This window comes from Sphingopyxis indica, assembly GCF_900188185.1.
GTDB classification, from domain to species: Bacteria; Pseudomonadota; Alphaproteobacteria; order Sphingomonadales; family Sphingomonadaceae; genus Sphingopyxis; species Sphingopyxis indica.
Genome location: NZ_FZPA01000015.1, coordinates 1 through 51,671, shown reverse-complemented (window position 1 = coordinate 51,671; position 51,671 = coordinate 1). Strand labels below are relative to the sequence as shown.

72 protein-coding genes and 1 tRNA gene (1 of these 73 running past the window's edge) are annotated in these 51,671 nt (G+C 65.7%); 40 read left to right on the top strand and 33 right to left on the bottom strand.

The window, feature by feature from the left end; all coding sequences use genetic code 11:
- The 6 genes from CHB69_RS16700 to CHB69_RS16675 all read left to right on the top strand — a co-directional run.
- Nucleotides 1-23: the 3' end of a hypothetical protein gene (locus CHB69_RS16700; RefSeq protein ID WP_245836900.1), read on the top strand. The gene continues 430 nt to the left of window position 1, outside the view; the window shows 23 of its 453 coding nt (coding positions 431-453); the start codon falls outside the window, past its left edge; its stop codon occupies nt 21-23.
- Between the two features lie 13 nt (nt 24-36).
- Nucleotides 37-1,089, top strand: coding sequence for a major capsid protein (locus tag CHB69_RS16695; RefSeq protein WP_089217080.1), 1,053 nt, complete (start codon nt 37-39; stop codon nt 1,087-1,089).
- A gap of 71 nt (nt 1,090-1,160) precedes the next feature.
- Nucleotides 1,161-1,367 carry a hypothetical protein gene (locus CHB69_RS16690; RefSeq protein ID WP_089217079.1) on the top strand — a complete coding sequence of 69 codons (207 nt, stop codon included), beginning with the start codon at nt 1,161-1,163 and terminating at the stop codon, nt 1,365-1,367.
- Between the two features lie 3 nt (nt 1,368-1,370).
- Nucleotides 1,371-1,868, top strand: coding sequence for a DnaT-like ssDNA-binding protein (locus CHB69_RS16685; protein ID WP_089217078.1), 498 nt, complete (start codon nt 1,371-1,373; stop codon nt 1,866-1,868).
- Complete coding sequence (locus CHB69_RS16680; RefSeq protein ID WP_089217077.1) at nt 1,868-2,263, top strand: hypothetical protein; 396 nt, start codon at nt 1,868-1,870, stop codon at nt 2,261-2,263. The genes CHB69_RS16685 and CHB69_RS16680 overlap by 1 nt, the downstream gene beginning before the upstream one ends.
- Nucleotides 2,260-3,468: a structural protein gene (locus tag CHB69_RS16675; RefSeq protein ID WP_141134030.1), complete on the top strand. Its 1,209-nt coding sequence runs from the start codon at nt 2,260-2,262 to the stop codon at nt 3,466-3,468. The genes CHB69_RS16680 and CHB69_RS16675 overlap by 4 nt, the downstream gene beginning before the upstream one ends.
- Here CHB69_RS16675 and CHB69_RS16670 read toward each other — a convergent pair.
- Nucleotides 3,463-3,969, bottom strand: a complete 507-nt coding sequence (locus CHB69_RS16670) for an HNH endonuclease (protein ID WP_170935612.1) — start codon at nt 3,967-3,969, stop codon at nt 3,463-3,465. The two genes, CHB69_RS16675 and CHB69_RS16670, sit on opposite strands and share 6 nt — an antisense overlap.
- 151 nt (nt 3,970-4,120) lie before the next feature.
- Between CHB69_RS16670 and CHB69_RS20260 the strand changes: the two genes are divergently transcribed.
- The 8 genes from CHB69_RS20260 to CHB69_RS16635 all read left to right on the top strand — a co-directional run bounded on the left by CHB69_RS20260 (nt 4,121) and on the right by CHB69_RS16635 (nt 10,085).
- A complete protein-coding gene (locus CHB69_RS20260) occupies nt 4,121-4,285 on the top strand; it encodes a hypothetical protein (RefSeq protein ID WP_170935611.1) in 165 nt (54 codons plus the stop codon).
- Nucleotides 4,286-4,711, top strand: coding sequence for an HK97 gp10 family phage protein (locus CHB69_RS16665; protein WP_212541944.1), 426 nt, complete (start codon nt 4,286-4,288; stop codon nt 4,709-4,711). It abuts the gene before it with no gap.
- Nucleotides 4,711-5,154 (top strand): phage tail terminator-like protein, encoded by a 444-nt coding sequence (locus CHB69_RS16660; protein ID WP_170935610.1) that lies wholly within the window; start codon nt 4,711-4,713, stop codon nt 5,152-5,154. The genes CHB69_RS16665 and CHB69_RS16660 overlap by 1 nt, the downstream gene beginning before the upstream one ends.
- Nucleotides 5,155-5,278: 124 nt before the next feature.
- Nucleotides 5,279-6,001 (top strand): hypothetical protein, encoded by a 723-nt coding sequence (locus tag CHB69_RS16655; protein ID WP_089217073.1) that lies wholly within the window; start codon nt 5,279-5,281, stop codon nt 5,999-6,001.
- Between the two features lie 75 nt (nt 6,002-6,076).
- A complete protein-coding gene (locus CHB69_RS16650; RefSeq protein WP_089217072.1) occupies nt 6,077-6,490 on the top strand; it encodes a hypothetical protein in 414 nt (137 codons plus the stop codon).
- Nucleotides 6,427-6,867 carry a phage tail assembly chaperone gene (locus CHB69_RS20820; protein WP_425442442.1) on the top strand — a complete coding sequence of 147 codons (441 nt, stop codon included), beginning with the start codon at nt 6,427-6,429 and terminating at the stop codon, nt 6,865-6,867. Before CHB69_RS16650 ends, CHB69_RS20820 begins: the two co-directional genes overlap by 64 nt.
- The gene (locus tag CHB69_RS19855) at nt 6,868-9,411 is read left to right on the top strand and encodes a phage tail length tape measure family protein (RefSeq protein ID WP_141134028.1); all 2,544 of its coding nucleotides are present in this window, start codon (nt 6,868-6,870) and stop codon (nt 9,409-9,411) included.
- 11 nt (nt 9,412-9,422) lie between these two features.
- On the top strand, nt 9,423-10,085 hold the full coding sequence (locus CHB69_RS16635) for a hypothetical protein (protein WP_141134027.1): 663 nt from the start codon (nt 9,423-9,425) through the stop codon (nt 10,083-10,085).
- A 7-nt stretch (nt 10,086-10,092) separates the two neighbouring features.
- On the opposite strand, the gene CHB69_RS19850 is transcribed toward CHB69_RS16635, so the two are convergent.
- Together CHB69_RS19850 and CHB69_RS16630 are read right to left on the bottom strand one after the other, a co-directional pair.
- Nucleotides 10,093-10,425, bottom strand: coding sequence for a hypothetical protein (locus tag CHB69_RS19850; protein WP_141134026.1), 333 nt, complete (start codon nt 10,423-10,425; stop codon nt 10,093-10,095).
- A 25-nt stretch (nt 10,426-10,450) separates the two neighbouring features.
- Nucleotides 10,451-10,642, bottom strand: a complete 192-nt coding sequence (locus CHB69_RS16630; RefSeq protein WP_089217069.1) for a hypothetical protein — start codon at nt 10,640-10,642, stop codon at nt 10,451-10,453.
- Nucleotides 10,643-10,730: 88 nt separating this feature from the next.
- Between CHB69_RS16630 and CHB69_RS16625 the strand changes: the two genes are divergently transcribed.
- The 16 genes from CHB69_RS16625 (at nt 10,731) to CHB69_RS16550 (ending at nt 21,260) form a co-directional block, all read left to right on the top strand.
- Nucleotides 10,731-11,168, top strand: coding sequence for a hypothetical protein (locus CHB69_RS16625; RefSeq protein WP_141134025.1), 438 nt, complete (start codon nt 10,731-10,733; stop codon nt 11,166-11,168).
- A 1-nt stretch (nt 11,169) separates the two neighbouring features.
- On the top strand, nt 11,170-11,760 hold the full coding sequence (locus CHB69_RS16620) for a hypothetical protein (protein ID WP_089217067.1): 591 nt from the start codon (nt 11,170-11,172) through the stop codon (nt 11,758-11,760).
- Complete coding sequence (locus tag CHB69_RS16615; protein WP_089217066.1) at nt 11,760-12,230, top strand: hypothetical protein; 471 nt, start codon at nt 11,760-11,762, stop codon at nt 12,228-12,230. Before CHB69_RS16620 ends, CHB69_RS16615 begins: the two co-directional genes overlap by 1 nt.
- 221 nt (nt 12,231-12,451) lie before the next feature.
- Complete coding sequence (locus CHB69_RS16610) at nt 12,452-13,111, top strand: hypothetical protein (protein ID WP_089217065.1); 660 nt, start codon at nt 12,452-12,454, stop codon at nt 13,109-13,111.
- A complete protein-coding gene (locus CHB69_RS16605) occupies nt 13,111-13,512 on the top strand; it encodes a DUF6950 family protein (RefSeq protein WP_141134024.1) in 402 nt (133 codons plus the stop codon). Before CHB69_RS16610 ends, CHB69_RS16605 begins: the two co-directional genes overlap by 1 nt.
- Before the next feature lie 196 nt (nt 13,513-13,708).
- On the top strand, nt 13,709-15,658 hold the full coding sequence (locus CHB69_RS16600; RefSeq protein WP_089217063.1) for a phage tail protein: 1,950 nt from the start codon (nt 13,709-13,711) through the stop codon (nt 15,656-15,658).
- A gap of 290 nt (nt 15,659-15,948) precedes the next feature.
- On the top strand, nt 15,949-17,799 hold the full coding sequence (locus CHB69_RS16595; protein WP_141134023.1) for a hypothetical protein: 1,851 nt from the start codon (nt 15,949-15,951) through the stop codon (nt 17,797-17,799).
- 3 nt (nt 17,800-17,802) lie between these two features.
- The gene (locus tag CHB69_RS16590; RefSeq protein WP_089217061.1) at nt 17,803-18,687 is read left to right on the top strand and encodes a hypothetical protein; all 885 of its coding nucleotides are present in this window, start codon (nt 17,803-17,805) and stop codon (nt 18,685-18,687) included.
- Nucleotides 18,688-18,705: 18 nt separating this feature from the next.
- Entirely contained in the window at nt 18,706-18,888 is a 183-nt protein-coding gene (locus CHB69_RS16585; protein ID WP_089217060.1) for a hypothetical protein, read from the top strand.
- Nucleotides 18,885-19,091 (top strand): hypothetical protein, encoded by a 207-nt coding sequence (locus tag CHB69_RS16580; RefSeq protein WP_141134022.1) that lies wholly within the window; start codon nt 18,885-18,887, stop codon nt 19,089-19,091. The genes CHB69_RS16585 and CHB69_RS16580 overlap by 4 nt, the downstream gene beginning before the upstream one ends.
- A complete protein-coding gene (locus CHB69_RS16575; protein WP_089217058.1) occupies nt 19,088-19,669 on the top strand; it encodes a glycoside hydrolase family 19 protein in 582 nt (193 codons plus the stop codon). Before CHB69_RS16580 ends, CHB69_RS16575 begins: the two co-directional genes overlap by 4 nt.
- Complete coding sequence (locus tag CHB69_RS16570; protein ID WP_089217057.1) at nt 19,666-20,046, top strand: hypothetical protein; 381 nt, start codon at nt 19,666-19,668, stop codon at nt 20,044-20,046. Before CHB69_RS16575 ends, CHB69_RS16570 begins: the two co-directional genes overlap by 4 nt.
- Nucleotides 20,043-20,339: a hypothetical protein gene (locus CHB69_RS16565; RefSeq protein WP_089217056.1), complete on the top strand. Its 297-nt coding sequence runs from the start codon at nt 20,043-20,045 to the stop codon at nt 20,337-20,339. Before CHB69_RS16570 ends, CHB69_RS16565 begins: the two co-directional genes overlap by 4 nt.
- 33 nt (nt 20,340-20,372) lie before the next feature.
- Nucleotides 20,373-20,558, top strand: a complete 186-nt coding sequence (locus CHB69_RS16560; RefSeq protein WP_089217055.1) for a hypothetical protein — start codon at nt 20,373-20,375, stop codon at nt 20,556-20,558.
- A gap of 2 nt (nt 20,559-20,560) precedes the next feature.
- The gene (locus tag CHB69_RS16555) at nt 20,561-20,992 is read left to right on the top strand and encodes a hypothetical protein (protein ID WP_089217054.1); all 432 of its coding nucleotides are present in this window, start codon (nt 20,561-20,563) and stop codon (nt 20,990-20,992) included.
- Nucleotides 20,973-21,260: a hypothetical protein gene (locus CHB69_RS16550; protein ID WP_089217053.1), complete on the top strand. Its 288-nt coding sequence runs from the start codon at nt 20,973-20,975 to the stop codon at nt 21,258-21,260. The genes CHB69_RS16555 and CHB69_RS16550 overlap by 20 nt, the downstream gene beginning before the upstream one ends.
- Here the strand turns inward: CHB69_RS16550 and CHB69_RS20255 are convergent.
- From CHB69_RS20255 to CHB69_RS16540, 5 genes are read right to left on the bottom strand one after another with little or no spacing between them, the layout of a single operon-like run.
- Nucleotides 21,257-21,430, bottom strand: coding sequence for a hypothetical protein (locus tag CHB69_RS20255; RefSeq protein WP_170935609.1), 174 nt, complete (start codon nt 21,428-21,430; stop codon nt 21,257-21,259). The genes CHB69_RS16550 and CHB69_RS20255 overlap by 4 nt on opposite strands.
- 49 nt (nt 21,431-21,479) lie before the next feature.
- Complete coding sequence (locus CHB69_RS20250; protein ID WP_170935608.1) at nt 21,480-21,617, bottom strand: hypothetical protein; 138 nt, start codon at nt 21,615-21,617, stop codon at nt 21,480-21,482.
- Nucleotides 21,617-22,048, bottom strand: a complete 432-nt coding sequence (locus CHB69_RS16545; protein WP_089217052.1) for a hypothetical protein — start codon at nt 22,046-22,048, stop codon at nt 21,617-21,619. The genes CHB69_RS20250 and CHB69_RS16545 overlap by 1 nt, the downstream gene beginning before the upstream one ends.
- A 7-nt stretch (nt 22,049-22,055) precedes the next feature.
- Nucleotides 22,056-22,187, bottom strand: coding sequence for a hypothetical protein (locus tag CHB69_RS20685; RefSeq protein WP_281252666.1), 132 nt, complete (start codon nt 22,185-22,187; stop codon nt 22,056-22,058).
- 2 nt (nt 22,188-22,189) lie between these two features.
- Nucleotides 22,190-22,651, bottom strand: coding sequence for a hypothetical protein (locus CHB69_RS16540; RefSeq protein WP_141134021.1), 462 nt, complete (start codon nt 22,649-22,651; stop codon nt 22,190-22,192).
- Between the two features lie 420 nt (nt 22,652-23,071).
- Here CHB69_RS16540 and CHB69_RS16530 point away from each other — a divergent pair.
- Nucleotides 23,072-23,147 (top strand) — tRNA-Val (locus CHB69_RS16530).
- Here the strand turns inward: CHB69_RS16530 and CHB69_RS16525 are convergent.
- From CHB69_RS16525 to CHB69_RS16510, 4 genes are all read right to left on the bottom strand, one after another.
- Entirely contained in the window at nt 23,135-24,736 is a 1,602-nt protein-coding gene (locus CHB69_RS16525) for a DUF389 domain-containing protein (protein ID WP_089217049.1), read from the bottom strand. The two genes, CHB69_RS16530 and CHB69_RS16525, sit on opposite strands and share 13 nt — an antisense overlap.
- On the bottom strand, nt 24,733-27,408 hold the full coding sequence (gene acnA, locus CHB69_RS16520; RefSeq protein WP_089217048.1) for an aconitate hydratase AcnA: 2,676 nt from the start codon (nt 27,406-27,408) through the stop codon (nt 24,733-24,735). The genes CHB69_RS16525 and acnA overlap by 4 nt, the downstream gene beginning before the upstream one ends.
- Nucleotides 27,409-27,562: 154 nt before the next feature.
- A complete protein-coding gene (locus CHB69_RS16515) occupies nt 27,563-28,579 on the bottom strand; it encodes a LacI family DNA-binding transcriptional regulator (RefSeq protein WP_245836897.1) in 1,017 nt (338 codons plus the stop codon).
- 47 nt (nt 28,580-28,626) lie between these two features.
- The gene (locus tag CHB69_RS16510) at nt 28,627-30,288 is read right to left on the bottom strand and encodes a CHASE domain-containing protein (protein WP_089217046.1); all 1,662 of its coding nucleotides are present in this window, start codon (nt 30,286-30,288) and stop codon (nt 28,627-28,629) included.
- A gap of 182 nt (nt 30,289-30,470) precedes the next feature.
- Between CHB69_RS16510 and CHB69_RS16505 the strand changes: the two genes are divergently transcribed.
- Nucleotides 30,471-31,124 (top strand): glutathione S-transferase family protein, encoded by a 654-nt coding sequence (locus CHB69_RS16505; RefSeq protein WP_089217116.1) that lies wholly within the window; start codon nt 30,471-30,473, stop codon nt 31,122-31,124.
- Nucleotides 31,125-31,167: 43 nt separating this feature from the next.
- Nucleotides 31,168-31,647, top strand: a complete 480-nt coding sequence (locus CHB69_RS16500; protein ID WP_170935607.1) for a hypothetical protein — start codon at nt 31,168-31,170, stop codon at nt 31,645-31,647.
- A 229-nt stretch (nt 31,648-31,876) separates the two neighbouring features.
- Here the strand turns inward: CHB69_RS16500 and rplQ are convergent, their stop codons facing one another.
- The 20 genes from rplQ to CHB69_RS16400 all read right to left on the bottom strand — a co-directional run bounded on the left by rplQ (nt 31,877) and on the right by CHB69_RS16400 (nt 46,453).
- Entirely contained in the window at nt 31,877-32,296 is a 420-nt protein-coding gene (gene rplQ, locus CHB69_RS16495; protein WP_089217045.1) for a 50S ribosomal protein L17, read from the bottom strand.
- Between the two features lie 165 nt (nt 32,297-32,461).
- Nucleotides 32,462-33,520, bottom strand: a complete 1,059-nt coding sequence (locus tag CHB69_RS16490) for a DNA-directed RNA polymerase subunit alpha (protein WP_089217044.1) — start codon at nt 33,518-33,520, stop codon at nt 32,462-32,464.
- A 113-nt stretch (nt 33,521-33,633) separates the two neighbouring features.
- Complete coding sequence (rpsK, locus tag CHB69_RS16485; protein ID WP_003040416.1) at nt 33,634-34,023, bottom strand: 30S ribosomal protein S11; 390 nt, start codon at nt 34,021-34,023, stop codon at nt 33,634-33,636.
- 106 nt (nt 34,024-34,129) lie between these two features.
- Entirely contained in the window at nt 34,130-34,498 is a 369-nt protein-coding gene (gene rpsM / locus CHB69_RS16480) for a 30S ribosomal protein S13 (RefSeq protein WP_089217043.1), read from the bottom strand.
- A gap of 201 nt (nt 34,499-34,699) precedes the next feature.
- Nucleotides 34,700-35,095 (bottom strand): type II toxin-antitoxin system HicB family antitoxin, encoded by a 396-nt coding sequence (locus tag CHB69_RS16475; RefSeq protein ID WP_089217042.1) that lies wholly within the window; start codon nt 35,093-35,095, stop codon nt 34,700-34,702.
- Between the two features lie 12 nt (nt 35,096-35,107).
- A complete protein-coding gene (locus CHB69_RS16470) occupies nt 35,108-35,290 on the bottom strand; it encodes a type II toxin-antitoxin system HicA family toxin (RefSeq protein ID WP_089217041.1) in 183 nt (60 codons plus the stop codon).
- Nucleotides 35,291-35,414: 124 nt separating this feature from the next.
- Nucleotides 35,415-36,215: an inositol monophosphatase family protein gene (locus CHB69_RS16465; RefSeq protein ID WP_089217040.1), complete on the bottom strand. Its 801-nt coding sequence runs from the start codon at nt 36,213-36,215 to the stop codon at nt 35,415-35,417.
- 15 nt (nt 36,216-36,230) lie between these two features.
- Nucleotides 36,231-37,574, bottom strand: a complete 1,344-nt coding sequence (locus CHB69_RS16460) for a TldD/PmbA family protein (RefSeq protein WP_089217039.1) — start codon at nt 37,572-37,574, stop codon at nt 36,231-36,233.
- Between the two features lie 149 nt (nt 37,575-37,723).
- The gene (locus tag CHB69_RS16455) at nt 37,724-38,122 is read right to left on the bottom strand and encodes a hypothetical protein (protein ID WP_089217038.1); all 399 of its coding nucleotides are present in this window, start codon (nt 38,120-38,122) and stop codon (nt 37,724-37,726) included.
- Between the two features lie 182 nt (nt 38,123-38,304).
- On the bottom strand, nt 38,305-38,943 hold the full coding sequence (locus tag CHB69_RS16450) for a hypothetical protein (RefSeq protein ID WP_089217037.1): 639 nt from the start codon (nt 38,941-38,943) through the stop codon (nt 38,305-38,307).
- A gap of 85 nt (nt 38,944-39,028) precedes the next feature.
- The gene (locus tag CHB69_RS16445; RefSeq protein ID WP_089217036.1) at nt 39,029-39,562 is read right to left on the bottom strand and encodes a demethoxyubiquinone hydroxylase family protein; all 534 of its coding nucleotides are present in this window, start codon (nt 39,560-39,562) and stop codon (nt 39,029-39,031) included.
- Nucleotides 39,559-40,041 carry a disulfide bond formation protein B gene (locus CHB69_RS16440; protein WP_089217035.1) on the bottom strand — a complete coding sequence of 161 codons (483 nt, stop codon included), beginning with the start codon at nt 40,039-40,041 and terminating at the stop codon, nt 39,559-39,561. Before CHB69_RS16440 ends, CHB69_RS16445 begins: the two co-directional genes overlap by 4 nt.
- Before the next feature lie 20 nt (nt 40,042-40,061).
- On the bottom strand, nt 40,062-41,453 hold the full coding sequence (locus CHB69_RS16435; RefSeq protein ID WP_089217034.1) for a S41 family peptidase: 1,392 nt from the start codon (nt 41,451-41,453) through the stop codon (nt 40,062-40,064).
- A 298-nt stretch (nt 41,454-41,751) separates the two neighbouring features.
- Entirely contained in the window at nt 41,752-42,966 is a 1,215-nt protein-coding gene (locus CHB69_RS16430; RefSeq protein ID WP_089217033.1) for a murein hydrolase activator EnvC family protein, read from the bottom strand.
- Nucleotides 42,963-43,391 carry a 23S rRNA (pseudouridine(1915)-N(3))-methyltransferase RlmH gene (locus CHB69_RS16425; RefSeq protein ID WP_089217032.1) on the bottom strand — a complete coding sequence of 143 codons (429 nt, stop codon included), beginning with the start codon at nt 43,389-43,391 and terminating at the stop codon, nt 42,963-42,965. The genes CHB69_RS16430 and CHB69_RS16425 overlap by 4 nt, the downstream gene beginning before the upstream one ends.
- Nucleotides 43,392-43,536: 145 nt before the next feature.
- A complete protein-coding gene (gene rsfS, locus CHB69_RS16420) occupies nt 43,537-43,935 on the bottom strand; it encodes a ribosome silencing factor (protein WP_089217031.1) in 399 nt (132 codons plus the stop codon).
- Nucleotides 43,932-44,585: a nicotinate-nucleotide adenylyltransferase gene (locus CHB69_RS16415; protein WP_089217030.1), complete on the bottom strand. Its 654-nt coding sequence runs from the start codon at nt 44,583-44,585 to the stop codon at nt 43,932-43,934. Before CHB69_RS16415 ends, rsfS begins: the two co-directional genes overlap by 4 nt.
- The gene (locus tag CHB69_RS20245) at nt 44,582-44,869 is read right to left on the bottom strand and encodes a type II toxin-antitoxin system RelE/ParE family toxin (RefSeq protein ID WP_089217029.1); all 288 of its coding nucleotides are present in this window, start codon (nt 44,867-44,869) and stop codon (nt 44,582-44,584) included. The genes CHB69_RS16415 and CHB69_RS20245 overlap by 4 nt, the downstream gene beginning before the upstream one ends.
- Nucleotides 44,866-45,138: a CopG family ribbon-helix-helix protein gene (locus CHB69_RS16405; RefSeq protein ID WP_089217028.1), complete on the bottom strand. Its 273-nt coding sequence runs from the start codon at nt 45,136-45,138 to the stop codon at nt 44,866-44,868. The genes CHB69_RS20245 and CHB69_RS16405 overlap by 4 nt, the downstream gene beginning before the upstream one ends.
- A 31-nt stretch (nt 45,139-45,169) precedes the next feature.
- Complete coding sequence (locus CHB69_RS16400) at nt 45,170-46,453, bottom strand: glutamate-5-semialdehyde dehydrogenase (protein ID WP_089217027.1); 1,284 nt, start codon at nt 46,451-46,453, stop codon at nt 45,170-45,172.
- 78 nt (nt 46,454-46,531) lie between these two features.
- On the opposite strand from CHB69_RS16400, the gene CHB69_RS16395 reads away from it, so the two are divergent.
- The 7 genes from CHB69_RS16395 (at nt 46,532) to CHB69_RS16365 (ending at nt 51,246) form a co-directional block, all read left to right on the top strand.
- The gene (locus CHB69_RS16395; protein ID WP_089217114.1) at nt 46,532-47,668 is read left to right on the top strand and encodes a DUF3667 domain-containing protein; all 1,137 of its coding nucleotides are present in this window, start codon (nt 46,532-46,534) and stop codon (nt 47,666-47,668) included.
- Nucleotides 47,669-47,733: 65 nt separating this feature from the next.
- Nucleotides 47,734-49,365, top strand: a complete 1,632-nt coding sequence (locus CHB69_RS16390; protein ID WP_089217026.1) for an alkaline phosphatase D family protein — start codon at nt 47,734-47,736, stop codon at nt 49,363-49,365.
- Between the two features lie 72 nt (nt 49,366-49,437).
- Nucleotides 49,438-49,761, top strand: coding sequence for an ArsR/SmtB family transcription factor (locus CHB69_RS16385; protein ID WP_089217025.1), 324 nt, complete (start codon nt 49,438-49,440; stop codon nt 49,759-49,761).
- Nucleotides 49,758-50,168, top strand: a complete 411-nt coding sequence (locus CHB69_RS16380) for an SRPBCC family protein (protein WP_089217024.1) — start codon at nt 49,758-49,760, stop codon at nt 50,166-50,168. Before CHB69_RS16385 ends, CHB69_RS16380 begins: the two co-directional genes overlap by 4 nt.
- 14 nt (nt 50,169-50,182) lie before the next feature.
- Nucleotides 50,183-50,398, top strand: coding sequence for a hypothetical protein (locus CHB69_RS16375; protein WP_089217023.1), 216 nt, complete (start codon nt 50,183-50,185; stop codon nt 50,396-50,398).
- A gap of 4 nt (nt 50,399-50,402) precedes the next feature.
- Nucleotides 50,403-50,822: a DUF1801 domain-containing protein gene (locus CHB69_RS16370; RefSeq protein ID WP_089217022.1), complete on the top strand. Its 420-nt coding sequence runs from the start codon at nt 50,403-50,405 to the stop codon at nt 50,820-50,822.
- Nucleotides 50,823-50,838: 16 nt separating this feature from the next.
- Nucleotides 50,839-51,246 carry a DUF1801 domain-containing protein gene (locus CHB69_RS16365; protein WP_089217021.1) on the top strand — a complete coding sequence of 136 codons (408 nt, stop codon included), beginning with the start codon at nt 50,839-50,841 and terminating at the stop codon, nt 51,244-51,246.
- A gap of 35 nt (nt 51,247-51,281) precedes the next feature.
- Here CHB69_RS16365 and CHB69_RS20815 read toward each other — a convergent pair.
- Nucleotides 51,282-51,671 (bottom strand): IS30 family transposase (locus CHB69_RS20815; protein WP_141133923.1); only part of this gene is annotated, 390 nt, incomplete at its 5' end.

The window sequence follows — 51,671 nt, the reverse complement described above, 5'->3', positions numbered from 1 at the left end:
AGCCGGGCATCGTCGTCGCGTAAGGGGGTCTCTGACATGCGTTATTTCGATCAGCAGCTTATCGCGAACCATCCCCGCCAGCACGGCGCGTGGTGGGACGAACTCAGCGTCGTTCGCGAGCACTTCCATCAGACCGAGGATGGCCTTGCCGCGATCGGCAACGCCGCTGCAGTGCTGCCGCGCGATGCGTGGCTCGACCTCGACGGCATCACCCGCCGCGTCATGCGCGCCGACGAAGGTCAGGTCTGGATGGCCGACCTCATGCCGCTCGCCAAGCCGGTCAACATCGGCAAGCTCGTTCACCTGAACCGCGTCTCGTCGGATGCGGGCCGCGTCGTTCGCAGCATGTCGGGCCAGGTTCCGGTCACGCTCGACAAGGTGACCTACGACTATCGCGGCACGCCGGTCCCGATCTTCTCGTCGGGCTATGGCCGCGAATGGCGCGAATGGAACACGCTCCAGTCGGAGAACTTCGACGCGCTCGCCGACGATCAGGAAGCGATCACCGCGAAGATTCGCCGCGACAATGCGCTCTACGTCCTCGACGGCGACGCCAGCATCGTGGTGGAAGGCTATACTGCCTATGGCATTCGCACCTCGCCCTACTCGAAGTCGATCAACCTCGGCAGCGCGGTCGGCGGGGCGAATATCGACCTGACCTCGGATGCCACAACGTCCGACGCGATCGAAGCGTTCATCAACGGCCCGTTCGGCGCTCTGCTGGACGACAACTTCATTTCGGCGCCGGTCAACCTCTACATCTCGCCGGAAATCGCGCGCAACTGGGATCGCCCCTATTCGCTCGCAGGTGGGTTCAAGGGCGGCTCGCTCCGCGACCAGATCCTCGGCAATCGCCGCATCGCGAAGATCGAGGTGTCGTTCGAACTGTCGGGCAACGAATTTTTCTATTTCGTGCCCAGCGCCGAATATATCCGACCGCTGGTCGCGATGGCGACCTCGACCGTCGCCATGCCTCGCCTCCATCCGCGCGCGAACTATCAGTTCGAAGTCTGGAACGCGATGGGCATCGAGATTCGCGCCGACATCAACGGTCGGTCGGGCGTCGGATACAGCGTCGTAGTGAACTGATCGTCCCGCCAAGGGGGTCGCACAGGAGGGCGGGGCTTCGCGGCCTCGCCCTTTTTCGCAGGAGTAAAGGCATGAAAATCCGCATCACAGCAGGTGGCATCTATGGCGCCAACGGTGAAATTCCGATCGGAACGGAAATTGACGTGATCGAGGCACCCGTGAGTTGGGCCGGGCGCTACGAGATCGTCGGCAAGGAACCGGCGAAAGACGCGACGCCGGTAACCAACCCCGCCGCCGACAGTAAAAAGCCGATGGCGCGCAAGACCAAGGCCGACTGACCCATGGCGGCATATGGCGACGACGCGGGATTTGAAGCTTGGCTTGTCGAGCAAGGCTATGTGCTGCCTGACGATGCGCCCTCGCTTGCCGTCCTCCGCGCGCGGGGCAGCGTCTATGTCGATAGCTATGAGAAATTCTGGACCGGTCAGCGCACCGGGGGCGTGATGCAGGAACTTGGCTGGCCGCGCACCGGGGCAACCGTCAACTGCACCGCCCCTATCCCGGATGATGTGACCCCGCCCGCGGTGATCACCGCCGCCTATCGCGCGGCATGGCTGGATGCGGAAACGCCGGGCATCCTGAATGGCTCGGCGGGGACGTCGGGCTCGCGTGTGAAGCGGCAGCGTGTCGATACGATCGAGCGGGAATTCTTCGACGACGGCAAGGCCGAGATCGGCGGCGGGCCCTCCTTCATCGACAGCCAGATTGACGGCCTGCTCTCGCAATTCGTCTGCGACGATACGGGCGCCGCATTCCTCTGGAACCTGGGCGGCTGCTGATGAGCGAGTTCTATGCCGATATGCGCCAGATGGCGACGGAACTGCTCGCCCCGACGAGTGAGGGAGGACTGGGACAGGGCTCGATCGAGATCGTCCGCGAAGTCCCCGGCGCGCCCGGTGCGAACCCTTGGGACCCTCCCGCGCCCTCGACCTATGCTCGCATCCCCCTCGATGGCGCGGCGCGCGGCGTTGCGAAGGAACTGATCGGCGCACCCGTCGAAACGGGCGGCCAGATCGTCGCCACGGATTTGATGGTGATCGTTTCGGTTTGGGGCGGAGCCTATGAGCCGGGCGACGTGCTCGAAATCGACGGCGCTCCTGTGACCGTGCTGAAGGTCGACAATATCCCAGCCGCTGGCCCGCCTTGTGCCATCCGCTTCGTCGTGAGGCGGTGATGGACGACGACCTGCTCGACCTCATCGCCAAGCTCGAGCCCGCGCTGGCGATTGCCTTCCTCGCGGCCATTGCCAGCCTGCGCGCGGGCATCAACTATCCGCTGCTCCTGACTGCCCTTCGCAACGGCGACATCGACGGCGCGATCTACGCGCTCAACATCGACCGCGGCGCCTTCGGAGCCTATGTGATCGAGCGGCAGTCGGCCTTCGCTCAGGCTGGAGCCACCATCTCGGAAGCGCTGACAAAGGACCGCATCGCCTTTTTCAAGCGCCGCGACCGGGAACCGAGCATCCGCAGTCCTGCGCTTCCGCCCGCCGAGCTTGAGCCGGTCGGCCCGTCCGGTCCTCTGACCCCGGCGCCGCCTGCACCGCCGACGCTCACCGCGCCCGGTGGCGGCGAACTGCATTTCAGATTCGATATGACGAACCCCCGCGCCGAGGCCCGCATCCGAACCGAAGCGGCCGCTCGCGTCACCGGTTATGTCGACGAGCAGATAGAGACCGCGCGCCGCGTCATCGCCGACGGCTTCGCGCGCGGAGACGGACCGCAGAACATCGCCACTGACATCGCCGGGCGCATCAACCCGATCAGCGGGCGGCGGCAGGGCGGCATCGTGGGCCTGTCCGATCCGCAGGCCGGTTACGTCGATTCGATGCGCGCGCGGCTGCTCTCGGGCGATCCCGACGAAATGGCCAAGGTGCTCGGCAGCTTCGACAAGGACGGCAAATGGAAGCCCGGCACAGGCATGACGCTGCGCGACCGGCGCTATGACGGCGCGATCAAGCGCGCGATCGCTGCCATCGCCAAGGGCAAGCCGAACCCGCTGACCCGTGACAAGATCGACGAGATGACTGCGAAATATGCCGACCGGCTGCTTGCCCGGCGCGCCGAGGACGTCGCCCGCACCGAAACCGCGCAGGGCGTGATGATGGCGCGCGCGGAAGCGACGGCGCAGGCGCTCGATCGCGATGCGCTTGACGATCAGGCGGTCGAGAAGACCTGGCGGCACCTTGGCGGCATCGACGACGCGCGCGACACGCATCTCGCCATGCACGGCCGCTCGGTCACCGGCCTGACCATGCCGTTCATCCTGCCCGATGGATCGGTGATGCAGCACGCACACGATCCTGCCGGCGGCGCGAAGAACAATGTCAACTGCCGATGCGGCACAGATTTCATCATTGATTGGAGTTGGGGTCTATGAGGCCCTGACGAATGCGCCATATTCTCGAATAGCCACAGCTTCGTAGGCCGAAGCCGCTTCTTCTCGCGTTGCGAAGCTTCCGATATGTCGGTTGCGGATCCTTGCATTCCAGCGACGGCTATTCTCGCACCACGTTACACCTCGAACACCACTGACGTTATCGCGGCGCAGTCCGGTGTTCATGTTGTTTTGAGAGCGGGTGGCCTCCCGCAGATTTGCAAGACGATTATCACTTGGGTCGCCGTTGATATGGTCGATATCGCCTTTCGGCCAATAACCATGAACGATGGTCCAAATGACCCGATGAGCGTAAACCCTGTGGCCGCAGATTTTGCCGCGCCGGTATGTAAGGCGGTCGCTTGCATGATGAATTGAGAACGCTTCCGCGCCCGCCGGTGCCCGGTTGCTGAGCGATGCTTTCCAAAACAGCTTCCCCGTCTCGGGCTCATACCTGAGCAGTTGACGCAATTCTTCTGGCGAGGGTAGTGGGCGATTAGCCATGACGTGATCTCCATACGATCCGTTGCGGTCAGGGCCGGGTGATGTTGACGCATCATTCGGCCCGTTCTCCATATCACGATGGTTGCTTTTCGCAAAACCTGATTGCTTCCGCACGCAACATTATTGCGCTATGGTAGCGGAAAGGAGACTGATGATGAGCTGCCTCGAATGTGAAGAGAGACGCCGCAAGCTCCGCGACGCGATCCTGCGGGGGAAAATGGCCGAAGCGGCCGTGCATGTCGTTGCCGGGGTGCGCGAGATGGTCGCCCCCGCGCCGAAACCCGAGACCAAGCGCCGGGCGCGCCGAGCGAAGTAAATGGGCTGGACCGGCACCGATCCTTCGAAATGGGCGGACCAGAGCGACCGCATGTTGACCGCGCTGTTGCGCAATAGCGTGCAGGCCTTGGCGAAAGAGGCATCGACGACGATCCCGAATGGCGGTCGAGTTCCGGTGCGGACCGGCAATCTGGCGCGCAGCGTTGTTGTCGATACGAAACCCCCGACGGTGATCGAAGGGCTGGCGACCGGCGATTATTCGCTCGGCATTGCTGCGATCGTGCCGGGCGAGCCGATATTCATCGGGTGGCAGGCGCGTTACGCCCGCAGAGTTAATTATGGATTCGTCGGCGTCGATTCATTGGGCCGGTCGTTTAATCAAAGTGGAGCCGGGTTCGCCGAAGCCGCCGCGGCGAAATGGCCCGCGATCGTGCAAGCCGAAGCGCAAAAACTGGGAGGCCGGTAATGCCATCGATCCAAACCAGCGACTGGATGGCCCTCAAGTCCCGCATCGACACGCTCGTCACCGATCCCGCGATGCAGCGGTTCGAGCCCGGCGCCATCGCCACCCCGCCGAGCGACGCGAATGGACCCGCGCCATATATTCTGCTCTCCGATGTCCAGAACGATCCGCAGCGTGTCGGCCTCTCCGCGCGCGCCAATGTCGGCGTCGACCATATTCGCTCGGGCACGCTGCTCATATCTGTCCAGTGGCCCATCGCGCGCGCCGTCACGCATACGCAGCTCGTCGAGATCGCGGGGCAGATCGCGGCGCATTTCCCCGCGGACACCTGCATGACCTTCGGCGCCTCGCGGCTGCGCACGACGCAGGATGCGGCGGCGCTGCAGCCCTTTGTTGAGGGGGCCTATCGGGTTGCCGTTGTGCGGGTGTTCTGGTCGTCGATGTAGCTGGCGCTTCACTCTAGCGAACGAATAAAAGCCCTCTGCGCAACATTATTGCGCCAATCCCACATCTGTTGTAACGTTCGGCCACTTGGAACCGCCCCGATGCGGGCAACAGGAGCGCCGAACCATGGCATTGCAGGCTGTCGCAGGGTCGAAAATCTATATCGGGACGCGCGTCGCGCCCAAGGGCACGGTGGCGCTTTCCGATTTCACCGCGCAGGAAAGCGAGTGGACCGAGATCAAGGGATGGACGCAATCGGGCTCGCTCGGCGATACCCAAAACCTCATCTCGCAGGACTTCATCGACGAGAACCGCACGCGCCAGATCAAGGGCACCCGCGTCGGCGCATCGATGGAAAACACCTTCGCCCCGATGCCGAGCGATCCCGGACAGATGAAATTCATCGCCGCGATCGACAGCTGCTCGCCCTATGCCTTCAAGGTCGAATGGGGCGCCGGATGCGCATCCGAGGGCGAGGTGACGATCAGTGTCGCCAATCCCGGTATCGTGACATGGCCCGATGGTCACGGCCTCGAAGCCGGATCGCCCGTCATGTTCACACCGACCGGCGGCGATCTCCCGACCGGCCTCTTGCCCGACACCGTCTATTATGTTGTCGAACCCATCACCCCGACGACTTTTGCCGTTGCCGCCACGCCGGGCGGCGCCGCGATCGAAACCACTGTTGCCGCGACCGCGACGTCGATCACCGCCACGGCCCAGCCCGCGGGCTCCACCGACCTGTTCTTCGGCCTCGCCATGCCGGGCGCAAAGCAGGGCGGCGCCGCCAACACGCCGCTTCTGCGCACCTGGTCGATCCAGGTTGACAGCAATATTGTCGAGATTTGAACAAGCTAAGGGCGTCGGCCTGATCGGGGTCGGCCGTCGCTCTTAGACCCCGAACTGACCCCCGCGAGACCAGACATGGACATTGCCAACCTCAACAAGAAGGCGGACCTCAGCGAAGGCGAATGGATCGACGATATCCCCGACATGGAAGGGGTGCGCTTCAAGGTCCGCAGCACCAATTACAAGCCCTTCCGGGTCGCAACCGCAGGGCTCGCGCGGCGCAGCGGCAAGAAGCTGCGCACCGACGAGGGCGTCGTCAACTATTCGATCACGGCCGGCAAGGCGCTCGCCGAGCATATCCTGCTCGATTGGGATGGCGTCACCGAAGGCGGCAAGCCGCTGAAGTTCGATGGCAAGAAGGCACTCGCGATCCTGACTGCCGACGACGACTTCGGCATCGGCGAAACCTTTCGCCGCGGCGTCGAATATGCTGGCGATCAGGTCGCGGACCGGGTTGCCAAGAAGGCCGAGGAAGCGGCGGGAAACTGACGGCGGCCCTGCGCTGGTCGCTCGATCATCACGACGAGTGGAAAGCAGCGAAGGAAAAGGCCGATGCCGAAGATGCTGATATCCCCGAAGCGCTGGAACCGCCCGAGATCATGGACGGCTTCGGCGGCTGGTATGACGACTTCTGGCGCCTCTCGACCGAGAGGCAAATCGGCATGGGGGTCGGCCCCATCCCGCAAAGCGCGATCGACCGGCATGTCGCCGGGTGGAGCGATGAGGACGCGGACATGTTCGAGTTCTGCATCCGCGAGATGGACGGGGTCTTTCTGATGCGCGCGAACAAGACCGAGGAAGCCCCGGCGCCCGGCAATCCCATGGAAGCATTTCGCAGCGCCACCGCCGCGCGCAGGGGCAAATAGATGGACGTGGCAGCGCTCAGTATGTCGGTGGATTCGAGCGGGGTTGTCAAGGCGACCGCCGACCTCGACAAGTTCTCCGCGTCCGCTGACAAGGCGAGCGCGGCGGCGTCCAAGGTGTCCGGATCGGGCCGCACCGCCAAGCTGGGGCAGGACTATGAGCGGGCCGCGCGGGCCGCTGACAAAGCCTCCGGCAGCATCATGCGGATTGCGCAGACCGCCATGAAGGCGGACGCGGCCATGCGTGCGGCAAACGACAACACGGGCCGGTCCTTCGCCAGCGCCAGCGCCCATGTCGAGGCCTATCGCAAGCACCTCGCCGCACTGCCGACCGCGGCGAACCAGGCGGCCGCCGGCATCGGGCGGGTGTCGAAGGCCGTCGCGACCAGTGCCGGGGCGATCAAGGCGAATACCGGCAATATCGCGGCGCAGTTTCAGGATATCGGCGTCACGGCGGCAATGGGCATGTCGCCGCTTATGATCGCGCTTCAACAGGGAACGCAGCTTTCGGCGGTTTTCGCCGCGTCGGGGCAAAGCGCCTTCAAGGCGATCGGCAGCGCGATTGGCCAGGTCATCAACCCGACAGCACTGTTGACGATCGGCCTTGTCGCCGCCGCCGCCGCGCTCGTCCAGATGGTCGACTGGGGCAAGCTGGCGCAGAGCGCGATGCTTGGCCTCGCGGACATATTGGAGACGATCGCGCCCTATGCCGTCGCCGCGGCGGGCGCGCTGGCGCTGCTCTACGCCCCGTCGATCGTCACCGGCATCGCGACGGTGACCAAGGGCTTCGTCGGCATGGCGGCGTCGATGCTTGCGCTCATCCCGATTCCCGTCCTGATTGTCGCCGGCCTCACTGCGATCACCGCGGCGGCCGTGCATTGGCGCGACGATCTCACCCGGATATTCGGCACCGACATCGTGGCGGCCGCCAAGAGCGGCATCAACTACATCGTTGGCGGCTTCGTCGGCGCCTACAATGCGGTCCGCGCGACATGGGCCGATCTCCCGGCAGCGATCGGAGATGCGGCGATCACGGCGGCAAATCGCGTCATCGACGCCACGAGCGGCATGGTGAACCGGGTGAAGCAGGAGCTGAACGACCTGTTCGTCCTGCGCGACACCGAGACCGGCAAAACGCGGCGCCTGTTCAACTTCGACACGCGCTCGAGCCTCGGGCGCATCGCCAACCCCTATGCTGGCTCCGCTGCCCGGGTCGGCGGTGTCGCTGCCGATGCCATCCGGTCCGCCCAGAGCGTCGATTATGTCGGCAAGGGCATCGACGCCGCGCGCGGGCTCGGTCGCATGGGTGCAGACGCCCTGCGCGGCCTCGCCGGCAGTCTCGGCGCCGATGGCGCGGCCGGAAAGGGCGACAGCGCAGCTGGACGCGCTGCGGCGATCAGCGAGGAAGCGCGGGCGCTGCAGGAACGCAACCGGGCGACCGAGGCCTATATCGCGAGCCTCACCGACGAGGTTGCCAGGATCGGCCTCAGCGACGAGGCGCTGCGCAAGTACGAGGTCACGCAGGCGCTCTCGCGCGCGACGACCGACAAGCAGCGCGAGGCGATCGAAAAGCTCAGCGCCAAGCGCGAGGAAGGCCTCAAGGTGCTGCGCCAGCAGCAGGAGGTCGAAGCCGCACAGAAGCAGCTCGCGGCCGTGCGCAGCAACATGGTGAACGGCATCGACATCGAGCTGGCGACCATGGGCATGGTCGGCGAGCAGCGTGAGCGCGAGATACTGCGCATTCAGCGCCAGATTGAAATGACCGACCTTCTGACGAAAATCCAGAAGGCGGAGGCTGACGGCAATGTCGCGCTCGCCGACACTTATCGCCAGCTTGCCGAGGCAATCGATGAGAAATACGCCAAGCAGATGCGGGCGCTCAGCGGACGCGAGACGATCGAGCAGATGCGGGAGCTCAACAGCATCATGACGCGCGGTGTCGAGAGCCTGAATAACGGGCTGGTCGATGCGATAATGGGCACGAAGTCACTGGGCGACGTGTTCAAGCAAGTGGCGAACCAGATCATCGCCGACCTGATCCGTATCGCGATCAGGCAATTGATCGTGAACACGCTCATGAAGGCGCTTGGGTTAGGGGGTGGCGGCAGCTTCCTAAGCGGCCTCTTCGCGGACGGTGGCGCGTTCGGCACGGCTCAGCAATACGCCCGCGGAGGCGCCTTCGATCGCGCCCAGCGGTTCGCCAATGGATCTGCATTCACGAACAGCGTCGTCTCGACGCCGACCCTGTTCAAATTCGCCAACGGGTCGAAGTTCGGCGAGATAGGCGAGGCCGGTCCCGAAGCGGTCATGCCGCTCACTCGCGGCCCCGATGGAAAGCTCGGGGTTCAGTCGCACGGTAGCGGCGGTAGCCGTCCGACAATCGTTTTCAGTCCGCAAATCGTAAACGAGAACAAGTTCGAGGGGGCCATTGGGGTGGACAGCTTGGTAGCCATGAACCGGCAGATGGGCGAAATGACGAAAGAGCAAATTCGGCGCGAGTTGCAGTCAATGCTTGCTCAATTGGACGCAGATGGAACTCTCATCTGAGGGGGATGGCGATGAAAATCTACCAGTTCCCGACCTTCCGCATCGAGACGCAGCTCTTCCACACGCCCGGCGCGGGCTACGACGGCGGCCTCACCAGCGGCGGCGCGCAGTTCATCACGCCGGAGCCCGGCGGTTTCGGTGTGCTCGAAATTGCGCCGGCGATCATCGACACCGAATGGGATGCCCCTCTCGCGTCATGGGTCATGTCGAAGATCGGCGGGCAGATCTTCCGCGTGCGCCTCGCGCCGTCGCCGCAGATCGCCTACAGCCGGCGCCGCGGTATGGCCGCCGTGCCGTGGGACAATGGCCAGACGTGGTCCAATCAGGAGAATTGGGACGGCGACTTCACCGGCACCTATTCGGCTGCCGCGCTCAAGGGCACGCTTGAGGTCCAATTCGACCTCACCGGAGTTGGACCGATCGTGTCACCAGGCCATGTGATAGGCCACGCTTACGACTGCTATCTCATCGACGAAATCAGTTATGCCGGCGACATCGCGACCGCGACGGTGACGACGCCTCTGCGCCGTGACTTCGCGCCGGGTGACAACTGCTATCTGCGACCGTGGTTCACCGGGCGGATAAGCAACGGTTCAGATGTTAGAGCGCCATACAACAACTTGGGCCATCTCCGCCCGGGGAATATCGTGTTGTACGAGGCGCTTGTAGCATGAGCGCGTTCTAGAACGCTCGCTTTGGCGCGTCCTGCATCTTGCATTTCCCAACATCGGGAAATTCCCTATCGCCGATATGCTTCACGCGACGCAGCGAAAGGTCAACCCTGCTTAGCGTGTAGCTGAGATTCAAGGCGCCAGGACTGGACCATTTGACCTCTGTTGGTGAAAATATGGCAGGGCGCCGCTCCATAAATCCGGTTGACTGCACAAGTGTCGTGACTTGACCATTTGCTTCGTCTGCGGTCACATCTAATGCTGCGGGGCCATTAGGAAAGCCGCAGAGCAAATAAGTTGGCGCTTGGGTCGCAGCTACCAGTGAGATTGCGGCAAGAATCATGACCCCTCCTTGGGAGGGAGAAGACCTACTCGGCTTCAAGCCCCTTTTCAACCAGGCGACGGACGGCCTCAGGGCGTGAGGGTAAATCGTCCTGTTCGCGTCGAAAGCCATCGATCGCGTCGAGCATTGATCGCTCGAATCGGACATTGACGGCCTCGGAATCGACCGGCGGCCTGCCCATCCTTTTTGATTTGTTGGCGCTATTATCTGTTGACATGCTGATTTCATAGCGTCATAATGTTCGGGCGGCAAGGGAAATCCTACCTTCCCCGCCGCCCTAACCGAAACGATCACTGGAGGATCGCATGGCTACCGCATCTTTATCGACTCCACCCGACGTCTGCAATGAAGCGGCGTGGAACACCCTCATGTCACTCTACCTGTCGGCCAAGGCGGCGGCAGATGAATATGAACGCAAAAAGCTCAAGCCGCTATCAGACGAGCGAGGGCGCATCTGGCCGGATATCATCGCGAAGTGCGATCACGAGATGGCCGCGCAAGTCCGCTGGGACAATCAGAGCGGCTATGGCGAAGTGGTCGACGAATTTCAGGCTCTGATCGACATCATGTGCGAGCGGGAGGACGCTTTGATCGGGTTCCCCGCCCCGAACCTGCCGGCGCTTAGCTGGAAGCTCGAAAAAATCCTCGAGCCCAATCACGACAGCACGCCTTGCTGGAACATGTCCTATGTCCGGCAGACGATCGAAGATCATCGTCGGCTGCTGAATGGAACGGAGGCCTGATATGGTCACGAAATCCACCGCAGCAATCGAACTGCCGCCGCTGAATATCCAGACGGTGACGTTCGTTCTCGTCGGCGACAGCCCCCTCATCGTCCATGCTTGGAGCGAAAAGGCGAAGCGCCAGATGCTCGACAAGCAGATGAAGAAGGCGACCAAGGCCAGGGAAGCAAAAGACCCTGAGGCTGACTATGAGGCGTGCTTCTACAAGACCGAAGCCGGCGCGTATGGCTTCCCCGCGATCGGCGTGAAGGCGGCGATGGTGTCGGCCTGCCGGTTCGTTGATGCGAAGATGACCGTCATGCGCGGCGCCTTCCATATCGATTGCGAAATGCTGGAAGTGATCGGCGAGCCTCGCCCGCGCGAAGACATGGTGCGGGTCGGCATGGGCACGGCGGACATTCGATATCGCCCCGAGTTCGTGGACTGGCGCATTCCGGTGACGATCAAGTTCAATGCCAGCGTCATCAGCGCCGAGCAGATAGCGAACTTGCTGAACGCGGCGGGATTCGGCGTCGGAATCGGCGAGTGGCGACCGGAAAAGAACGGCAGTTATGGCCGTTTCCACGTCGCCACCAGCGAAGAGTCCGAATAATGGGCATGGTCTATCAGTGGAAGCCGGGATCGGTGCATCGCATCGACCCACAGGCGGCGGGCGAGGAAATGGAGCGCATCCGGGTTCGTCAGAACGGTCGGCTGGAAGCGGTAGACGTGGTTCGCGAAAGCCGCGATCCCGAGGCGCCACTTCACGATGAATTTGAGTGGGACGACGCCAAGGCCGCGGACGCTCACCGCGTCACTCAGGCTATGGCGATGATCCGGCATATCACCGTACTGACACCGAAGCGTAGCGGTGAGGACGCGCCGATCCGGGCCTTCGTATCCGTTGTCCGCGATACAGATCGCAGTTATACATCAACCGCCCACGCTCTCTCTGACGCTGAGCTTCGCCAGCAAGTGTTGGATCAGGCATGGCGTGAACTGGAGGCGTGGCGCAATCGTCATGCAGAGCTGACCGAGTTAGCGGAGATTTTCGCGACTATCGATCAGGCTCGGGCCGCCTGAAAGGGTCCGAAACATGGCAGGCTAGGCAAGGCAAGTTCTGGCGGGGCCAGGCGTGGTAAGGCCCGGTGGGTCAAGACATGGCAGGCTAGGCGGGGTGCGGAGAGGCTTGGCCGGGTAAGGCGAGTCGTGGCACTGCAAGTCCAAGGAAGGGCGGCTCTTCGGGGCCGCCCTTTTTGCTCTCGAAACTTGCGTAAAGTTACATCTAGACGTAATTATCGTGCGTGAGCGAGTTCTACGACCAGATTGACGAGGTTCTCGGTGAGGCCAGCGATGTCACCGACATCGTAGCGACCGTCCGCAAATGCTGGTTCTACGATTTTCTCGACGACCCCGTGCGCCTGTGGGATGGGCAGGGCAATTTCATCGACGCGAACGGCAACGAATGGCTTGGAACCGTCGATGCGGGCGGCGGAAATCTGCATAAGACTCCCGCGCTTCAAGATGGTCGCGACGGGACCAGCGCGAGTTATAATTTCAGCCTCACGATACCGCAAATTCCCGGCGAGGATGTGCTTGCCCTCTATAACCAACTCAAGGCAGATCAGTCGAAAGTCTATGGCCGGACGCTGACCTGCTATCTGGTCCTGTTCAAAGAGGGTGAGGGGCTGCGCCCGAACACGCCGATCAGCTTCTACAAGCAGATGACGATGTTCTCGCCCAAATTCGACGAGACCATATCCCGGAATGCGGCGGGAACCGTGGTGAGGTCCTATGTCGTGTCGCTGGTCGCCAAGGACAGCAATCATGGGCGATCGGATACGCCGGATCGCAGCTACGCCGACACGATGCAGAAGCGCCGCGCGCAACAGCTAGGCGTGTCGGTGGATCGCGGGTCCGAATATCTCGCCCTGCTCGCCAACCGCACATACCAGGTGCCGTGATGGACGTCGTTGACGAGACGCTGCGGGAGTGGCGCGCGGGCACGTTTGTCTATGGCCAGTCGGACTGCATGTTGTCGATCGGGCGCTATCTTGCTCTCACAGGTCACGCCGATGTGACGGGGCGGTTTGTTGGCCGCTACGATACGCATGAGGGCGCGCAGGCGATGATGGAAGCGCATGGCGGTGTCCCCGGCCTCATGGCGCTGGCTGGGGCGCTAGCCAAGGATGGGACACCTGCGCGTGGGGACGTGATCGAGGTTTCCTATCAGAGAGGAGGCCGGGATTGCGGCATCGGCGCCCTCTGCACTGGCGACAGCGTTGCCCTGCGCCTTGAGCGGGGAATGATCGAATTGAGGATGGGGCTGATTCAATGCCGGGGGGTCTGGCATGGCAGTCGTTAAGAAAATCGTTGGCCTGGTGGCCATAGCCGCGCTTACATATTTTACCGTAGGGGCGACCGGATTTGCTGCGCAGTTAGCTACACAGCTTGGCGCGTCTGCCACTGGCTTCGTGGCAACACTTATCGGCTCAGTCATTATCGCAGCAGGCACATACATTATCCAATCAGTGCTTGGAACGGGACGCGGCGCGCCAGACATGGAAGCCGGTAAGGTCAACGTCCGCATTCCAGAGCCGCCCCGCTGGCTGAATGCCGGTCGAGCACGCCAAGGCGGCGCCGCGCTGTTCGGCGAGTACGACAGCCAAGGCCGCTGGTGGATGCTGATCGTTCACAGTGACTCCATCCTGCATTCGCCCTATTCCTATTCCCTCGACGACGAGCCGGTCACGCTCGACGGGTCAGGCTACGTCTACCAGAAGGAATTTCGGCTAAAGACCAACAAGGCGAAAGACCCCGCCGAGACCGATGGTGAAGGCAAGGGCTATATCCGCATCTGGACGACGACCTATAGCGAGAGCGATCCGACGCCGGCTCGGATATCCGCTCTCGACAGCGAGTTTCCGTCGAAATGGACCAGCGATCACCGGCTTGTCGGCACGACCTTCAGCGTTGTTTGCATGGACGCGCTCGACATCGAGCATCGCTACAAGATCTATCGCTGGCGCGGCCCGTTCAACCTTGGAGAACCGGCGCTCAGCCTCGTGGGCGACTGGGACAATATGTACGACCCTCGCGACGAGACGCAGACGCTCGGCGATCGCACGACCTACAAGCCGAGCCGCAATGCCGCGCTCGTCTGGGCATGGTTTCGCACCCATCCCTTCGGCCGGGGCAAGCCCGAAAGCGCGATCAACTGGGACATGATCGCGGAGCAAGCCGATATCTGCGATGAGGACGTCACCGGCATCGAGGGCACGCAGCCGCGCTACGAGGCCGGCGTCGCGATCGTCGACAGCAAGCGCCGCGCCGATGCCGAGAAGGAAATCCTGCTGGCGTGCGACGGGCAGATCGTGTTCGACGAAGACGGCAAATCGTGGGTGCGCGTCGGCCACTGGTACGACCCGACGCTGAGCTTCAGCCGCAATCGTGACATCATGGCCATGTCCAGCATGGAAGCCCAGGACGGCGAGAGCGAGACTCAGGGCGTCATCGTGCGCTATATCGATCCGGCTGCGAATTACACGGTCCAGCCTTCGGCTGCATGGATCAACCCGCTCTATTACGACCCGCTGACGACCCCGAAATTCCTCGTCGTCGATATTCAGGCCTGCCAGAACCACAACCAGGCGATGCGGCTCGCCAAGGGCATCGGAATGCGCTCGCAGCCGCGGCACAAGATCGGGCCGACCGTGAACCTGCGCGGGCTGCGCGCGCGTCAGGAGCGCATCGTCGCGATCAATTACGACAACACCTTTGCCGGAGATTACGAGATCGCAACACCGGTCGAGCTCGACGGCGCCGGCATCTTCACCGGATTCGGGGCGGTGCCGATCAATTCGAGCCGCTGGACGCTGCTCGAGGGCGAGGAACAGCCGAAGCCGGTTGTCGACGGGACCGCAGGCACGATCAGCTTTCCGGCCATATCGGGTGAGACCGTCTATTATTCGGAAGGCGCGATCCGCATCGACTTCCCGGCGCTGCCGCGCGACGACGCGACCTATGTCGCCGAATATATCCGCACCGCCGACATCACCGGCAGCGAGAACGATCCATGGACGTCGATGGCGGTCAACGTCGACACCGCGCTCAGCGGCCCGGTGCAGGGCGGTGTCAGCTATACCGTGCGCTATCGCTATGTCACTGGTTCGGGTCGTGGCCCAGCATGGGAATATGACGTCGTGACCCCGGAAAACCCGATGTCGCCGCCGACCGAGCTTTCGGCGACAGGTGGCGTCGGCGAGGCAGAAGTGACGTGGCGCAATCCCACCGATGCCGCGCTCGCCTATGTCATCCTCTACCGCAACACCGTCGACGACTTCGGCACGGCCTCGGACATCTCGGGCGAACTGGTCGGCGGGCTCGGGCAGGTGATGAGCGTCACCGACGACAGCCTGAGCGCGGGCACGTATTATTTTTGGGTCGTGGCCTTCAACGCCGATGACACGCCGTCGAGCCCGATCGGCAGCGTCAGCGCGGTGGTGACCTGATGGCCCTTCGTCCCAAGCGCATCGCCGGCGCCGTCCGCAAGGATGGCAAGCTCATCCCGATCGAAGAGGGCGAGGCTGTGCCGCCGCCGAAGGATGACAGCGCCGGATGACGGCTTTCCGATAATTTCGGCGCGCTTGTCGATTGTTGCGTGTGCGTGTATGACAGCGCAATATTCTTACAAAGGTGAGCTATGGGCGCCGTCGAAACAGCCAGAGACGCACTTTTCGGCAATCCTCCGAAACCCGATTTCGAGCCTTCGCGCGAAGGGCTTCTGGCCGCGATCTCTGAATTGCAGGAAAATATCACCGGCATCGTCAGCGGGATCCCGGCCTATGCGACGGTCACCGAGCTGCCGGCGGTGACCACCGACGATAACGGCAAGCAGGCTCGCGTCTATGCGGACGGCGACCCGGCCAACAATACCTTCTGGATCGTCCAGTCGGGCGCGTGGCAGATCGACACATCGTTCGCCGATTCCCTTGAAACCGCAATCCAGCCCCTCGTCGACGAAGCCGAAGCCGCCGCCGCATCGGTGTCCGACATCGTGCAGAAGCAATCGTCGGAAATCCCTTCTGTCGCGATCACCGACGAAGACGGCAACGCGGCGATGACGGTCTCGGCGACGAAGGTTGATCACCCCGATATCAACCAGATCCGCAGCGATTCCCTGACCGCGGGCGGCAGTCTCGTGCGGCAGGCCGGCGCCGACCGTCTCGCCATCACTGACGAGGAAGGCAATGCGCTTGCCATCTTCGACCTCGCCAACCCCAGCGGCGGCGAAGGATCGGGCGCACCGGCCTCGACCTATGATATCGAGCCGTCCGCGTGGTCCTATGGCGACAGCGATGCCTATAGCCGCGAAGCCAACCTCGAATCGGCGGCCTATCTGTTCGTCATCTTCGGCCAGTCGAACGCGATCGGCACCAACAACGACGCCGATGCCCTGATCTCGACGACGCCGACCTATGCCGACAATGCCCTTATGCTCGGGGCCTCGCCCCGCGTGACGACCGGCGGCAACAGCCTGACCTCGCTCAAGGAAGTCTCGTCGGGATCGCTCAAGGAAACCGCCGTCTCGGCCATGGTGAACCACTTCATCCGCGAGCATGACGACACCTTCAGCGCGCTGCCGACCGTCGTTGGCTTTGCCGCGGGCGTGGGCGGTCAGCCGATGATGGCGCTGAAGCGCGGCTCCGACGGCTACGAGGCGATGCTGGCTGGCGTCGACGATGCCGTGACCGGCCTTCGGGAGCGCGGGTTCCGCAAGATCACGACCGTTGTCAGCTGGATCGGCTCGGAAGGCGATGCCGACAAGTTCTTCGGCATGAACGCTGGCTGGTGGACGACAATGGCGCAGGCGTTTTTCCGCGGCGTGCAGCAGGACATCATGGAGCGCACCGGAGAGGCCACCGCGCCGATCGTCGTGCTACAGCCCATCTCCTACAATCCCGACAGCCTCAACGGCTCGGTTCCGCTGCCCTCGGGCGGTTCGGCCGTGCTCGACCTCTGGGACGCGCCCGTGCTGCGCGGCATGATGGCGCTCGATGGCGTCGACAATATCCGCGTCGCCCCGCCCGCCTATGCCTATCCGCATTCGACGGCTGGCGGTGATGTGCTCCACCGCAACAACACCGGCCATTACTGGTGCGGGCTCAACCTGGCCAAGGTCGCATGGGCGGAACTGATCGGCACCGGATGGCGCGGCTGTCGCCCGTCGCGCACCGACAAGCCCTATTTCGCGACCGCGACGCAGATCGTCATCCCGTTCGATACGCAGGGCGGCGGCCCGGCTTCGGGCGGCGGCGATGACGGAACCGCGCTCGTGCTCGACACCAGCGGCGATTACGTCACGACCATTACCAATCACGGCCTCGAGTTCGACGATGGCAGCGGGTCGGCGCCGTCGATCTCGGCTGTTTCCGTCGATGGCCGCAACCTCGTCATCGACCTGTCCGGTGCCCCGACTGGCCTTCGCCCGCGTGTCATCGGCGGGATGACGCCCAGCACGGCCGATGGCGTCGGCCCGGTGACGGGGCCGCGCACGACCATCCGCGACAAGTTCGGCTGGACGCCGATCCACAGCGGCGCCGGAACCGACCCGATCTACGACTTCGCCTTGCCCTTCGTTTTGGAGCTTTGACCCATGGGAACCCTTCGCCTGATCGTGCCCGATAGCGGCAACGCCTTCGAAAGCCTCGGCCTCGGCAACTTCGCGACGCCGTTCCGGGTCAAGCCCTATGCGCTGTACCCACTGGCCACCGACCTGCTCGAACCGGGGCAGAGCATCGGCGACGACATCTGCGGCGGCGCCGATCTCGTCGCGGTCGGCACGCCCACGAATGGTGCCAAATATTCCTCGCTTACCGGCGCCAACTATTACAAGACGCCCTTCGACGGCACGACGGCGCAGGCATCGGGCGACGACAGCGGCCTGACCTATATGGCGGTCTTCAAGTCGCCGCCGAACGCCGACCCGACGCTGGCGCCGACCACGACCTCGCACCTGGTCGGGAACTATGACAGCACCGCCACCATCTTCGGCGGGTCGTCGCTTATCTCGCGCACGGGAACGGGCAGCGGCGATATTCAGGGCATCCAGTCGGTTGCTGGCGGCGGGTCGGGGCAAAGCGGGTCCAACGTCATCGCGACCAACGCCGATCCCTACCGCGCCGACCACTGGACCTTCGCAGCGCTTCCTGTTCCGAACGGCGCCATCCTGCGGCCGTGGAAGGGATGGAGCGCTTACACCCCCGGCACCGTGGCCGGAAACACCGGTATCGTCACCGGCGATCTCGGCGACGCCTTCCCGCTGACACAGGCGGGCGCATCGGGCTCGACGACGGCCATCGCGCGCGACGGCGGGCAGGCGATCGGCATCGGCGGCGATCCGTGGAGCGGCAACTACAACACCGGAACCGCGCACATCATGTTCGCCGGCGTCTGGAACCGGGCACTTTCGGCGTCGGAGATCGCGACGATCTTCGCCGATGCGAAGGCGTGGGTCGATTCCATCGGCGAAGTGCTTTGATGCGGCGCGGATAGGACCATGACCGGCCTCAACAACGAAGCCCAGATGGCGATGGTCATCGCCCTCATCGCCGGCCTCCCGCTTGGCCTGTTCGTGTCACCATGGTGGCTTCTGCTCTGCGCGCCTGCGGTGCTGTGGCTGTCCGGTTTGGCGGTGGCATTTGTCATGCTTCGGGCCGGGAAGGGGGCGAAGCTGTGGTGAGTATCCTCGAACAAGTCGAGCGCGACGCGACGGCTGCGGCGGACGAACGCTGGCGCAATCATGTCGCGCAACTGGAGTTCGTCCACGGCGAAAATGAATATTGGCGGGGGCTCAGAAGCGGCCTCGCGCTGGCCCCGAGCCGGTGGCGTTGGTGGCTGTTCGGTCTCGCGTGCGGGGCTGCGATTGTGGGAGTGCTGGTATGATCGACGCGAAAAAGCTGCAAACCGCGCTCGGCGTGACCGCTGACGGCATCATCGGGCGCAACACCTATCGCGCTTTGTTCGCTCGCTTCGGCGCGGCGCCTGAACGGGCAGGGGAGCTTGCACTGTCGGCGAACGTCCACTTCCCGGCCTATGGGATCATGGACAGCCCGCTTCGCCTCGCTCACCTCATGGCGCAGCTCGTCCACGAAAGCGGCGGGTTCCGCTACATGGAAGAGATCGCCAGCGGTTCGGCCTATGAGGGGCGCAAAGACCTTGGCAATGTCATCCCCGGCGACGGCAAGCGCTACAAGGGCCGTGGGCCGATCCAGATAACGGGCCGCGCCAACTATCGCACCTATGGCCAGCGCATCGGCATCGACATCGAAAACCATCCCGAGATTGCCGCAGTTCCGTCGATCGGCCTGCATCTGGCGCTCGAATATTGGAAGCGCAACGGGCTCAACACCCTCGCCGATGCTGACAATGTGCGCGGCATAACGAAGCTGATCAACGGGGGATTCAACGGGCTGGGCGACCGTGAGGCGCAGCTCGTGAAGGCGAAGGAGTTGCTTGCGTGACCGGACAAGAGGCGAACGGCATCATCGCGGCGATCCTGCTCGCGCTCGGGGTGGCCGCCCCGGTGCCCGAGTTCACAGGGGGGATGCTGCTCGCGCTTGGCGCCGCCTATGCGGTGCGGGCCTTTCGCGGAGCGGAGACGCGCAAGGGAATCGTCCTGTCGCTGTTCGCGGGAGCTTTCTTCGCGTTGCTCGCGGCGGGCCTGCACGAAGCGACGGCGGGCGTCTGGCTGTGGGGACAGCTCAGCATTCAGGCGCAGATGGCCGTTTCCGGCGGTCTCTCGCAATCGCTCGCCGAAGGGTTCGTCGCATTCGGGGGAGGGCTCAAGGACTGGCTGGCCAAACTGCCGGGGGGCTTCGGCAAAGGAGCCGACCGATGAATATCGCGATACAATTTGTGCTGGCGCTCGCATCAGGCGCGATGGCGCTCGTGACCTGGCACGAGTCCATGCCGAAGGTGATAACGCTCAGGGGCCGCTGGAACGGCTTCTGCGAATGGGTGCTCGGGCTGGCGCTCGCGCTTCTGTCCCCGGCATTGCTCGATAACGCGATGCGCGGCGTCGAGGCCGGATGGCATTTCATCGGCGCCGACATAGCGATCGTCGCCTATGCCTTCTGCCGCTTCCGCTGGCTGCGTTCGCAAAGTTCCGGGAGCTGGAAATGCTCGGCCTGAACCACCCCTTCATCATCGCAAAGGAGACGCGAAATGACGACCAAGGTAACTGTTGACGCCCATGCCGGCTGGCCGGTGGAGGTGACGCTTCGCGAAGGCGAGCCAGACTATCAGAAATCGGCGCACATTGTCGTCGTCGAACCCGGCGGAAAGACAGACTTCTATATCCATAGCGGCCTCGAAATTCTCGGCGTCCGCGAAATGAAGCGGAAAGAGTAGAAATGCCCATCAGGCTGCTCTCGATCCTGTCCGGCACCGGCAAGCTGTTCCGCAAGGCGTTCGAGTGGATCGCCGATGATCCATGGCGGTTGTTCGTCATCGTCGCTGCCGTGCTGGCGTTCATGCTGTGGCGCGCGGACGGGATGGCGGACAAACTGCAATTCAAACTCGACCGCGAGATCGCAGCCCATGCGGAAACGCTCAAGTCGGTCAAAACCCTCTCCGACGCGCTCGAGCAGAAGAACGCCGAAAGCATGGCAAGGGCAAAGGCCCTGGAGGACGCCCGCTCCGAGGCCGCGCAGGCGCAAGCGGCCGCTGACAGGCGGTATCGGTCCACTCAGGCCCGCATCGACGTCCTGCGCGCCGCCGTGGGGCAAAATGAGGGGGTATGCGATACCCCGGGGGAGGTGACGGATGCGCTGTCGGGTCTTTAGCATCGCCGCGGCGCTCGCGCTGGCGGGCTGCGCGCACGAACAGGCCGGCGTCCGCGTCCAGACCGTTGAGGTCGTCAAGGAAGTGCAGGTGCCGTGCCCGGTAGAGGTTCCGGCGCGACCCGCACCAATCGGAGCGCTGCCATCGGATGCACGCGATGCGCTGCGGATCGTCGGCGCCAAGCTGCTCGAATATGCGGGGCCGGGCGCCTATGCCGACAGGGCGGACGCAGCGCTGAGGATTTGCACTGCGGAGCGTTTGCCAGACTAGAAATCCAGCGTCCGCTCGATCCCGGCACCCTCGCTTATCCGGTCAAGCTCGATCATCTTCTCCGTGAACTCGGAGACAAGCCGCGCGGTCTCTTTCGGACATCGTTGCTCGCAACGGCGCCATGATGCGGCAAGGGCTGGCGGCATGTTCGGGGGCGTCATGTTGACCATGCGGCATCGTTGCGCGTTGCGGAGGTGTTCGCAATGATTCGTTGGCCGCCTACCAGTTCCAGCCGCGGCCGCTGAGCCCGTTCAAGAGATTGCCGAGCATCATCGCGGCGATGACAGCGCCGACGAACCACGGCCACCACGGGCTTTCCGGCTTGTCGTCGCGGGGGTCTGGCCAGATGCGGGGCATCAGCTGAAATGATCGAGCGCGTCGCTCGCGCGCTCCATCCAGCGGGCGAGGTCTTCGGGGCGGCGGTCGATCCAGTGGAAGCCGGTGAGCCAGGCGGTGCCGGTCCAATAGTCGCCGTCCTTCTGCCCGTCGAACAGGCGATATTCGTCCTCGGTCAGCACGAGGCAGAGAAAGCGCGGCGACAGGACGTGAACCAGATATTCGCTGCCGTCGCTGCCGTCGCCGCAAATCCATTCGGCGGGCACGCGCGCCGGGGCGGAATCGCCGAACAGCGCCAGCACGGCGCGCGCGAGGCGGTCGGTCGGCCCGTCCTTCACTGCGCGGCGGATCGTGCGGGCATCGACATCGAGCGCGCGGGCAAGCGCCACCTGCCATCCGACAGCCGACCCGTGCCACGCGACGCCGTTCGAAATGAAATCTTCGCGGGTCATGGAGCTATCATCCTTGCGAATGCTTCTGCCACACCCCTGCCTCGGCGTCGGCGTAGATTTTGAGCGCCGTCGCCACTGCCACCGCGCGGGGCGATGGCAGCGCGTCGATACGGGCAAGAGGGCCGGTCTTTCGCGCCATCGTCAAGCGCCCGGTTGCATAGCGCCGCGACGAAGCGCTTTGAGCGCGTCCTTGCGCTGGTTCTTCGTCATGGTCGAAACATCATAACCGGCGGCGGCGAGCATCGCATTGTTGGCGTCGGCGCGATCCTGAAGTTCCTCGAAAGCGGCGCGGCGCTCGGCTTCCTTGCGCTCATGCGCGCGGTGGCTGATGATGGTCAGCTCGGCCGAAACAGCCATGTTCCAGAAGCGCCGCGCGACGAACGCATCGACGGTCTGCTCATCGGCGTCGCCCCACCATTTGCACGAATCGTTGCAAATCGTGTCGTGATCCGAAACGCGGATGCGGTCGCCGCCGGCGCAATCGAAATAGGCGCTGTAGCCGCCGTTGCGATTGATGCTGGTGTTGAGCCCGCCAACGGCCAGACCGCGTTCGGCGATCATGCGGCGGAGCGTTTCGGCCTTCGAGAAAATAGCGTTTGTCATCTTGCCGGGCCTCCATTGCCCTTGCTATTTCGACCGGGACCATCTCCCTTGCCGATAAATGTCCTATATAGGACATTTTGGGGCGGCGCAAGCGATTTTTGAAATCCTCCATGATGATGCGCACTGAGATGCATCACCTCAACGCCATCATAATAGCCTTTGGCAATGTTGCGCAAAGCCCCCTCCTCGCCCTCTGCTCGCGCAGATACAGCCACCCCAACAGTAAAAACCCGATCAGCAGCGGGGGCGAGCGGATCATGCGTAAGGGGAGGGTGATCCAGAGGAACAGGCGACGAACATAGTGCGGGACCTGTGCGGGACTCTCGACGCCGTTCGTTTTCTTTTCGTTCGGGTCGCTTTCGCCAGATTGCGCTTGACGCGACGCTGAAACGCCAGCAAATGCGCGGCTCCCACGCGATGGGGCGCTTAGCTCAGTTGGTAGAGCATCTCGTTTACACCGAGAGGGTCGGCGGTTCGAGCCCGTCAGCGCCCACCAGCGGAACCATCACCCGCGTCCGGCATCTGCCATTTGGCCGTCACGGTGCCGCCGCCTTTCGCCGCGTCGTCCGCGACCGTAACCGATGTGCCGTCGCCTTCGAGAATTTTCTGCAACATCGCCGCCCCCGGGCCGCTGAGTTCGACCGGAAGGATGCCGCGCGTCGCGGCCCAGCGCAGGAGTTGATAGTCGGCGGCCGAGCCGTCTACGATCTTGTCGTCGGCGACCATGACGGAGGGGAGCGGCAGCGCGGGCGGGACGAGTTCTATCGTCCAGCCGGGGCGCGCGGTCTGCAGCCGCCGTTCGAGCGCGCGATAGGCGGCGAGCCCGGTATCGGGCAGGCGCGCCGCGCGGACCGTGGCGCGCTTTTTTTCATTGTCGACGGTGACATTGCTTTCTGCGACCCCGGCGAGCAGCGCGAGATCGTGGCTGATCGCCGCATTGTCGCGCTCTGCGCGCGCCGCGACGTCGCGCAGTTGTTCCATGCCGCTGCGCGCCGCGGCAAGATCGACCGAGGCGCCGATCAGATATTGGTCGAGGGTCACGCTCGCATCGCGGTTCAGCCGCTTCTCGATTGCCGCTTCGACCTTGGCGTCGGCGCCCTGCTGCGCGGCGCGGGTGAGGACCGACGCCTGGACGACGATCGGCGATCCCGTCGCATCGACCGCGAAATCGGTGATCCGGCTGGGGCTCGGGAAGATGTCGCGGATCGCGGCGCGCGCCTGCGTCTGCACCGTCGCTTCCCACGCGATCTGCCGCAGCGAAAAGCCGAGCGGCACCGCGAGAAGCAGGAAGGAGGCGACGATGATGAAGGTCTGCCAGCGCGTCTGGTCGGGCGACAAGGTGGCCGAAAAGCCATAGGCGCGCGCAACGATTGCCGCCGACAGCGCGATCGTCATGAAGTTGGTGAAGAAGAGCATCAGCGCGCCGCCGAAGATGCTCCACTGCGCGGTCGCGAGCCCGAAGCCGACGACCGCGAGCGGCGGCATCAGGGCGGTGGCGATCGCCACCCCGATGATCGTCCCCTCGCGCCCGCGCACCACCGCATAGGCGCCCGCGAGCGCCGAGAAGAAGGCGACGCCGAGGTCGAAGAGATTGGGTCGCGTCCGCGCGGCAATTTCGCTCGTCACCGCCTCGAGCGGCGATGCCTTGACGATGACGACGCAAAGCAGCAGTGCGAGCAGCACCCCGCCGAGCAGGGTGAGCACGCAATCCTTCATCCAGCGGAAATCGACCGTTGCGATCGCAAAGCCAAGCGCGACGATCGGACCCATCAGCGGCGCGAGCAGCATCGCGCCGATGATCACCGCAACGCTGTTCTGTAACAGGCCGAGGATCGCGATCGCCGCCGACATCGAAGTCATGAAGGCGAAGCGGTTCGACCAGTCGCCGTCGTGGGCGATCTTGTCGATCACCGCGACCTGGTCGATCTGCGCGACTTCCTCGGCCCAGCGCTCGCGGAAGTGAACGATACGGCGGAGCAGGGTCCAGCGCCAGTGCCTGGCGGTTTCGGTCACCTTTTCGGAGACCGTGTCCTTGACCTCGTCGGCGGCCTCTCCGGCCGCCGGCTCCGCCGTCTTTTCGCTCACGCAGCGAGCTTCCTCAGCACATAGTGCAGGATGCCGCCGTTCATATAATATTCGAGCTCGTTCGCGGTGTCGATGCGGCAGAGCGTGTCGAAGGCGAAGGTCGAGCCGTCGGGGCGCGTGACTTCGACCGTCACCGTCTGGCGCGGCTTCAGGTCGGCGATGCCGGTGATGGTGAAGCTGTCGTCGCCGGTCAGGCCCAACGTCTCGCGCGTGTCGCCGTCCTTGAACTGGAGCGGCAGCACGCCCATGCCGACGAGGTTCGAGCGGTGGATGCGCTCGAAACTTTCGACGATCACCGCGCGGACGCCGAGCAGGTTGGTGCCTTTCGCCGCCCAGTCGCGCGACGAGCCGGTGCCATATTCCTTGCCCGCGACGACGACGAGCGGGGTGCCGTCGGCCTTGTGGCGCATCGCGACGTCATAGATCGGCATGACTTCGCCCTTGTAGCGCGACATGCCGCCTTCGATTCCGGGGACCATTTCATTCTTGATGCGGATGTTGGCGAAGGTGCCGCGCATCATCACTTCGTGGTGGCCGCGGCGCGAGCCGTAGCTGTTGAAGTCGGCTTTGCTGACCTGATGTTCCATAAGCCATTTTCCGGCCGGGCTGTCTGCCTTGATGCTACCCGCGGGGCTGATGTGGTCGGTGGTGATGCTGTCGCCCAAAATCGCGAGCGGCTTGGCGCCGACGATGTCGGCGACCGGCGCCGGGGTCATTTCCATGCCGTCGAAATAGGGCGGATTCGCGACATAGGTGCTGCCCGCGCGCCACTGATAGGTGTCCGATCCTTCGACCTCGATCTTCTGCCAATGCTCGTCGCCCTTGTAGACATGGGCGTAGCGGCCCAGGAACATGTCGCGGTCGACGGCGCCCGCGATCGCGTCGCTGACTTCCTGATTGGTCGGCCAGATGTCGGCGAGGAACACGTCCTTGCCGTCCTTGTCCTGCCCGATCGGGGTCGTGGTGAAATCCTGTGTCACCGTGCCCTTCAGCGCATAGGCGACGACGAGCGGCGGCGAGGCGAGAAAGTTCGCGCGCACGTCGGGCGACACGCGGCCTTCGAAGTTGCGATTGCCCGACAGCACCGACGCGGCGACGATGTCGTTGCCGTTGATCGCCGAGGAGATCGGCTCGGCGAGCGGCCCCGAATTGCCGATGCAGGTCGTGCAGCCATAGCCGACGAGATTATAGCCGATCGCGTCGAGATGGTCCTGCAGCCCCGCCTTGGCCAGATAGTCGGTGACGACCTGCGACCCCGGCGCCAGCGACGTCTTGACCCACGGCTTGGGCTTCAGCCCGCGCTCGTTCGCCTTTTTCGCGACGAGCCCCGCGGCGATCATCACGCCGGGGTTCGAGGTGTTGGTGCAGCTGGTGATCGCGGCGATCACGACGTCGCCGTCGCCGATGTCGTGATCCTTGCCCGCGACCGGCACGCGCTTTGCCGCATCCTTGTTGTAGAGCTTCTTGAGGTCGGCGTTGAACACGTCGTCGACTTCGGTGAGCACGACCTTGTCCTGCGGGCGTTTCGGCCCCGCGAGGCTGGGCACGACGCTGCCCATGTCGAGCTCGAGCGTGTCGGTGAAGACGGGGTCGGGCATACCCGCGTGGCGCCACAGACCCTGCGCTTTGGTATAGGCCTCGACCAGCGCGACCGTCTCTTCGCTGCGCCCCGTCAGGCGCATATAGTCGAGCGTCTTGTCGTCGATGCCGAAGAAGCCGCAGGTCGCGCCATATTCGGGCGCCATATTGGCGAGCGTCGCGCGGTCGGCGAGGCTGAGGCTGTCGAGGCCGGGGCCGTAATATTCGACGAAGCGCCCGACGACGCCCTTGGCGCGCAGCATCTGCGTCGCGGTGAGCACGAGGTCGGTCGCGGTCACGCCTTCCTTCAATTGCCCGGTCAGCTTGAAGCCGACGACCTCGGGGATCAGCATCGACACCGGCTGGCCCAGCATCGCCGCCTCGGCCTCGATCCCGCCGACGCCCCAGCCGAGCACGCCGAGCCCGTTGATCATCGTCGTGTGGCTGTCGGTGCCGACGCAGGTGTCGGGATAGGCGACGGTTTCGCCCGATCCGTCCTCGCTCGACCACACCGCCTGCGCGATATGTTCGAGGTTGACCTGGTGGCAGATGCCGGTGCCCGGCGGCACCGCCTTGAAATTGTCGAGGCTCTTCGACCCCCACTTCAGGAAGTCATAGCGTTCACCGTTGCGATAATATTCGATCTCGACATTGCGCTCGAACGCTTTCGGCGTGCCGAATTCGTCGACCATCACGCTATGGTCGATGACGAGGTGGACGGGGACGAGCGGGTTGATCTTCGACGTGTCGCCGCCGAGCTTCGCGATCGCATCGCGCATTGCAGCCAGGTCGACGACGCAGGGAACGCCGGTGAAATCCTGAAGCAGCACGCGCGCCGGGCGATACTGGATTTCGCGGGCCGAGCGCGGGTCCGACTGCCAGTCGATCAGTGCCTGCACATCGTCGGTCGACACGGTGAAGCCGCCGTCCTCGAAGCGCAGCAGATTTTCGAGCAGCACCTTCATGCTGAAGGGCAGCCGCGACACGTCCCCGAGCTTCGCCGCCGCCTTGTCGAGCGAATAGTACGCGTATTTTTTTCCGCCGACGTCGAGCGTCGAACGGGTTCCAAGCGTGTCGTGGCCGGTGGTGGTCATGTGCAGTTCCCTTGTCGGGCGCGGCGGGGAATGACCGCCCGCAAGCCCGGCCGGGAGAGCGGGGCAAAGGGGAGTCGCGCGCGCGGTTTATGTTCGGCGCTTCCCTACGCCGGAGGGCGGGAAATGCAAGGGGGTCGGGAGGGTCGGTTGGCGCTCAGGCGGTGCCGCGGACCGCGAGGCGGACGGGGATGCGCGTGCCGCTGCGGCTGTGGTCGGCATCTTCGAGCGCCATCGCGACAAGCGCTTCGCCCGCGGCGTCGAGGTCGGGCTCGAGGGTGGTGAGCGCAGGGTCGGCGAGGGTGCCGGCGCGGATGCCGTCGAAGCCGATCAGCGCGACGTCGCCGGGGACGCTGCGCCCCGTTTCCTTGATCCCCTGAAGCACCCCCAGCGCGAGCATGTCGCTCGCCGCGAAGATGCCGTCGATGTCGGGATGCGCGGCGAGCAGTTCGCGCGCCGCGGCGACGCCCTGCGCATGGCGGTCGGGGCCGGCGGGCGGTTCGGCGATCAGGGGGGTGATGCCGCGCGCTTCGAGCGCGGCGATGAAGCCGTCGCGGCGCTCGTCGAACTGGCGCTGCGGCGAGCGCTGCGGCCCGACGAAGGCGAGGATACGGCGCCCCCTGGCGACGAGATGCTCGGCGGCGAGGCGGCCGCCGATGTCATTGTCGCTGCGCATCCAGTGGAAGGGGTCGCCGGGGCTGCCCCAGCAGGTGAAGTCGAAGCCCGCGGCTTGCGCGTCGGCGAAATAATCCCATGCGGCGCGGTTGCTGGTCGTGCCGATGACGATCATCGCGTCGGCGAGGCCCGAGGCGACGAAATCGGCGCGGAAATTTGCCTCGCTCTCCTGAAAGCTGACAAGCAGGTTGAAGCCGCGCGCCGAGGTTGCGGCAGCGATGCTGCCCAACAGCGCGAAGTAGAAGGGGTTGATCGCGCTGCGGTCCTCGCCGGGGCGGCAGATGGTGACGAGCGCGATCGTCTCGCTGCTCTTGAGGCGCAAGCTGGAGGCGTGGCGGTCGACGACATAGCCGAGCTCGCGCGCCGCGGCGGACACGCGCGCGCGCGTTTCGGCATTGACGCCGGGGCTGTTCCTCAGCGCGCGCGACACGGTCGATTGCGACACGCCCGCGCGCTCGGCGACGTCGAACGATGTGGGGCGCATCAATTTTCCGCTCACCTGGTCATTCTCCCTCGCGGTTTCTCTTGCCGCGGGGCGGGGCCTTGTCAATCTGTAGGCGCCGGCCAGCGGATGACCACCGACAGGGCGTGGTCGGCGGCGCTGCGCCGCCAGCTGCCGCCGAGCTGGCGCTCGATCATCGTGCGGATGAAATGGGTGCCGAAACTTTCGGTGTCGAAATGCGGGGTTTGGGGGAGGGCGCTTTCGGTCCAGGCGAATTCGATCGTGTCGCCGTCGCGGCGCCATGCGACCGCCAGCTCGCCCTTGCCGGCGAGCGCACCATATTTGACGCTGTTGGTGACGAGTTCGTGGATCGCGAGTGCGAAGGCCTGCGCGCCGTCGTCATGGAGGCGGACTTCGGGGCCGTCGAGCGCGGCGCGGCGTTCGGCGGACCAGCCCGCGAGTTCGAGTTCGCGGCGGACCAGGGCGCCGAGGTCGACGGTGTCGACCGCGCCGGTGACGAGCATCTGCTTGGCATCGGACAGGGCGCGCAGCCGGCCGTCGAAGCGCGTTTCGAAATCGGCAAGATCGGTGGATTCGCGTAAGGTGATGCGCGCGAGCGCGCCGATGCGCGCAAAGGCGTTTTTCATCCGGTGCGCCATCTCGCCGATCATCAGCTCGCGGTCCTCGGCGTGGCGCGCGCGTTCCTCGGCAAGCGCCTTGAAGGCGCCGAGGCGGCGTTGCTGGAGCTTGTGGAGCTGGATCGCGAGGAAGGCGAGCGCGAAGCCGGCGAGCAGGATTGCGAGCGGCCGTCCGAGCCGGTCGATGAAGCGGCCATAGGAGATGCGCATCACCCACTGCCGGTCGGCGACCCGCAGTCGCTCCTCATGCGCGTCCCAGCCGATGCGGCCGTGGGCGAATATGCGCTTCGCCTGCGGACCGTCGCCGGTCAGTATCTCGATCCCGTCGATATGTTCGAGTTCGGGGCCGAGCACCGCCTCCATCAAGTCGCCGATGCGGAAGGGCGCATAGACGAAGCCCTCGATCGGCCGGGCGCCCTGTCTGGTCGCGACGACATCGGCGGGCTCGGCGTCGGTGTCGAAGCGCGGCAGGGGCGCGGGCCGCAGCGCGTCCTCCCATGTCGCGACACGGGCATAGATGGGAACATAGATCAGGAAACCGGGCTGCTTTTTCGCGATGCGGCCTTCCTGCACCAGCTCGACGACGCCGCTCGCCGCGGGCTGGCCCGAGTGCCACGCACGGCGCATCGCCGCACGCCGCACCGGCTCGCTGTACATATCATAGCCGAGCGCGCGATGATTGCGCGGATCGTCGGGTTCGATGAGGATGATCGGAAAGCCGATCGCCTGATCGGTTTGCGGCCAGACGCGCAGCACCTGCCCGTAATTTTCGCGCAGCCGGTCCTCGACCGGAGCCGGTTTCCCCGGCTGCATCGCGAGCGCGATGCCGACGCCCTGCATCCCCGGCGCGCGCTCCTGCGGCCTGAGCGCGGCAAGATAGGCGCGGATGCCGGGGCCGCCGTCGATCATGTCCGACTGATAGAGCGCGCGCACCCCCTCGAGCACCGCGAGCTGATCGCGCAGCCGGCCGTTGACGAGCATCGCGACGCGCTCGGCCTGGTCGGCTTCCTGCGTCTTGTTGTAGATGAAGCTGGCGGTCGCGCCGGCGAGGGCGGCAAGAATGATGACAAATCCGATCGCGCGGACCGAAAAGGCCATCAGCCGGTCTGCCCAAGCGGATGGGCGCATAAAATAATCCTGTCCGAAGGCCGCCCCAGTACCGCCCCTTGGGACCAAATTGTTTCACGCCAAGCGGCTGATAGCAAGCGGCTTTGCACTCGTTTCGGCCCGCATAAGGGGCGCGCCGGCATGGGTTGTGAATCGCAACCCGAAGCCTATGGTGCCCGCACAATGGCAAAAGGATGGACGCGATGATTATCTATGGTTCGGTGGTGTCGCCTTTCGTGCGCAAATTGCTCGGCTATCTCGGCGAGAAGGGGATCGCGTTCGAGCTGAAGGGGGTCGGCATCGGCGACCCCGACCCGGGTTTCCGGGCCGCCTCGCCGCTCGGCAAAATGCCCGCGATGGACGACGACGGCTTTCTCCTCGCCGACTCGAGCGCGATCATCCATTATCTCGAGGCCAAATATCCCGAACCCGCGCTGATCCCCGCCGATCCGCAGGAGCGCGGGCGCGTGATCTGGTGGGACGAGTTCGGCGATACGGTGTTCGCCGCGTGCGGCGGCAAGATGTTCTTCAACCGCATCGTCGCGCCGCGCTTTCTGGGCCGCGAGGGCGACCTTGCCGCCGCGGCCGCTGCCGAGGCCGAGGAATTGCCGAAGCTGCTCGACTATCTCGAAAGCGCGATCCCGGCGTCGGGCTTCCTGGTCGGCGACCGGCTGACGCTCGCCGACCTCGCCGCGGTGTCGCCGCTGATGAACATCCGCCATTGCGGCGCTGCCGCCGACCCGGCGCGCTATCCGAAGATCGCCGCGTGGAGCGAGGCGATCCTCGCGCGGCCGAGCCTCGCGCCGTGGATCGCGAAGGAAGAGCGGATGATGGCGAAGCTGCGCGAACAGGCTTGATCGCCGGGCGCGATCGGCGATAGTCGGGCGCGGGGGGCCTGTCATGGACGTGATACCGCATCGCTATCCGCTGCCGCTGCACCACAGCTGGCCGCTGTTCGAACGCGCGCGGCACTTCGATCTCGGCTGGGTCGAGCGCGACGGGGGGCGCCCGCCCGGAACTGCCGATACGCCGTCCGACCTGAACCCCGAGGTGGCGGCCGCCATGGGGATCGGAACGTGGCACTGCGACCTGTTGAACGACCGCCTGAGCTGGTCGGACGCGGTCCACGACATGTTCGGCCTCGCGCGCGGCGTCGCGGCGACGCGTCCCTATGCGGTTGCGCAATATTGCGAAGGGTCGCGCGCCGCGATGGAGCGGCTGCGCGCACATGCGATCGCGCATCGGCGCGGCTTCACCCTCGACGTCGAAATCGGCCCGGCGCTGGCGCGGCCGCGCTGGGTGCGGCTGATCGCGGCGCCGGTCTGCGTCGGCGACGAGGTCGTCGCGCTGCACGGGTTGAAGCGGTTGCTGTCGGATTAGGCTCAGGACCCCAAAGCATGAGATCATCTTTGACCGGATAAGCCTGTGTGCTCCCGCGAAGGCGGGAGCCCATCTCCCGGCCGCCCTATCTTGAGCCGATCGGAGATGGGTCCCCGCCTTCGCGGGGACACACGCGCTTCATTCAAAGTCGATCCGACTTAAACGATCCACGAAAAAGGGCGGCGTTCCTGCGAACGCCGCCCTTTGTCTTTCGCTGGAAAAGCGCGGCTTACGCGTCTTCCAGTTCCTCGTCGGTCAGCACCGGACCCGAATCCTGGCCCTTCGCTTCGACGTCGCGGTCGACGAATTCGATGATCGCCATCGGCGCCGCGTCCGAGGCGCGGATGCCCGCCTTGATGACGCGCGTGTAGCCGCCGTTGCGGTCCTTGTAGCGCTCGGCGAGGACGTCGAACAGCTTGGCCAGCTGGGCGTCGTCCATCAGGCGGCTCTGCGCGAGACGGCGGTTGGCGAGGCCGCCACGCTTCGCGAGCGTGATCAGCTTTTCGACATAGGGACGCAGTTCCTTCGCTTTCGCGAGCGTCGTCGTGATCTGCTCATGCTTGATGAGCGACGCCGACATGTTGCGGAACATCGCGATGCGGTGCGCGCTGGTGCGCTGGAGCTTACGGCCACCCGATTTGTGACGCATGGTTTCTTCCTTCGTTTGTCAGAGGGGCCGTTTCACGGAACCCCAAGCCAGGCTCGCTTGCGGGGGAGCCCATTCCCGATATCGTCATCCCAGCGAAAGCTGGGATCGCCTGCGGCGTGTTGCCACGATAGCGGCCCCAGCTTGCGCTGGGGCGACGCAAATTCCTTAACCCAGCAGCTCCTGTTCGAGCTTCTTGGCCATTTCCTCGATATTCTCCGGCGGCCAGCCGGGGATGTCCATGCCGAGGCGCAGGCCCATCGACGACAGCACTTCCTTGATCTCGTTCAAGGATTTGCGGCCGAAATTCGGCGTGCGGAGCATCTCGGCCTCGGTCTTCTGAACCAGGTCGCCGATGTAGATGATATTGTCATTCTTGAGGCAGTTCGCGCTGCGGACCGACAGTTCGAGTTCGTCGACCTTCTTGAGCAGGAAGCGGTTGAGCTGGTTGACGTCGGACTCGTCGCTCGCCTGGCTCGGCGCGGCGACGCCGATCAGGCCGCTGTCGTTCATCGCCTCTTCGAAGTGGACGAAGACCTGGAGCTGGTCCTGGAGGATGCGCGCGGCATAGGCCACGGCGTCTTCCGGGGTCACCGTGCCGTCGGTTTCGACGGTCAGGTTCAGCTTGTCATAGTCGAGTTCCTGCCCGATGCGGGCATTCTCGACCTTGTAGGCGACCTGGCGCACCGGCGAATAGAGCGAGTCGACCGGGATCAGGCCGATCGGCGCGTCGGCCGGACGGTTGCCCGTCGCGGGGACATAGCCCTTGCCGGTGTCGGCGACGAGTTCCATGTTCAGCGTCGCGCCCTCGTCGAGGTGACAGATGACATGGTTCGGGTTCATCACCTTGATGTCGCCCGACACCATGATGTCACCGGCCTTGACGGTCGCAGGACCGGTCGCCGAGAGCTGGAGCCGCTTCGGGCCGTCGCCTTCCATCTTGAGCGCGACCTGCTTCACGTTCAGGACGATGTCGGTGACGTCCTCGCGGACGCCGGCGAGGCTCGAAAATTCGTGGAGGACGTTCTCGATCTTGATCGAGGTGATCGCAGCGCCCTGGAGCGAGGAGAGCAGCACGCGGCGCAGCGCGTTGCCGAGCGTCAGGCCGAAGCCGCGCTCGAGCGGTTCGGCGACGAAGGTCGCCTTGCGCTTGCCGTCGCTGCCGGCCTTGATTTCCAGGTTGCTGGGCTTCTTCAATTCCTGCCAGTTCCGGATATTGACAGTCATGGACTTCCCTTTGCTTTTGGCGGGACGGGCGGGGGGCGGGTTCCGGCCGGTCCGGCGTTAAAGAGGTGGTCGGTCGGCGCCCCCGCGGCAGGGCGCCTTACCGAAAGGCGGCGTCAGACGCGGCGGCGCTTGGCCGGGCGGACGCCATTGTGCGGGATCGGCGTCACGTCGCGGATCGACGTGATGTGGAAGCCCACGGCCTGCAGCGCGCGCAGCGCCGATTCGCGGCCCGCGCCCGGGCCCTTCACTTCGACTTCCAGCGTGCGGACGCCATGTTCGGCGGCCTTCTTGCCGGCGTCTTCGGCGCAGACCTGCGCGGCATAGGGCGTCGACTTGCGGCTGCCCTTGAAGCCCATCATGCCGGCGCTCGACCAGGCGATGGCGTTGCCCTGCGCGTCGGTGATGGTGATCATCGTGTTGTTGAAGGTCGCGTTGACGTGCGCGACACCCGACGAGATATTCTTGCGTTCGCGCCGGCGAAGGCGCTGCGGTTCACGAGCCATTGTGATCTATCCTACCTAAATCCGAAAAGCTGGCCGGCGGCGATATGTCGGCGCACCGGGCAGCGAAACAAAGGAAGCGCGCTCCCTGTATGGACGCGCTCGACCCTTACTTCTTCTTGCCTGCGATCGGCTTTGCCTTGCCCTTGCGGGTGCGCGCATTGGTGTGCGTGCGCTGGCCGCGGACCGGCAGGCCCTTACGATGGCGCAGGCCGCGATAGCAGGCGAGGTCCATCAGGCGCTTGATGTTCATCGCCGTTTCGCGGCGCAGGTCGCCCTCGACGGTGTGGTCGGCGTCGAGCGCTTCGCGGATCTGCAGGATTTCGGCGTCCGAAAGATCCTGGATGCGGCGGCTGTGGTCGATCCCCAGCTTGTCGGCGATGTCGACGGCGGTCTTGCGACCGATACCGTGGATATAGGTGAGCGCGATGATCACGCGCTTGTTGGTGGGCAGGTTGACGCCCGCGATACGTGCCATGTGATTCTTTCTCCTGCTCCACAGGGTTCGCTGGCAAACGAGCCCTATCTCAAAGCGTCTGTTTTCCAACGCAAAAAACGGACCACGAACACGCTTCCGCGCTTCGCCGTCCGGTCGGGCTGTTGGAATAGGGCGCAGTTAGGGCGAGTCGCCCCGATTGTCAAGCGAAGCCGCGGGTTTTGCGGCGGACCGAGGCCGGCATCAATGCACGCCGGCCAATTCATTTTGCGCGGCGCTGACCAGGAAGGCGCTGCGCGACAGCTTGCGCCTTTTGGCCGCAGCGTCGATCGCGGCGAGCATATGCGCGTCGATCGACACATTGACGCGCACCGCGCGGCCGCCCGAGCGAATATAGGGGATCGCCATCAGCATGTGGTCATCGCCGTCGGCCTCGCGGCTCCGGGCGATCTCGTTCATGTCGCGCGCCGGAAAGTCGGCGGCATCCTGATCGTCGAGGAACAATTCGATCGCCTCGATCGCGTTGCGCTCGAGCTCGATCAGGTCTTCGCCCGCCGAAAAACAGCCCGGCAGGTCGGGAAAGCTGATGCCATAGCTGCTGCCTGCATCCTTGTGAACGATCCCGATATAGTGGGTCATCGTCTTTTCCTTTCAAAGCCAGCCCGCCATCCGGGCGATGCTGCGGGCGGTGCCGATCGGCAAATCCTTTTTCGGATGCGGGACGATGATCGTGACGGTGCCCTTGCGGAACTTGTGATGCGAACCCTTCGTTCCGACGAGCAGAAAACCTTCGGCTTCGAGGCGCCTGACGATCTTTCTGCTGTCCCGCTCCATGTGTAGTTATATACACACCGATCGGTCGTGATCAAGAGAGTTGCGTAAATATTACGCAAAATTTGCGCGGTAGCTCTCTACCCGGCGCAGTCATCTCTGCGCGACGGTAAATAAGGGACTGTCCCTATCTATTGGCGGGAGACGTTAACTCGACCGCCCGGTCGTGGAGGCGGCCGACGACGGCGCGGTGGATGCCGGGGGCGCAGGCGATGACACCGAAGGCCTGCGCGCGCGGGGTGTTGAAGACGAGCGGCTGGCCGAAGGCGTCGCTGACCGCGGCACCGGCTTCGGTGGCGATCAGCGCCGCGGCGGCGACGTCCCATTCATAGCCCCAGCGCAGGGTCGCGACGAGGTCGGCGCGGTCGTCGGCGACGAGCGCCATGCGCAGCGCGATGCTGTTGGGCTTGGTCACCATGATCAGGTCGCGGTCGATCCTGGGCAGGCTGTCGGCGGGAACGCGCGCGCCATCGAAGATCATCCGGCGGCTTGCGCGCAAGGTCTCGCCGTTCAGCGTCGCACCCCGGCCGCGTTGCGCGACCCACAGCTCGTCGAGCGCGGGGGCGTAGAGGACGCCGAGTTCGGGGGCGCCGTCGACGACGAGCGCAACCGACACGCACCAGCCGGGGCGGCCGCGGATGAAGTCGCGTGTGCCGTCGATCGGATCGACGCACCACATCGCGCGCCGCGACAGGCGCTCGTCGCTGTCGGCGGTCTCTTCCGACAGCCACCCGGCCTCGGGCACCATCGCGCCGAGCACCGCCTTCAGCCGGGCATCGACCGCGAGGTCGACGTCGCTGACCGGGTTGTCGTGCGACTTGTGCCAGACGTCGACGGCCTTGCCCTCGCCGCGCCAGCGCGCCATCGCCATGTCGCCGACCTCGCGCGTCGCGGCGATCACCGCTTCGAGATTGCGGGTGGCAGCCATGGCTTCGCTCAAATTCTAGCTGCTCGCGACGGTCATGCCGTCGATGCGCAGCGTGGGCACGTTGACCGACTGGCGGAAGACGAGGTCGTCGGCGGGCGTGAGCGCGCCGAACATGTCGATCAGATTGCCCGCGACGGTGAATTCGGCGATCGGCTCGGCGAGCTGGCCGCCGCGGATCACGAAACCCGACGCGCCGCGGCTATAGTCGCCGGTCACCGGATTGACCCCCTGGCCGATCAGCTCGGTCAGATAGACGCCGGTTTCGATGTCGGCCATCAGCGCTTCGGGCGTGACGGTGCCGGGGGCGAGATGCAGGTTGCTCGCGCCGACCCCCGATGCGCCGCCGCCGCGGCTCGCATGGCCGGTGGGCGCGAGGCCAAGCTGGCGCGCCGAGGCGGTGTCGAGCAGCCAGCCGGTGACCTTGCCGTCCGCGACGATGTCGCGCGCCGCGGTCGGCAGCCCCTCGCCATCGAAGGCGCGGCTGCGCAGTCCGCGCGGGCGGTGCGGCTCGTCGCGGATCAGGATCGCGGGGTCGAACAATTGCGCCTCTTCCTTGCCGAGCAGGAAGCTGGTGCGCCGTGCGATCGCGGGGCCGCCGATCGCGCCGAGCAGATGGCCGAGCAGGCTCGACCCGATGCGCGGATCGAAGACGACGGGCAGCTTGCCGACCGGCGCCTTGCCGGGGTTCAGCCGCCGCACCGCGCGCGCGCCGGCGCTCGCGCCGATCTGCTCGGCGCTTTCGAGGTCGGACAGGTGATGCGCGCTGTGCCAGTCGTAATCGCGCTGCATCGCGGCGCCTTCGCCGGCGATCACGCTCGCCGACAGGCTGTGACCGCTCGCGCCATAGCCGCCGGCGAAGCCGTGGCTGGTGACGAGCGCGAAGCGGGTGCGGCTGTGGCTCGCGCTGCCGCCTTCGCTGTTGGTGACGCCCGCGACCGCGCGCGCCGCGTCCTCGACCGCGAGCGCCGCCTCGCGCAGCGCCTGCGGATCGGCTTCGCTGCCGTCGTCGAGGTCGAAGTCGGGGACCGGGCCCTTGAACAGCAGATCCTCGGGCGCCAGGCCGGCATAGGGGTCTTCGGGCGCCTCGCGCGCCATCGCGACGCAGCGCGCAACGAGCTTTTCGAGCTCGCCCGCGTCCATGTCGGCGGTCGATACGCTCGCGCTGCGCTGGCCGACGAAGACGCGCAGCGAAATATCCTGCCCCTCGGAGCGCTCGACATCCTCGAGCTCGCCGAGCCGCATCGACACCGAGGTTGCGGCGTTGCAATAATAGAGCGCGTCGGCGGCGTCGGCGCCCGCCTTGGTCGCGGCGTCGCAGAGCAGCTGCGCACGGTCGAGGGCTTCGGAAACGGTCAGCATCGCCGCGCCCTAGACCGCGCGGGCGGGGCCGTCAAAATCTAAAGTCGGAGAGGTTGGCGCCGCCCCCGCGAAGGCGGGGGCCGCTGGACGCGTTGCGCAAGGCCGGTTGCGGCCCCCGCCTGCGCGGGGGCGACGTCCCATTATAAAACTCAGCCGGTGATCGCGGCGATCGCGTCGGTTGCCGCCATCGCGCCGCTGACCCACAGGAAGGGCAGCGCGAGCGCGGCGAGCCACAGGCGGCGGACGTCGCGGCGGAAGCGCGCGTGCAGGCCCCAGCTGGCGAGCGCCTGACGGCTCAGATGATGCCAATGGCGTTCGACGATGCGGACCGTCGGCACCGCAAGTGCCAGAATGATGACCAGCGCGGCGACGGTGAGGGCGGACGGCGCCCCGGCCGCGATCGCGCTCGACACCAGCCACACCTGCAGGACGGCAAAGACGATCAGCGCCGCGGCGGCATGGACGGTCATTCGGCGCCCCAGACTTCGTGCCGGCGGCACGCTGTGCGTCGTGCGTCCGATCGGACGCGCCCCGAATGTCGATGCCATTGTTCAGCCTCCCCGGCTGGCGTTCCCAGAAGAAATCCGAGGGTTTCAGCCGTTCATCCCCAAGTCAAGCCACCGTCGCACCGATTCGTTAAAATTCTGCGTCGATTCACCGCAAAATCGGAACAAAATTGCGTCGGAGTGCCTCTGGAGGCCGTTGTGCGGAGGTTTTTGGGGGTCGGAACTCAGTTTTGCGGCGGCGGAGTCGCGGACGGCGGGACCGGCAGCGGTTCGGCGTCGGGGTCGCCCGCGGCGTCGGCCGCGGGCGGGGCGGTTTCGCCGTTCGCCTGACGCTGCAATTCCTCGGCGGCGCGCTGGCGCTGTTCGAGCGCTTCCTGCTCGGCGTCGACCGCCGCCTGCACCTCGGCGGCCGCCTCGTCGATGCCGGCGAGGCGCTTGGCGCGCTCTTCGGCGATCATCGTTTCCCAGTCGGTCTTGTCGGCGGCCTGGCGTTCGGCCTTCGCGCCTTCGAGCAATTGCTGGGTGCAGCCGGTGAAGCCGCCGAGCCCGACGGGCGAGCAGCTGTCGGTGCCGAAACGGCCGACGCGCTCCATCGCGACGACGCGGTTGAGCCACGCCTGATTGCGCGGGTCGAGCGGGTCGCCGCCGCGGAAGATCTGCGGGACGCGATAGCGGTCGCTTTCGGGCAGGCGGTTGCAGACGACGATTTCGTCGGGGCTGCTCTGTTCGCACTTGTCGTCGCCATAGACGATGACCTGATTGACCTTGTCGTTCGCGGCCTCGGCGGAGCCTTCCTGCGCCTGCGCGGGGGCTGCAAAGGCCCCGGCGGCGAACGTCAGGGCGAGGAGGGGCAGGCGGGTCATCTCTTTTCCTTCACTGGTTCGCTCAAGAGCCTGGCATCGTTAGCCTGCACGCGCGGTGAACGCCACGAGCTTTCGGCGGCTCCTATCAAATACGCTTGGAGAGCGCGATGGCTGCGCGGCAGCCGGCGCGGATCGCGAGGCTGAGCAGCGGGTAGCCGGGCGCGCTTTCGGCGCCCGCGGCGAGTGCCGCCTCCTTATGCTCGAGTTCTTCGGCGCGGAAATCGGCGACGGCATCCGAAAGCTCGGGATCGCGGTCGCCGAGTTCGGCGAGTTGCTCGCGGTAGTGGCGGTCGATCTCGGTCTCGACCGCGGCGGTACACGCCATCGCTGCGCGCGGTCCCATCGCGGCGGTGACCGCGCCAAGCGCGAAGCCCGCGACGTCCCAGACGGGCTGGAGCGCGGTCGGGCGCACGCCGCGGCGCGCGATCATGGCGTCGAAAAACTGCCGGTGACGCTCCTCCTGTTCGGCCATATGCGCGATGTCGCGCGCCATCGGATGACGGTCGCCCATCACCGCGAGCTGCCCGGCATAGATGCGCGTCGCGCCATATTCGCCGGCCTGATCGACGCGGATCATCGACGCGGTGCGGCGGTCGGTCTTTTCGGGCGGCGTGCTCATGCCGCTATCGTGCGCCCGCGGCGGAGCAAGGTCAACACGAGGCCCGCGCCGGCGAGCGAGAAGATCGCGTTGAAACCCGCGAGCGAGACCCCGGCGAGCGTCCATTGCGGCACGTCGCAGCGGATCAGCGGCGCGGCCATGATGCTGTCGAGTGTCACCGGTCCGCTCTGGCTGGTGCTGCACGTCGTCAGACCCTCCCACCAGCCATATTCGACTCCGGCGTGAAAAATGCCGATCAGCCCGCTGATCGCGATGGCGAGCGCGGCGAGCAGGGTGAGCACGCGCATCGCGCGGTCGTTCGCCCGCAGCAGCAGCGCGAGCAGCGCCAGCACGATCGCCGCCTGATGCGGCCAGCGCTGCCAGTAACACATTTCGCACGGATGGAGGCCGAAGCCGAACTGCGAGACGAGCGCGCCGCCGTAGAGGAGCAGCGGAACGAGCAGCGCGGCGACGGGCGCGGCGAGACGGCTTTGCAACATGGCGACCCCCGAAGCGATGCTTAGTTGCGGCGCGTCGGCTTGGCGGCGGGCGCCTTGCCGCCTTGCGCCATGCGCGCCGCGTTCGGCCCGATGCGGCCGATCGTTTCGAGCGCATAGTGGAGCTGGAAGTCCTCGATCCCCTTGGCCTTCAGTTCCTCGGCGGTGGCGGTGAAGCGCGGATCGGGCTTGTCGTCCTTTTCGAGCAGGCTGTTGTCGACCTTTTTCTCGTTGATCAGGTGCCGGCGCAGGTCGCTTTCGCGGAAGCTCGGTCGGTCCTTGTAATCGGGGTCGGACAGCTGCGGCACGCGGATGTCGGGGTCGATCCCGCCCTCCTGCACGCTGCGCCCCGACGGCGTGTAATAGCGCGCGGTGGTCAGGCGCAGCGCGGTGGTATCGGACAGCGGCAGCACCGTCTGCACCGATCCCTTGCCGAAACTGCGCTCGCCCATGATCAGCGCGCGATGCTGGTCCTGCAGCGCGCCCGCGACGATTTCGGACGCCGAGGCCGAACCCTCGTCGATCAGCACGATCACCGGCTCGCCGTGCGCCAGATCGCCCTTTTCGGCGAAATAGCGCTCGATATCACCCTTGCGGCGTCCGCGCTGCGAGACGATTTCGCCATGATCGAGGAAAAGGTCGCTCACCCCGACCGCTTCGTCGAGCAGTCCGCCGGGGTTCGAGCGCAGGTCGAGGATCCAGCCGCGCGGGTTATGACCGAGCGATTTTTCGACCGCCACCATCGCGCCTTTCAGGTCGGCGGTCGCATCGGCGGAAAAGCTGCTGATCGTCAGCACGCCGACATCGTCCTTCACCTCCCATTTGACGGGTTTCAGGTCGATGATCTCGCGCGTCAGCGACAGCTCCATCGGCTTGTCCTGCCCCTCGCGCACCACGGTGATGCCGATCTTGGTGCCCGGCTTCCCGCGCATCTGTTCGACCGCCTCGTCGAGCGTCAGGCCAAAGATCAGTTCGCCGTTGATATGGGTGATATAGTCGCCCGCCTTGATTCCGGCCTTGTCGGCGGGGGTGTCGGCGGTCGGCGCGATCACCTTGACGACGCCATCCTCCATCGTCACCGACAGCCCCAGCCCGCCATATTCGCCGTCGGTCTGGGTGCGCAGGTTCGAATAGTCGCTCGCGTCGAGATAGCCCGAATGGGGGTCGAGGCTTGCGAGCATACCGTTGATCGCGCCGTCGATCAGCTTTGCGTCGCTCACCGGCTCGACATAATTGGCCTTCACCTCGAGCAGCACGTCCATGAAGCGCGAAATCTCGTCGGTGGTCGAGGCATCGACCGTCGCCATCGCGCCGGTCGCGAGCGGCACCAGCGCGAGGGTGCTCAGCGCGGCGGCGCCCTGCCACAGGGCGAAACGGCGCTTGCGCGAGGCGGCGGTCTTGGTCGAGTCGGTCATGCGTGTCTTTCAGTCCAGCAGGAAAATCACTTTATACGCCCCGGCGCGCCATCCTCCAACGGCTTTCGGGCGGCGTCAAGCGGGGTGTTTCGCCTGGGCTTGCTCCTGTCCGGGTTGAACCCATCAAACCCCTCCTCTCAAGCCCCTCCTCTTCAGAGGAGGGGTTGGGGTGGTGGCGCGCGATTAGCGCGCAAGACGTTACCACCACCCCGCTGCGACTAACGCGCAAAGCGCGTAAGTCTCGCTGCCCCTCCTCTGAAGAGGAGGGGTTTCGATCTAAACCGAACTGGCGCTACTCTCACCCCAGCATCGCGGCGACGTCGACCGGCTTGCCCGCGCGGCGCAGTTCGACGGTGATGCGGCTGTCGTCCGATCCGGCGCGGCCGAGCGGCGCGCCGGCCTCGATCGCGTCGCCGACGTCGACTGACAGCGCGATCATGCCGGTGAGCAGCGAGGTCCAGCCGCCGCCATGGTCGATGATGACGATCTTGCCATAGCCCTTGTAATCGCCCGCGAAACTGACGCGGCCCGGCGCGGGCGCGACGACCTGGCCGCCCGGACGCGCGGCTACGGTGATGCCGCGCGATCGCACGCCGCTGTCGCTCACTTCGCCCAGCCCGGTAACGATGCGGCCGACGACCGGCAGGCGATAGGCGCCGCGCGTCAGCTCGGCCTCGCGCACGGCGGGGGGCTGCACGGCGATGCCGCCGGCTTCGGGATCGCGCGGCCGCGGTAACGGCCCGGCGAGTTCGGCCAGTTCGGCGCGTACCGCGGCATCGGCCTCGACCGCGTCCATCAGGTCGACGATGTCGCGCGCCTTTTCGCCGAGGCCGAGCGCGCGATCGGCTTCGAGTCGCGCGCTGCTCATCAACTCGCGCGCGTGGATGCGCCCTTCATTCTCGAGCCGGGTCAGTTCGTCGCGGCGCGCCGAGAGTTCGGCCTTGCTCGCCGCGAGCGCATTGAGCGCGATCGCCTGTTGCCGCTGCGTCCGGCGCAGATCGGCGAGTTCGCCGCGCACCCCCGCGGTGCGCCGCTCGATCACCGGCATCACTGCATCGAGCACCGCGCGCGCGTGGACCATGTCGCGCAGCGAGCCGGGCTGTGCGAGCACGGTCACCGGCGGCTGTCGCGAAAGCTGCTGGAGCGAGGCGGCGAGTTCGAGCAGCGGCTGCTGCTGCTCGGCGAGCCGCGCCTGCTGCGTCGCGAGACGGCGGTTCACCAGCGCGACGCGCGCCTCGCCCGCGTCGATGTCGGCCTCCGCCGACTGGATGCGCGCGGCGAGGGCGGCGCTGCGTTTCTTCAGGCGATCGGCGGCGTTCGTCGCCTTTTGCGCCTGCGCCTCGAGCGTCGCGCTGCGCGCCATCGCGTCGGCCGACTGCTGCTTGGCGTTGACCAGCTGCGCCCGCTCGCGCGCGGCGATCGCTTGCGGGTCGAAGACGTCCGACTGCGCGAGCGCCAGCGCGCCGAGTGCGACCGCGGCGAGGCCAGCAAGCGCGGCGAGCGCGCGCCTCACTGGCGCCCCTCGCGATGATAGGGGTGGCCCGCGATGATGCTGATCGCGCGCCACAATTGCTCGGCGAGCATCGCGCGCGCCATCAGATGCGGCCAAGTCGCGCGGCCGAAGGCGATCACCTTGTCGGCGCCTTCGCGTTCGTCGGGGGTGAAGCCGTCGGCGGCGCCGAGGCAGAAGCGCGCCTCGCGCACCCCGGCGTCGCGCCAGCTTTCGAGCAGCCTCGCGAATTCGAGCGAGGACATCTGCTCGCCGCCCTCGTCGAGCAGGATCGTGCGGCTATTGTCCGGCGCTGCGGGAACCCGACCACCGGTGTCGGGAAGTTCGGAAATCTTTTGCGCCCAGCTCACGCGCTTCATGTAACGCGCGACCAGCTCGGCCTCGGGCGAACGCCCGATGCGCCCGCGCGCGATGATGTGCAGCAACATGACGTTTTCGTTCACCTTCGGTGAAAGCGGCACCAGCCCGCTCCCCCTCCCGGCCTCCCTCACGATAGTAGCCTATGGGAGGCCGGGAGGGGGAGCGGGCTGGTGCCGCTTCTGTTCGGGCTCTAGGCCGAACAGACCAAAAACGTCAATTCGCGGCTGCGACCGGCGGCGCGTCGCCGAACGACCACATGCGCTCGAGGTTGTAGAAGCTGCGCACCTCGGGCCGGAACAGGTGGACGATCACGTCGCCGGCGTCGATCAGCACCCAATCGGCGTTGGGCAGCCCTTCGACGCGGACGCTGCGGCCCGCCTCCTGCTTGATCCGCTGCGCCAGCTTGTCGGCGATCGCCGAGACATGGCGCGTCGACCGGCCGCTCGCGATCACCATATGATCGGCGATGCTGCTTTTGCCGGCAAGTGGGATGGAAATGATTTCCTGGGCCTGATCCTCGTCGAGTTGATCGAGGATCAGCGCGTGAAGCGTCTCCACGCTATCGTTGGCGGGTGCGGCGCCGGGCGCGGCATCCTGACTGGCGGCTATCAAGCGGGTCCTTTCCTTTCGCTGTCGCCGATAGGCGAATGCGTCAGCGGGTCGCGCAGGGCGCGGCCAGCATAGCGTTCGTACCAGCGGGGATTGGCCTGCCGTATAGCGGTTGCGGATCGCACGTCGGGCGAAAAACGCAGGAACACGAGGGCAGGCGGTCTCCAGTCCGTCCAATGAGCTTTCTGGTCCGCGGGCCGGACGAAGCGCCGCAGCCAGCCCATCGCCTGCGCGGCGTGGGTGCGGCCATTATAGCCCGGACGCGCGACAACCGCAATCGGCATCAATCGCGCGATTCCCCGCCAGTCGCGCCAGCGGGGCAGCTGAGCCAGATTGTCGGCGCCCATGATCCAGATGAAGCGTCGATTCGGGTAGCGGCGGATCAGCTTCTTCAATGTATCGACGGTGTAGCGGGTGCCGAGCTCGGCCTCGATCGCCGTCGCGCGGATCGGCGAGCGCCGCGCCATCGCCCGCGCCGAGGCGAGGCGCGCGGGAAGGGGCGCCATGCCCGCCTGCGGCTTCAGCGGATTGCCCGGCGAGACGAGCCACCATAATTCGTCGAGATCGAGCGCAGCGATGGCGTTCAGGCTGATCGCCCGGTGCGCGCCATGCGCGGGGTTGAAGCTGCCGCCGAGGAGGCCGGTGGTGATCACAGCAGGCTTTGCCAGTCGCTGCGAAGGTGGATCATGCGCAGGATGAGGAGCCGTTCGGCGTTGACATTGTAGAGCAAGGCAAAAGGCAATTGCCCGAGGCGCCATTTGCGAAGCCCCGTCGCGTCAACGGGCGACCCGGCGTAGGGCGTCAGGGCGAGAAAATCGCTCGCTCCTCTGGCTTCGGCCAAAAGCGCGTCGGCGATATCGAAATCGATCGGAAAAAGGCTGTCGGCGTTCTTGATGAGGTCTTCGGTCGCGGCCTGCGACCATTGGACATTGATCACGCTGCCGCTTTGTCTCGGCGCGCGCGCAGCTCGGCACGCTTTGCGTCGATCAGGCGCAGCATTTCCTCGTGGGAGATCAGCGGTTCCTCGCGCGCCGACCGCTCGCCTTCTTCGATGATCGCGAGCATCTCGGCTTCGCGTTCGACGAACTGCCGAACCGCTTGCGCAACCAACCAGGACCGCGAACGATCATAGCGCTCGCCCAGCCGGTCGAGCGTTTCGAGCGTGGCTGCGTCCAACCGTGTCGTAATGGGCGACGTCGAATCCATCAGACAGACATACTACTTGTATACAAATGATTCAAGGTCGCACCTGCCCCGTCCCGCGCACCTGCCATTTATAGGTCGTCAGCCCTTCGAGCGCGACCGGGCCGCGCGCGTGGAGGCGGCCGGTCGCGATGCCGATTTCGGCGCCGAGGCCGAATTCGCCGCCATCGGCGAACTGGGTCGAGGCATTGTGCATGACGATCGCGCTGTCGACTTCGGTCAGGAAACGGTCGGCGGCGGCGGCGTCCTCGGTGACGATCGCGTCGGTGTGGCGGCTCGAATGCGCGTCGATGTGCGCGAGCGCGCCGTCGAGGCCGTCGACCATCGCGATCGACACGATCGCGTCGAGATATTCGCTGTCCCAGTCGCTCGCATCGGCGGGGGTGACGTGCGCGGCGAGCGCCGCGATGTCGCGGTCGCCGCGCACTTCGCAGCCAGCGGCGGTCAGCGCGTCGACGATGGCGGCGGGACCCGGATAGGCGCGGTCGATCAATATCGTCTCGGTCGCGCCGCAGATGCCGGTGCGCCGCATCTTGGCATTGACCGCAAGTGCCACCGCGATCCCCGGATCGGCGGCGCCGTCGATATAGGTGTGGCAGATGCCGTCGAGATGCGCGAGCACGGGAACCCGCGCCTCGTCCTGCACGCGCGCGACAAGGCCCTTGCCGCCGCGCGGCACGATGATGTCGACGAGGCCCTGCGCGCGCAGCAGCGCGCCGACCGCGGCGCGGTCCTGGGTGGGCACGAGCTGCACCGCGTCGGCGGGAAGCCCCGCTTCGGCGAGCCCCGCCGCCAGCGCGGCGTGGATCGCGCGGTTCGAATGCACCGCCTCGCTGCCGCCGCGCAGGATCACCGCATTGCCCGACATCAGCCCGAGCGCCGCGGCGTCGGCGGTGACGTTGGGGCGGCTTTCATAGATGATGCCGACCACCCCCAAGGGCACGCGCACGCGGCTGAGCACCAGCCCGTTGGGGCGCTCCACGCGGTCGATCTCGGCGCCGACCGGATCGGGGAGCGCGGCGACCGCATCGACCGCATCGGCGATCGCACCGAGCCGCGTCTCGTCGAGCCGCAGCCGGTCGAGCATCGCCGACGTCAGCCCGCTCGCCTCGCCCGCCGCCATGTCCTGTGCATTCGCCGTCAAAATCTCTGCCGCCTGCGCGCGCAACTGCTGCGCCCCGGCCTTCAGCGCCGCCGCTTTTTTCGCCGTCGGTGCCGTCGCCATATGCTTCGCGGCAGCGCGCGCGCGCGCGCCCATGTCGGCGATCAGCGCGTCGGCGTCGAGAAGGGGCGGCGGCGAAAGGGTATCGGTCGTCATGGCGCTGGCCCTATCACGCTTTGCCGCGGCGACGAAGCCCCGTTGCGCGGCGGCGCGCAGCGCTTTAGGCAGGGCGGCATGAGCGGGGATATCGAGGGCATCGGCGCGGCGGTGACCGCAGGATTGGCGGCACGCGCGGTCGAATCGCACCGCGGCGAGGGCGGGCCGGGCTATGCCGGCACGCGCTGCCTCAACTGCGGGACGGTGCTCGCGGGATCGCATTGCCACCATTGCGGCCAGCGCGCCGACGTGCATCGCAGCTTTGGCGCGATCGGCCACGATCTCGTCCACGCGATCTTCCATTTCGAGGGCAAGCTGTGGAACACGCTGCCGCTGCTCGCGTGGCGGCCGGGCGACCTGACGCGGCGCTATATCCACGGCGAGCGCGCCAGCTTCATTTCGCCGCTCGCGCTGTTCCTGTTCGCGGTGTTCCTGACCTATGCGGTGCTGACCGCGGTCGGCGCGGGCGGGGATTTCGGCGAGGCGCTGGACAAGGCCGCGGCCGAGCAGGCGCGGACCAATGCGATCAAGTCGAGCCTGCAGGACGAGGTCGACCGCGTCGATGCACGGCTCGCGAGCAAGAATCTGTCCGCCGAGGATCGCCGCAAGCTGCTCGACGAGCGTGAGACCTTGCAGAAGAGTGCCGACTATCTGGGCGTCGCGCGCAGCCGCAGCAAGGCCGAGCGCGAAGCGGCGCGTGCCAAGGGACCGCCGGTGCTCGCCGATCCGACCGACCAGGTCGAGGCAAGCGCCGAATTCATGGCGGTCAACAAGGTCGATACGGGGGTCGCCTTCATCGATCACGGGATCAGGAAGGCGCTCGCCAATCCGGGGCTGATTCTCTATAAATTGCAGGCGAATGCCTATAAGTTCGCATGGGCGCTGATCCCGCTGTCGCTGCCCTTCATGTGGTTGCTCTATCCGTTCAGCCGGCGCTTCCACACCTATGATCATTTCGTCTTCGTCACCTATTCGATCAGCTTCGTGCTGCTCTTGTTCGTCGTCGTGCGCCTGCTCAATCTGACGATATTCGGCGAACTCGCGACCTTTTTCGCGATGCTCTATATGCCCTTTCACATGTATCGCCAGCTTCGCGGCGCCTATCGTTCGTCGCGCGCGGGCGCGCTCGTTCGGACGAGCCTGCTGCTGTTTTTCAGCCTGTTCGCGATGATCACCTTTCTGCTGCTGCTGCTTGCGCTGGGGATGATGGGCTGAGGAGAGCGGCGCGCCAAATCGTAACAATGACGGGTCACACCGGAAGAGTATGGAGGAGGAGCGCGATGCACGGGTCATGGGCGGAACTCGACCGGCGGCAGTTGATCGCGCTCGGCGGCGGCGGGCTTGCCGCGCTGTCGATCCCCGGCGCGGCGGCGGCGATGATGGCGCAGGGTTTTACCCATGGCGTCGCGAGCGGCGAGCCCGGCCCCAATTCGGTGCTGCTGTGGACGCGCTATGCGGCGCCGTCGGATAGCCTGCTCACCGCCGAACTGTCCGAAAGCGCCGATTTCGCGCGCATCGCGGGCGGCGGCACGGTGACGGCGGCGGGCGAGCGCGATCACACCGCAAAGATCGTTGTCGATGGCCTGCAGCCCGGCCGCTGGTATTATTATCGCTTCGTCGCGCCCGACGGCACGGCTTCGCCCACAGGCCGCACCCGCACGCTTCCGGCAGGGCCGACCGCGGCCTTCACCCTCGCGCTCTTTTCCTGTTCGAACCTGCCCTTCGGCTGGTTCAACGCCTATGGCCATGCGGCGGCGCGGCGGGACATCGACCTGTGCGTCCATGTCGGCGACTATTTCTACGAATATCCGGTCGGCCAATATCCGACCTTGAAGGAAGCGATTCCGGGGCGGACGATTCAGCCCGACCACGAACTCGTCGCGCTCGCCGATTATCGCCTGCGCTACGCGGCCTATCGCAGCGATCCCGATCTTCAGCGGCTTCACGCGCTGTTCCCGATGCTCGCGCAGTGGGACGACCATGAACTCGCCAACGACGCGTGGAAGGGCGGGGCGCAGAATCATCAGCCGGACGAGGGCGAATGGAGCGTGCGCTCGGCGGCGGCCGAGCGCGCCTGGCGCGAATGGATGCCCGTCGCCGACATTCGCTGGCGCCATTATGAGGTCGGCGAGCTTGCGACGATCTTCCTTCCCGAAACGCGGCTCACCGGGCGCGACAGGCAATTCTCGCCCGCCGCGATCATCGAAGGCGCGAGCGATCCCGTCGCGGCGCTCAAGCATTTCCGCGAGACCGACTATATCGACCCCGCGCGCCAGATGCTCGGCGCCGATCAGGAACGCTGGCTGGTGGACGCCATCCGCGCCTCGGCGAAGGCGGGCAAGCGCTGGCAGGTCTGCGCGCAGCAGTTGATCATGGGCACCACCTACACCCCGCCCGAAGCGGCGAACTGGTATGCGGGCGACCTGCCCGACTATGTGATCGAGCGCGTGAAGACCGCACGTCTGGTCGCCGATGCCGGGCTGCCCTACAGCTTCGATGCGTGGGACGGCTATCCCGCCGCGCGCGACCGGTTGCTCGGCGCGGCGCAGGCGGCGGGCGCCAATTTCGTCTCGCTGGCGGGCGACAGCCACAATGGCTGGGCGTTCGACCTGCCGCACGACGGGCGCCCCGCCGGGGTCGAGATCGCGGGGCATAGCGTCAGCTCGCCGGGGATCGAGTCGGCGGCGAAAGGCGCGAGCGACGCCGATCGCGTCGCGACGCTGCGCCGCTCGTCGCCGCAGTTGCGCTGGGCGAATACCGAACGGCGCGGTTATGCGACCGTCGCGCTGACGCCCGACAGGATGACCGCGAACTGGCATTTCCTCGACACGGTGGCGCAGCCGTCGCGCACCCTTGCGGGCACGCACAGCATGACGGTGCAGCAGGGGCGCAACGTCTATGATGCTGGCTGATCGGGTGGCTGCTTGACCAATCCATAATTATCTGGTTATGGGTAAACCATAGCCAAGAGGTTATGGATTGACATGATCGAGAGTCGCGACCTCCTCTTCCGGGCGCTTGCCGACCCGACCCGCCGCGCGCTGTTCGAGCGCTTGTGCGAGGGCGGCGAACAGAGCGTCGGCGCGCTCACCGCGCCGTCGGGCATTTCGCAGCCCGCGGTGTCGAAGCATCTCGCGGTGCTCCGGCAGGCGGGGCTGGTCGCGGGGCGTCATGCGGGGCGCCAGTCCTATTATCGCGCGCAGCCCGCGGCGCTCGCGCCGCTGGTCGACTGGACCGGACGGATGACGCGTTTCTGGGAGGCGCGCTTCGACGATCTCGACGATGTTTTGAAAAGGATGGATCAATGACCGAGGCCGCCGCCGCAACGCGCACCATCGTCGTCGAGCGCGAATTCGCGCACCCGCCCGAAAAGGTCTGGCGCGCGCTCACCCGGCCCGAGCTGGTCGCCGAATGGCTGATGGCGGGCGACGTCGCGCCGACGCTCGGCCACCGCTTCGCTTTCGGCGCCGACTGGGGCCATGTCGATTGCGAAGTGGTCGAGGTCGAGCCCGAACGCACGCTTGCCTACAGCTGGGACGGCATGGGGCTCGAAAGCACCGTCACCTGGACGCTCACCCCGACCGCGGCGGGCACGCATCTGCGGATGGAGCAGACGGGGTTCCAGCCCGACCAGAAACTCGCCTATCATGGCGCGAAGGCCGGCTGGCCGCGCTTCCTGGGCGCGCTTGATGACCTGCTCGCGCGGATCGATTGACGAAGGGAGACGATATGAACTGGAATGGCGCGATCCGCCAGCTTCACCGCTGGCTCTCGATCCTCTTCACACTGGTGGTCGGGGCGATCTTCCTGACCCTCGCGCTCGGCCGCGAGCCTGTGCAATGGGTCTATTATCTGCCGCTCGGCCCGCTCGCGCTGATGACGCTGACCGGGCTGTGGATGTTCGTCCTGCCCTATGTGGCGCGGGCACGCCGCGCCGAGGGATAGCGGCATGGCCGACAAGACCCCCAAGCTGCTGTCGGGCGGCAACCCGCAGATCCCGAAGGGCGACGGCGATGCGCCGGTGCAGGCCTATATCGCCGCGATGCCGGGCTGGAAGCGCGCCGCGGGCGAGCGGCTCGACGCGCTCATCGAAAGGGCGGTGCCGGGCGTGCAAAAGGCGGTGCGCTGGAACTCGCCCTTCTACGGCGTCGAGGGCAAGGGATGGTTCGCGAGCTTTCACTGCTTCACCCGCTACATCAAAATCACCTTCTTCAAGGGCGCGGCGCTCGACCCGCTGCCGCCGGTCGCGTCGAAGGATGTGGACGTGCGCTATCTCCACATCCACGAAGGCGAGGATATCGACGAGGACCGGCTCGCGCGCTGGCTGAAACAGGCCGCGGCGATCCCCGGCTGGATCACCGGCCGCTGACGAGGGAGAGAGGATCATGACCGACAAAGACCGGAGCGCATCCGAAGCGATCGACGCGAAGATCGCCAAGCTCGACGACTGGCGCGGCGCGACGCTCGCGCAGATGCGCGCGTTGATCCGCGAGGCCGAGCCCGAGGTCGTCGAGGCGGTCAAATGGCGCAAGCCGTCGAACCCGCTCGGCGTTCCGGTGTGGGAACAGGGCGGCATCCTCTGCACCGGCGAAACCTATAAGGACAAGGTCAAGCTGACCTTCGCGCGCGGTGCGGCGCTCGCCGATCCCGCCGGCCTGTTCAACGCCAGTCTCGACGGCGGCACCCGCCGCGCGATCGACCTGTTCGAGGGCGACCGCATCGACGCGGACGCCTTCAAGGCGCTGGTGCGCGAGGCGGTGGCGGCGAATGCGTCGAAGGCGCCGCGGGGATAGGGCGGCTTGCGGGCGAAAGCAGCCATTCTTCCTCGTCACCCCGGGCTTGACCCGGGTGTGGATTCACATTTGAAGTGCAACGGTATGAAGACTTCGGCTGGGGTTTGGAAGCCGAGGCATTTTCTGGGAGTATTGTTGTAGATTGCGATGATGGCGTCGAAGGCGTTGGGGGGCAAGTCGTCGAGGCTGGTTTTTCGGGGGAGGTATCGACGGAGGCGACCGATGGCGTTTTCGATGCCGCCTTTCTGCCATGGGGCGTGCGGATCGCAGAAGAAGGCCTGGATAGCGAGTTGCCTTTCGATGCGGTGATGGCGGGTAAATTCGGTGCCATTGTCGAAGGTGATCGACCGTCGCAGCGACGCGGGCATTGGCTGGAGCAACTGGACGATGGCGTCGGCGACGGGATCGGCCTTGAGGCTGTTTTG

What these genes read in the sequence shown, in the direction of transcription:
- CHB69_RS16575 (WP_089217058.1), top strand. Translation starts at nt 19,088, where the DNA reads ATGATCGACGCGAAAAAGCTGCAAACCGCGCTCGGCGTGACCGCTGAC.
- CHB69_RS16440 (WP_089217035.1), bottom strand. Translation starts at nt 40,041, where the DNA reads ATGTTGCAAAGCCGTCTCGCCGCGCCCGTCGCCGCGCTGCTCGTTCCG.
- CHB69_RS16660 (WP_170935610.1), top strand. Translation starts at nt 4,711, where the DNA reads ATGCCATCGATCCAAACCAGCGACTGGATGGCCCTCAAGTCCCGCATC.
- CHB69_RS16505 (WP_089217116.1), top strand. Translation starts at nt 30,471, where the DNA reads ATGATTATCTATGGTTCGGTGGTGTCGCCTTTCGTGCGCAAATTGCTC.
- CHB69_RS16375 (WP_089217023.1), top strand. Translation starts at nt 50,183, where the DNA reads ATGAACTGGAATGGCGCGATCCGCCAGCTTCACCGCTGGCTCTCGATC.
- CHB69_RS16560 (WP_089217055.1), top strand. Translation starts at nt 20,373, where the DNA reads ATGACGACCAAGGTAACTGTTGACGCCCATGCCGGCTGGCCGGTGGAG.
- rpsK (WP_003040416.1), bottom strand. Translation starts at nt 34,023, where the DNA reads ATGGCTCGTGAACCGCAGCGCCTTCGCCGGCGCGAACGCAAGAATATC.
- CHB69_RS16370 (WP_089217022.1), top strand. Translation starts at nt 50,403, where the DNA reads ATGGCCGACAAGACCCCCAAGCTGCTGTCGGGCGGCAACCCGCAGATC.
- CHB69_RS16665 (WP_212541944.1), top strand. Translation starts at nt 4,286, where the DNA reads ATGGGCTGGACCGGCACCGATCCTTCGAAATGGGCGGACCAGAGCGAC.
- CHB69_RS20685 (WP_281252666.1), bottom strand. Translation starts at nt 22,187, where the DNA reads ATGGCGCGAAAGACCGGCCCTCTTGCCCGTATCGACGCGCTGCCATCG.
- CHB69_RS16450 (WP_089217037.1), bottom strand. Translation starts at nt 38,943, where the DNA reads ATGACCCGCCTGCCCCTCCTCGCCCTGACGTTCGCCGCCGGGGCCTTT.
- CHB69_RS16550 (WP_089217053.1), top strand. Translation starts at nt 20,973, where the DNA reads ATGCGCTGTCGGGTCTTTAGCATCGCCGCGGCGCTCGCGCTGGCGGGC.
- CHB69_RS16680 (WP_089217077.1), top strand. Translation starts at nt 1,868, where the DNA reads ATGAGCGAGTTCTATGCCGATATGCGCCAGATGGCGACGGAACTGCTC.
- CHB69_RS16510 (WP_089217046.1), bottom strand. Translation starts at nt 30,288, where the DNA reads ATGCGCCCATCCGCTTGGGCAGACCGGCTGATGGCCTTTTCGGTCCGC.
- rpsM (WP_089217043.1), bottom strand. Translation starts at nt 34,498, where the DNA reads ATGGCACGTATCGCGGGCGTCAACCTGCCCACCAACAAGCGCGTGATC.
- CHB69_RS19850 (WP_141134026.1), bottom strand. Translation starts at nt 10,425, where the DNA reads ATGATTCTTGCCGCAATCTCACTGGTAGCTGCGACCCAAGCGCCAACT.
- CHB69_RS16685 (WP_089217078.1), top strand. Translation starts at nt 1,371, where the DNA reads ATGGCGGCATATGGCGACGACGCGGGATTTGAAGCTTGGCTTGTCGAG.
- CHB69_RS16635 (WP_141134027.1), top strand. Translation starts at nt 9,423, where the DNA reads ATGAAAATCTACCAGTTCCCGACCTTCCGCATCGAGACGCAGCTCTTC.
- CHB69_RS16630 (WP_089217069.1), bottom strand. Translation starts at nt 10,642, where the DNA reads ATGTCAACAGATAATAGCGCCAACAAATCAAAAAGGATGGGCAGGCCG.
- CHB69_RS16620 (WP_089217067.1), top strand. Translation starts at nt 11,170, where the DNA reads ATGGTCACGAAATCCACCGCAGCAATCGAACTGCCGCCGCTGAATATC.
- CHB69_RS16380 (WP_089217024.1), top strand. Translation starts at nt 49,758, where the DNA reads ATGACCGAGGCCGCCGCCGCAACGCGCACCATCGTCGTCGAGCGCGAA.
- CHB69_RS19855 (WP_141134028.1), top strand. Translation starts at nt 6,868, where the DNA reads ATGGACGTGGCAGCGCTCAGTATGTCGGTGGATTCGAGCGGGGTTGTC.
- CHB69_RS16475 (WP_089217042.1), bottom strand. Translation starts at nt 35,095, where the DNA reads ATGACCCACTATATCGGGATCGTTCACAAGGATGCAGGCAGCAGCTAT.
- CHB69_RS16690 (WP_089217079.1), top strand. Translation starts at nt 1,161, where the DNA reads ATGAAAATCCGCATCACAGCAGGTGGCATCTATGGCGCCAACGGTGAA.
- CHB69_RS16400 (WP_089217027.1), bottom strand. Translation starts at nt 46,453, where the DNA reads ATGACGACCGATACCCTTTCGCCGCCGCCCCTTCTCGACGCCGACGCG.
- CHB69_RS16695 (WP_089217080.1), top strand. Translation starts at nt 37, where the DNA reads ATGCGTTATTTCGATCAGCAGCTTATCGCGAACCATCCCCGCCAGCAC.
- CHB69_RS16670 (WP_170935612.1), bottom strand. Translation starts at nt 3,969, where the DNA reads ATGGCTAATCGCCCACTACCCTCGCCAGAAGAATTGCGTCAACTGCTC.
- CHB69_RS20255 (WP_170935609.1), bottom strand. Translation starts at nt 21,430, where the DNA reads ATGGTCAACATGACGCCCCCGAACATGCCGCCAGCCCTTGCCGCATCA.
- CHB69_RS16545 (WP_089217052.1), bottom strand. Translation starts at nt 22,048, where the DNA reads ATGACCCGCGAAGATTTCATTTCGAACGGCGTCGCGTGGCACGGGTCG.
- CHB69_RS16585 (WP_089217060.1), top strand. Translation starts at nt 18,706, where the DNA reads ATGACCGGCCTCAACAACGAAGCCCAGATGGCGATGGTCATCGCCCTC.
- CHB69_RS16390 (WP_089217026.1), top strand. Translation starts at nt 47,734, where the DNA reads ATGCACGGGTCATGGGCGGAACTCGACCGGCGGCAGTTGATCGCGCTC.
- CHB69_RS16470 (WP_089217041.1), bottom strand. Translation starts at nt 35,290, where the DNA reads ATGGAGCGGGACAGCAGAAAGATCGTCAGGCGCCTCGAAGCCGAAGGT.
- CHB69_RS16445 (WP_089217036.1), bottom strand. Translation starts at nt 39,562, where the DNA reads ATGAGCACGCCGCCCGAAAAGACCGACCGCCGCACCGCGTCGATGATC.
- CHB69_RS16605 (WP_141134024.1), top strand. Translation starts at nt 13,111, where the DNA reads ATGGACGTCGTTGACGAGACGCTGCGGGAGTGGCGCGCGGGCACGTTT.
- CHB69_RS16615 (WP_089217066.1), top strand. Translation starts at nt 11,760, where the DNA reads ATGGGCATGGTCTATCAGTGGAAGCCGGGATCGGTGCATCGCATCGAC.
- CHB69_RS20250 (WP_170935608.1), bottom strand. Translation starts at nt 21,617, where the DNA reads ATGCCCCGCATCTGGCCAGACCCCCGCGACGACAAGCCGGAAAGCCCG.
- CHB69_RS16425 (WP_089217032.1), bottom strand. Translation starts at nt 43,391, where the DNA reads ATGTTGCTGCACATCATCGCGCGCGGGCGCATCGGGCGTTCGCCCGAG.
- CHB69_RS16455 (WP_089217038.1), bottom strand. Translation starts at nt 38,122, where the DNA reads ATGGCATCGACATTCGGGGCGCGTCCGATCGGACGCACGACGCACAGC.
- acnA (WP_089217048.1), bottom strand. Translation starts at nt 27,408, where the DNA reads ATGACCACCACCGGCCACGACACGCTTGGAACCCGTTCGACGCTCGAC.
- CHB69_RS16600 (WP_089217063.1), top strand. Translation starts at nt 13,709, where the DNA reads ATGGAAGCCGGTAAGGTCAACGTCCGCATTCCAGAGCCGCCCCGCTGG.
- CHB69_RS16655 (WP_089217073.1), top strand. Translation starts at nt 5,279, where the DNA reads ATGGCATTGCAGGCTGTCGCAGGGTCGAAAATCTATATCGGGACGCGC.
- CHB69_RS16365 (WP_089217021.1), top strand. Translation starts at nt 50,839, where the DNA reads ATGACCGACAAAGACCGGAGCGCATCCGAAGCGATCGACGCGAAGATC.
- CHB69_RS16500 (WP_170935607.1), top strand. Translation starts at nt 31,168, where the DNA reads ATGGACGTGATACCGCATCGCTATCCGCTGCCGCTGCACCACAGCTGG.
- CHB69_RS16460 (WP_089217039.1), bottom strand. Translation starts at nt 37,574, where the DNA reads ATGCTGACCGTTTCCGAAGCCCTCGACCGTGCGCAGCTGCTCTGCGAC.
- rplQ (WP_089217045.1), bottom strand. Translation starts at nt 32,296, where the DNA reads ATGCGTCACAAATCGGGTGGCCGTAAGCTCCAGCGCACCAGCGCGCAC.
- CHB69_RS16565 (WP_089217056.1), top strand. Translation starts at nt 20,043, where the DNA reads ATGAATATCGCGATACAATTTGTGCTGGCGCTCGCATCAGGCGCGATG.
- CHB69_RS16650 (WP_089217072.1), top strand. Translation starts at nt 6,077, where the DNA reads ATGGACATTGCCAACCTCAACAAGAAGGCGGACCTCAGCGAAGGCGAA.
- CHB69_RS20260 (WP_170935611.1), top strand. Translation starts at nt 4,121, where the DNA reads ATGATGAGCTGCCTCGAATGTGAAGAGAGACGCCGCAAGCTCCGCGAC.
- CHB69_RS16555 (WP_089217054.1), top strand. Translation starts at nt 20,561, where the DNA reads ATGCCCATCAGGCTGCTCTCGATCCTGTCCGGCACCGGCAAGCTGTTC.
- CHB69_RS16625 (WP_141134025.1), top strand. Translation starts at nt 10,731, where the DNA reads ATGGCTACCGCATCTTTATCGACTCCACCCGACGTCTGCAATGAAGCG.
- CHB69_RS16385 (WP_089217025.1), top strand. Translation starts at nt 49,438, where the DNA reads ATGATCGAGAGTCGCGACCTCCTCTTCCGGGCGCTTGCCGACCCGACC.
- CHB69_RS16395 (WP_089217114.1), top strand. Translation starts at nt 46,532, where the DNA reads ATGAGCGGGGATATCGAGGGCATCGGCGCGGCGGTGACCGCAGGATTG.
- CHB69_RS16435 (WP_089217034.1), bottom strand. Translation starts at nt 41,453, where the DNA reads ATGACCGACTCGACCAAGACCGCCGCCTCGCGCAAGCGCCGTTTCGCC.
- CHB69_RS16490 (WP_089217044.1), bottom strand. Translation starts at nt 33,520, where the DNA reads ATGACTGTCAATATCCGGAACTGGCAGGAATTGAAGAAGCCCAGCAAC.
- CHB69_RS16405 (WP_089217028.1), bottom strand. Translation starts at nt 45,138, where the DNA reads ATGGATTCGACGTCGCCCATTACGACACGGTTGGACGCAGCCACGCTC.
- CHB69_RS16540 (WP_141134021.1), bottom strand. Translation starts at nt 22,651, where the DNA reads ATGACAAACGCTATTTTCTCGAAGGCCGAAACGCTCCGCCGCATGATC.
- CHB69_RS16590 (WP_089217061.1), top strand. Translation starts at nt 17,803, where the DNA reads ATGGGAACCCTTCGCCTGATCGTGCCCGATAGCGGCAACGCCTTCGAA.
- CHB69_RS16465 (WP_089217040.1), bottom strand. Translation starts at nt 36,215, where the DNA reads ATGGCTGCCACCCGCAATCTCGAAGCGGTGATCGCCGCGACGCGCGAG.